This window comes from Cedecea sp. P7760 (assembly GCF_013386425.1).
Taxonomy (GTDB): domain Bacteria; phylum Pseudomonadota; class Gammaproteobacteria; order Enterobacterales; family Enterobacteriaceae; genus Cedecea; species Cedecea selenatireducens.
This window is the reverse complement of the sequence record NZ_JACARU010000019.1, coordinates 54,807-111,296: the sequence shown is the minus strand read 5'-3', so window position 1 is coordinate 111,296 and position 56,490 is coordinate 54,807. Positions and strand designations below refer to the sequence as shown.

Below are 56,490 nucleotides of genomic sequence, written 5' to 3'. Positions count from 1 at the left end.
CTTTATGGGGTCAGTCCAAACACGGGGCTTTTTTATGGCTTACAGCTTAGCGCCTTCCACGGCTTCGCGGGCAAGCTTAGTGATGCGATCATAGTCGCCCGCTTCCAGCGCGTCTGCCGGCACCAGCCAGGAGCCGCCGATGCACAGCACGCTTTTCAGCGCCAGGTAGTCACGGTAGTTAGCCGGTGAGATACCGCCGGTTGGGCAGAAACGTACCTGAGAGAACGGGCCAGCAATAGCCTGCAGCGCTTTGGTGCCGCCGTTGGCTTCCGCAGGGAAGAATTTAAACTCTTTCAGGCCGTAGTCCATACCCAGCATCAGTTCAGAAACGGTGCTGATACCCGGGATCAGCGGAATGCTGCCTTCGGTAGCGGCTTTCAGCAGCGGCTCGGTCAGGCCCGGGCTGATGGCGAACTGCGCGCCCGCTTCGGTCACTTCTGCCAGCTGCTGTGGGTTCAGCACGGTACCCGCCCCGATAATCGCGTCAGGCACTTCTTTCGCAATCGCGCGAATGGCATCGATAGCGCAGGCGGTACGCAGCGTAACTTCCAGCACGCGAACGCCACCTGCAACCAACGCTTTTGCCATCGGCACGGCATGTTCCAGCTTGTTAATGACGATAACCGGCACGACCGGGCCGGTTTTCAGGATCTGTTCTGCTGTTGTTTTCCAATTTTTCATCTGAGCGCCTCTTAGCCAGTTTTAATCTGTTTTCCGTGGGGCATTGCCACCACGGGCTTAAAATTTAATGCAGGTTGCGCCTTGTTCAGCGCCCGAAAGCTGTTCGCGCAGGGCGCCAAATAGCTCACGTCCGGTCCCTACACGCTCGGCGCTGAGATCCGGGTGATAAGCGGTGCGCGCCGCAAGTACGGCGTCATCCACCAGCAGCGTCAGCTCGCCGGTTTGGCCGTTAACGCGAATAATGTCACCTTCCTGCACCTTCGCCAGCAGCCCGCCATCGTAGGCTTCAGGGGTGACGTGGATTGCAGAAGGAACCTTACCTGAGGCGCCGGACAGTCTTCCATCCGTCACCAAAGCAATTTTGAAACAGCGGTCCAATAATACTCCAAGCGGCGGCATAAGTTTATGCAATTCTGGCATGCCGTTCGCTTTTGGCCCCTGATGGCGCACCACGACAACGCAGTCACGGTCCAGCTTGCCGGCTTCAAATGCCGGTAAAACGTCGTGCTGGCTTTCAAAAATAACCGCAGGCGCTTCAATTACCTGGTTTTCTACCGGCACCGCTGAGGTTTTCATCACCGCACGGCCCAGGTTCCCGCTCAGCACTTTGGTCCCGCCGTGACGGGAGAATGGTTTTTCCATGGTGGCGATAACGTCGGCGTCCAGCGGCTCACTGGCACCTTCACGCCAGGCAAGCTGGCCGTTGTCGAGCCACGGCTCCATGGTGTAATGGTGCAGGCCAAAACCGGCCACGGTATTAACGTCTTCGTGCAGCAGGCCGCCTTTCAGCAACTCGCGCATCAGCACCGGTACGCCGCCCGCCGCCTGGAAGTGGTTAATGTCCGCCGGGCCGTTCGGGTATAAGCGCGCCAACAGCGGCACAATTTCGGAGATGTCGGAGAAGTCATCCCAGTTGATGACGATCCCCGCAGCTCGAGCCATCGCCACGAGGTGCATGGTGTGGTTCGTCGAGCCGCCGGTAGCCAGCAGCGCAACAATGCCGTTCACCACCACCTTCTCATCGATCATTTTCCCAAGAGGCATCCATTCGTTGCCGTTGCCGGTCAGGCGAGTCACCTGGCGGGCGGCAGCATCCGTTAGCGCGTGGCGCAGTTCGGCATCAGGCTGAATAAACGAAGAGCCCGGCAGCTGCATGCCCATGAACTCAACCACCATCTGGTTGGTATTCGCCGTGCCGTAGAAGGTACAGGTGCCCGGCGCATGATAAGAAGCGGCTTCCGCCTCCAGCAGCGCCAGCCTGTCCACTTTGCCTTCGGCATAAAGCTGGCGAATGCGGACCTTTTCTTTATTCGGCAGGCCGCTGGCCATCGGGCCTGATGGCACGAAAAGCGCAGGTAAATGACCAAACGACAGCGCGGCCATGGTCAGCCCCGGAACAATTTTGTCGCATACGCCGAGGTAAAGAGCACCGTCAAACATATTATGGGAAAGGCCAACGGCGGTAGACATGGCAATCACTTCGCGGCTCAGCAGGGAAAGCTCCATACCATCCTGCCCTTGAGTGACCCCGTCGCACATCGCCGGTACGCCGCCCGCAACCTGCCCCACGGCGCCCACGGAGTGCAGCGCTTTGCGGATTTGCTCAGGATAATGCTCATACGGCTGATGCGCGGACAGCATGTCGTTGTAGGAGGTAACGATCGCAATATTGTTACGCAACATGCTTTTCAGCGCCGCCTTATCGTCCGGCTGGCAGGCAGCGAAACCATGCGCCAGGTTACCGCAGGCAAGTTCCGAGCGGTGAACCGTGTTGCTCCTGGCTTTCTCAATGCGTGCCAGATAGGCTTCGCGCGTTGGGCGGGAGCGTTCGATAATACGCGATGTTACCCGTAACAAATTTGGATGCATAGAAGTTCCTCAGAAAGTGGCTGTTCCCCCGCGCTACTATCATCATGTTCCGGGCGGCTGAAAATAGCCTTGTAGCCCATCAATCTTGACTGTCGGGAGCAAAATCGCTTCAGCTAGTGTAAATAAAAAAGCCCCGCGGGTGAATCCACGCGGGGCTATTATTCATAAAAAACTATGCCACTTCTGTGTTAGATCATGTTACCGGTAAAATGAGATGTGTTTGTTATCACCTTTTTACCGGCAACGCGCTCCAGATGTTACTCAAATTCGTTCCAGGAGTGCCCGTCACGGGTAATCATCGCCACGGAAGCCACCGGCCCCCAGGTTCCTGCCTGATAAGGTTTCGGGGCGTCGTTATCCGCAGCCCAGGCTTCGGTGATGGAGTCGACCCATTTCCACGCCTCTTCCACTTCATCGCGGCGAACGAACAGCGCCTGAATGCCCCGCATGGTTTCCAGCAGCAGGCGTTCATAGGCATCCGCCAGATGAGATTCGTTGAAGGTCTCGGAATAGCTCAGATCAAGTTTGGTCGTCTGCAGGTTATGCTTATGCTCCAGGCCCGGAACTTTGTTCAGGATCTGGATATCCACGCCTTCGTCCGGCTGCAGACGAATGGTCAGCTTGTTCTGCGGCAATTCCTGCCAGGAGTCTTTAAACAGATTCAGCGCAGGGTTTTTGAAATAAACCACGACTTCAGAGCATTTGGTTGGCAGACGTTTCCCGGTACGCAGGTAGAACGGCACGCCGGCCCAGCGCCAGTTATCGATATCCACGCGGATAGCCACGAAGGTTTCCGTTGCGCTGGCTTTGTTAGCGCCCTCTTCTTCGAGGTAGCCTGGCACTTTTTTGCCCTGCGCGAAGCCCGCGGTGTACTGACCACGCACGGTTTTGTCACGCACGTTGGTGCGGTCAATGCGGCGCAGCGACTGCAGAACCTTCACCTTCTCATCGCGGATATGGTCCGCGGTCAGGTCAGACGGTGGAGACATGGCAATCATGCACAGGATCTGCAACAGGTGGTTCTGGATCATGTCGCGCATCTGCCCGGCCTGATCGAAGTAACCCCAACGCCCTTCAATCCCCACTTCCTCGGCCACGGTGATTTCTACGTGATCGATGGTGCGGTTATCCCAGTTGTTGGCAAACAGGGAGTTGGCAAAACGCAGCGCCAGCAGGTTAAGAACGGTTTCTTTACCCAGATAGTGGTCGATGCGGTAAACCTGGCACTCTTCGAAGAACTCGCCGACCTGGTCATTGATTTCCTGAGAAGTTTCGAGGGAGGTCCCCAGCGGTTTTTCCATCACCACGCGAGCAGGTTTTGCATTCAGCTTCGCCTTGCCTAACCCTTTGCAGATAGCGCCGAAGGTGCTTGGCGGCATCGCGAAGTAGTTGATGGTGACGCGGTTCTGCTGGTCCAGCATTTTGCCCAGCTTGGTGAAAGCAGAGGTATCGTTAACGTCCAGGTTACAGAAATCCAGACGACCGCTCAGTTTTTCCCACAGGCTCTCGTCAATCTTCTCTTTCATGAAGGTTTCGAGGGCTTCGCGCACCACTTTGGTGTATGCCTCTTTATCCCAGTCTGCACGGCCAACACCAAGAATGCGGGTTTCCGGGTGGATTTGACCTGCTTTTTCCAGCTGATACAGGGATGGCAACAGTTTTCGGCGCGCCAGGTCGCCTTTTGCACCGAAAATGACCAGATCGCACGCCTGGGCCGTTTGCGTTACCGCCATGTTTGTCTCCTCGTTTCGGATATCCCGGCTTTTACCGGCCCTCGGGGGCGCGGATAGCATTAAGCCAGGCAAGTCTTGTAATTTTATTACGCTGCAATGTACTGCTTTTGCTGAATTGAGGACAACCGTTAACCCCGGTTTGACCGCCTCAATTGCTAACTTTTCCCACAATGCCGCACTAAAGCGTCATTCAATGGCGTTTTTTTACACAATGTAACCGTTGCCAAAGTTAGACACCGATCATGTAATGAAAAAAAACAACAACATTACCCGAGCAACTCGCCCTTTCACATTTGAGCCAGAGTATATTCTTGCTAAATCGGCCCACGATTTCTTCTTTTACTGAAATCGCTAAAACCCATGAGTGCCCGCCTTTATGAATATGCTGGAAAAAATCCAGTCACAGCTGGAACACCTTAGCAAATCGGAACGCAAAGTCGCAGAAGTGATTCTCGCCACACCTCAGGATGCCATTCACTCAAGCATCGCCACGCTCGCCCGCAGTGCAGACGTCAGTGAACCCACCGTAAACCGCTTCTGCCGCCGCCTGGAAACCAAAGGCTTCCCGGATTTTAAACTGCATTTAGCCCAGAGTCTGGCGAATGGCACGCCGTATGTAAACCGGAATGTTGATGAAGATGATAGCGTCGAGTCCTACACCGGCAAGATATTTGAGTCCGCGATGGCAGGCCTTGACAGGGTTCGCCAGTCGCTGGATATGTCAGCCGTTAATCGCGCGGTCGATCTGCTGACCCAGGCAAAGAAAATCGCCTTCTTTGGGCTTGGATCTTCTGCCGCCGTCGCCCACGACGCCACCAATAAATTCTTCCGCTTCAACGTACCGGTAATTTACTCAGATGACGTTGTTATGCAACGTATGAGCTGTATGAATTGTACTGAACAGGACGTTGTGGTGCTGATATCCCACACCGGGCGGACTAAAAACCTGGTCGAACTCGCCCAGCTAGCCCGTGAAAACGATGCCATTGTGCTCGCCATCACCTCTGAGGGGAGCCCCCTTGCCCGCGAGGCCACGCTTTCGCTGCTGCTTGATGTGCCTGAAGACACCGATATCTATATGCCAATGGTGTCTCGCCTCGCGCAGTTAACCGTTATTGACGTGCTGGCAACGGGCTTTACTTTGCGTAGAGGGGCAAAATTCAGGGATAACTTGAAGCGAGTCAAGGAAGCGCTCAAAGAATCGCGCTTTGATAAACAACGCCATCTCTCAGGCGATGAACATTAATTTTTGATAACAAAGTTGTAACTTATTAGGCTGTTCGGTTACGTTGTCATGGGGGCTCACAGCACACCCTGACCCACCGAGTTTTGTTCACGCAACACCAAGTTGTTTCAGTCAACGGAGTAATACATGTCCAGACGGCTACGTAGAACCAAAATCGTTACCACTTTAGGCCCGGCAACCGACCGCGATAATAATTTAGAAAAGATTATTGCCGCCGGCGCTAACGTGGTGCGCATGAACTTCTCCCACGGTTCACCCGAAGATCACCAGCTGCGTGCGGATAAAGTGCGTGAGATTGCCGCAAAACTGGGGCGCCACGTGGCGATTCTCGGTGATTTGCAGGGGCCAAAAATTCGCGTATCTACCTTCAAAGAAGGCAAAGTTTTCCTTAACCTGGGCGACAAATTCCTGCTGGATGCCAACCTGGGTAAAGGCGAAGGCGACAAAGAGAAAGTCGGTATCGACTATAAAGGCCTGCCGGCCGACGTCGTGCCTGGCGATATTCTGCTGCTTGATGATGGCCGCGTTCAGCTCAAAGTGCTGGAAGTTCATGGCCTGAAAGTGTTTACCGAAGTGACCGTAGGCGGCCCACTGTCCAACAACAAAGGGATCAACAAGCTGGGCGGCGGCCTGTCGGCCGAAGCGCTGACGGATAAAGACAAAGCGGACATCGTGACCGCCGCCAAAATCGGCGTTGATTACCTTGCTGTCTCCTTCCCTCGCTGCGGCGAAGACCTGAACTACGCTCGCCGCCTGGCGCGTGACGCGGGCTGTGATGCAAAAATTGTTGCTAAAGTAGAACGCGCGGAAGCCGTTTGCGATGAAGCAGCAATGGACGACATTATTCTCGCCTCTGACGTGGTCATGGTTGCACGTGGTGACCTGGGCGTAGAGATCGGTGACCCGGAGCTGGTCGGTATCCAGAAGACCCTGATTCGCCGCGCCCGTAAGCTGAACCGCGCCGTGATCACTGCGACCCAGATGATGGAGTCGATGATAACCAACCCAATGCCAACCCGTGCAGAAGTCATGGACGTGGCAAACGCCGTACTTGACGGTACCGATGCGGTGATGCTGTCGGCGGAAACCGCCGCTGGCCAGTACCCGGCTGAAACGGTCGCGGCTATGGCGCGCGTTTGCCTGGGTGCGGAAAAAATCCCAAGCATCAACGTGTCTAAACACCGCCTGGACGTGCAGTTCGATAACGTGGAAGAAGCCATTGCGATGTCCGCGATGTATGCCGCTAACCACCTGAAAGGGGTTACCGCTATCATCTCGATGACGGAGTCCGGGCGTACCGCGCTGATGACGTCTCGTATCAGCTCCGGCCTGCCTATCTTTGCGCTGTCCCGTCACGAACGTACGCTGAACCTGACCTCGCTGTACCGCGGCGTAACGCCGGTCTACTTTGATAGCGTGAACGAAGGCGTTGTCGCCGCAAGCGATGCGGTAAACCTGCTGCGCGATAAGGGCTATCTGATCTCCGGCGACCTGGTCATCGTGACCCAGGGCGACGTGATGAGCACCATCGGCACCACCAACACTACCCGCATCCTCTGCGTGGAATAATCTACGCACACCCTAACCGGGTAACCCCGACAAAGCCGCGACATCCCGTTGCGGCTTTTTTATTTCCCGCACCGACGCCTGCCGGTATATCCACACTGAGTTCATCGTTTTAAATTTATAGCCCATTCAAATGATACGTTATAACATAACAATTTACATGGCGTAATCAGACCTTATATATCGCCAATTTCTGAACAGGCACGTTCATTTTGAGTCCCCACAGACATGATGAAAATCAAACGCAACCTCTTATATGCTGGCGTGTTTCTGGCGCTTATTTCTCAACCGCTTTTTGCCGCAGACTGCAACACGGCATCCTGTGAGGAAAACATCACGGTAGTAAGCCAGGCCCCTGCGGAGCGGCCACCCGCCAGCGGCACGGCCTCACGCCTGGGCCTGACTGACAAAGAAACGCCGCGGTATGTGGAAACCTTTGCACAAAAACAGATCGTCGCGCAGGGCGACCGCACGCTTGCCGAAACGGTCAGTCATGCTACCGGGATGTCCGGCGTGGCCTCCCCTACGCTTTCCAACAGCTTTTCTCTGCGTGGTTTTATGCCCGTAAGCTGGCTGCTGGACGGGCTGGAAATGCCCGGCAGTACGTTGCAACTTGGCAATCCAGCCCACTATCAGCAGGTAGATATTTTGCACGGCCCAGGCTCCGCGCTGAATGGCCTGACCGCCACCGCCGGTAGCGTCAACCTTGTGTCACATCAACCCAGCTTTGTTGACTCTCCCGCCATGCTCCGCTACCAGGCGGGTAGTTACAGTACCCAGTCCTTGCAGGGCGGAGCGGGGGGGACGCTGATTGAAGATAAGGTAGCCTGGCGGCTAGATGCTTCGGGTAGCGAAGGACACAGCCAGGTTCAGCATGAGCGCAACCGGCAGTCCAGAGTCAGCGGCTCGCTGCTGTTCCGCCTTACTGACGAAACCACTCTGACGCTTTACGGCGACAGAATGAACAATAGCAGCGACAACCCTTACTTCGGAACGCCGCTGATTGAAGGCAAGGTGCAGGCACAGCTGCGCGGTATTAACTATAACAATCTGACCGATGCCAGAATTGCCAGCCATGCCACTGCATTGCAGGCTGTGCTCGACACGACTCTCGCCCCAGGCATAACCTTTAATAACCACACCTGGTATTACAATGGCTATCGCTTCTGGCATAACGTTGAGCGCTATCGCTACAATGCAGCCTCTCCGGACGCCGTCAATCGTGACTCCTGGGGTGACTTAAGCCATAAAAATACGCTGTTGGCCAACCGCTCAAGCGTCTCAATAGACCACACTTTACTGGGCCTTGATAACCGAATGGTTGGCGGAATTGAGCTGCAAACCAGCCGTTTCGACTACCAAAAAAACGGATTTCCCGGCTCGCAGGATGTCCCTTTATTCAACCCGCCAAGTGAGCCATTTAGCGCCGAAACAAGTATTACCCGCGCCCCATGGAGCAAGGTCACCCAGCGCCAGTATGCGATCTTTATAGAAGACAGCCTGCAACTGACCGACAGCCTCACCCTGCTCAACCAGCTGCGGTTTACGCGACTGGATATGGACTGGCATTACTTCGCTCCGGCTAGCAGCGAAAGTCAAAATCGCAGCTTCATTAACGCCGGTGTCGGCCTGAACTGGGATATCAGCGACGGCACAACGCTCTATGCCAGCTACGCCAACGGCAAGGAAGCTGGCGGCGACATTTTCTTCCTCAGTGCAGATCAAACTCACCTGCCGCTCACCCAGTCACAACAATGGGAAACCGGCATTAAGAGTCGGTTCTGGGATAGTAAAGCATCCGTTAATCTTGCCCTCTACCAGCTGCGCAAAAATAATCTCTTTACCCCTTCTGCCACCACGCCGGGCGAACTCCTCGCTATAGGGCAACAAACTTCACGGGGTATTGAGCTGTCAGCCACGGCCCGGCCAACCGATCGCTGGGAGGTGACGGGCAACGTGGCATGGACTCATGCAAGGTTCGATAGCTTTAGTGCAGGCTCCCCACCTGAAAATCTGGACGGCAACCAGCCCGCTTACGTCCCGACCTGGACCAGCAATCTGGCGCTGATCTGGCATCCCCTCGCTCCGCTCAGCTTGAGGAGTGATTTACGCTACGTAGGCAGCAGCTACAACGACAGCCGCAATGCTAAAAAGATGGACGACTACATCACGCTGGATCTGGCGGCAGAATATCAGCTGACGCCCAAAGTTAGCCTGGGAACGCGGGTTCGCAACCTGACCGATACGTTCTACTCCTACCAGCGCACTTACGACGGCCAGGCTCTGATTGCCCCTTCCCGCACCTGGGAAGGCTGGATAACGGTATGGTTCTAATGCTGAAGGCTTTTATGTTTGCGGCAGCGGGCCTTCTCTTTTCATCTGGTTCTTCGGCCGTCACGGTGACCAATTGCGGTGTGCCGCAAACAATGACCTCGGTACCCACGCGCATCGTCGTTTATGGCAACCCTGCTCTGGAAAACCTTCTGGCACTGGGCATACGCCAGGAAATTGTTGCCGTCGTGGGCTATGACCCGTCCAGAGATCCTATGGGCTTTTCTGCGCGTAATGCCCTCTCATTGCCCGTCGTTGCCCGAACCGGGCTTATCTCCGCCGAGGCGCTGCTGCTGCTGCGCCCCGAAATGATCTACTCCTCAAGCTGGTACTGGTTCTGGTCGCCGGAAGGGGCAAGCCGGGATCAAATCACAGCCTGGGGAATATCAAGCTGGCTCTCTCCCGGCGCCTGCAGCGGCCAGCAGAGCGCTCCGAAGGAAAGAATCAGCTTCGCCGTTCTGTTTCGGGAAATACAAGATCTGGCCAAAATTATGCATCTTGAGGATCGGGGACTGGCGCTGGTTAGCCGGGAAGAAGAACACCTTGCAGCCCTGCGCCAACGCGCTGGCGAATTGGCTCCGGCTCGCCTGCTCTGGTGGTATTCCGGCACCGACTCACCGTACGTTGCAGGCTGCTGTGGCGTGCCGGACATGCTGAGCAAAGAAAGCGGCAACCGCAATATTTTCTCGGACATCTCTGCGCTATGGCCAAACGTCGCCTGGGAAGAAATAGCCCGTCGGGACCCGGATATTCTGGTGCTGGCCGATTTGCCCCGCGGCAGCACCGGCGACAGCGCTAAAGATAAAATAGCCTTCCTCGAACACTTTCCCCTGACCTCGGGCCTTCGCGCCGTGAAAGAAAAAAAATTTATCATCCTGCCTGGCTATGACATGGATCCCTCCATCCGCTCAGTGGACGCACTGGACAGGCTTATCACCTCACTTTCTACCAGGAAAAATCATGACTGACGCCACATGGAATACTCTCGTCACCCTCTGGGACCAGCAGCAAAGCGCTTATATTGCCAGCAGGGAAGCTCGCTTCGAGGCCCTGATGGACACACTGGCCTTACAGTTCAAGGGGGAATTCTCGCTGATCGAGTTTGGCTGTGGGCCAGGCTCCCTTACAAAACGCCTTCTTGAAAGGTTTCCTGCAGTACACGTTACCGCCATGGATGTTGATCCCGTGATGTTGGCCATCGCCCGCGAAACGCTTACCGGTTATGGCGATCGAGTGCGTATTCTTTCTGCCGACCTGGCTACCCCAGCCTGGCAGGAAAAAATAATCGGTCCTCGCCCGGATGCCATCGTCTCGAGTACGGCGCTGCACTGGCTGATGCCGGACAGACAGCACATCCTGCACGGTGAGGTCCTGAAATTGCTTGCCGATAACGGCATATTTCTCAACGCCGACCACCAGCGCTTTAACCCGGCAGACGGCAATAAAAAAGCCATCAGCGAGCGTCATGATGCCCGGACTCAACAACAGGCATGGGATAAAGGCGTGGTTGACTGGGACAGCTGGTTCACCCTTGCTAAAGAAATACCGGAAATTGCCGACCTGATCCCTGCCCGTGAAGCCGTATTCGCAGGCCGCCCGGTACCTCCCTCAACGACGCTGGCCTTTCAGCTGGCAAGCCTCAGCCAGGCCGGTTTCAGCGAAACCGGTACGCTGTGGCAGCTCATGGACGATTACCTGATTGCCGGTTGGAAATAAGCACGTGCTGCCATTGCGCCTGCTGCTGTGCGGGGTAGTAACTCTGCTTGGGCTGATTTACAGCCTGCGCTTTGGGGCCGTGACGCTGTCCCTGAGCGAAGTCATTCAGCTTCTGCATCCGGCTCCCGTTGAAGAACCCCGCCTGGCGCTATACCAGAAGATAGTCTGGTCACTACGCTTGCCCAGAGCGCTGCTGGCGATGGTCTGCGGCGGCGGCCTGGCGCTGGCAGGCGCCGTGCTTCAGACCCTAACCCGAAATCCGCTGGCCGACCCGTGGCTGCTGGGTATTTCTTCCGGGGCGGGCCTGGGGGCTGTCACCATTATCGCCCTTGGCGTTCAGCCGCTGCTAACGGCCATGCCCGGCGGGGCTTTTATCGGGGCTCTGGCAGCTTTTGGGCTGGTTTTGCTGCTCGCCGGACGAACCATTATGCAGCCGGCCCGGTTTATGCTCGCCGGCGTGGCGATTGGGCAATTGCTCAGCGCAATAACCTCATTAATCGTCTTCTGGCAAACCGATGCGACAACCTCGCGTGGCTTTACCTTCTGGCTACTGGGTGCGTTTGGACAAGCAACATGGCCACAGGTGGCTCTCTGTGCCGCCGCGCTATTCTTTGCGGGGACGCTTTGCCTGGCGATGTCCCCAACGTTGAATGTTATGGCGCTGGGCAATTTTGCCGCTAAGGGCCTGGGCGTTAACGTTTTCGCCCTGCAAATATCACTCTACCTGGCCATCACGCTGCTCACCGCTACCCTGGTGTCGTTTTGCGGCGCAATTGGCTTTGTCGGACTGACCGTCCCCCACCTGGCAAAAATGATAATCGGCAATCGTCACCAATGGACTTTGCCCGCCAGCATTCTCTGCGGTGCAATGCTGACGCTAGTGTCCGATACGCTGGCTCGTACGCTATTTGCCCCCAGAGAACTTCCTCCCGGCGTCATCACGGCGCTTATCGGCGTGCCGGTATTTCTTTTAACTCTTCGCCGTCGCCCGCGGCCTTAACTCCCCGCGCAGAAAGGCTCCGGCCTGACTGCGCTTTCCCCTGGCACTTACGCTGCCGCCCTGATAGTTGTCACGAAATTGTTAACTCTTGAAGAGGATTTAGTGAGTATTCTCTTTATAAAGTACAGGCATATATTCATGCAGAGCCCGGTCAATTTTACCCGGCTTTACGTTCACTCACCCTCACAGGGACATTGACGATGCTGGTAATTATCCTTGCTTATCTGGGCGGCCTGTTAACCATTGCCAGCCCTTGCATCCTGCCGGTGCTGCCATTTGTATTTGCCCGCTCAGACCAGCCTTTTGCCCGTACAGGGCTGCCGCTGCTGGCCGGTATGGCATTAACCTTTACGCTGTTTGCTACCCTTGCGGCCGTGGGCGGCGGCTGGGTTGTTGCGGCTAACCAGTATGGCCGCGGCGTGGCGTTAGTGCTGATGGCGCTGTTTGGCATCACGCTGCTGTTTCCTCGCCTGGCCGAGCGCGTGATGCACCCTCTGGTTACCGCCGGTAATTCTCTGTCTAACCGGGTGGCTCCGGGCCAGCCTGCGGGACCAGGTGGTTCGTTTTTAGTCGGTATTGCTACCGGGCTGCTTTGGGCACCCTGTGCAGGCCCGATTTTAGGGCTGGTGCTCACCGGTGCCGCCTTGCAGGGAGCAAATGTCGGCTCCACGCTGCTGCTGTTAGCCTATGCCGCTGGCGCAGCCACCTCGCTCGCACTTGCGTTGCTGATTGGCGGGAAGGTCTTTAGCGCGATGAAAAGCTCTCTTGGCGTGGGGGAATGGATCCGCCGTATCCTGGGGGCCGGCATGCTGCTTGGCGTGGTCGCGATTACCTTTGGCTTAGATACCGGCGTGCTGGCTCGCCTGTCTACGGCCTCCACCGGCGGGATTGAACAGGCTCTGGTTAAGCGTCTTTCCCCGGACAGTACGACAGCGAACGCCCCCTCGCCGGCCTCCGTGGTGAAAACGTCTGACGATGACGCGATCCCCACGCTGACCGATGCAGGCGCAATGCCTTCGCTTAACGGCGCAACGCAGTGGCTAAACTCGCCGCCTCTCACCGCAGAATCGCTGAAAGGCAAAGTCGTGCTGGTCGATTTCTGGACATACTCCTGCATTAACTGCCTGCGCTCGTTGCCTTATGTGAAAGCCTGGGCCGAGAAATATCGCGACCAGGGTTTGGTTGTCATTGGCGTGCACGCGCCAGAGTTTGCCTTTGAGCGCGATCCGGGCAACGTCGCCAAAGAAGCGAAAAAACTGGGCGTGACCTACCCCATCGCTATTGATAACGATTACAGCATCTGGCGGGCTTTCAATAACCAGTACTGGCCGGCGCACTACTTTATTGATGCCAGCGGGCACATTCGCTATGAGCACTTTGGCGAAGGGGATTATGCACAGTCCGAGCGCGTCATTCAGGAACTGCTGCGCCAGGCCGGAGCCAAAAACGTCACTCGCGGCATAAGCACGGTGTCCGCCAGCGGCGTAGAACAGGCGGCCAGCGGCCAGAATGATATCTCTCCAGAAACCTACCTCGGCTATATGCGGGCACAAAACTTCGCCTCCGGCGAGGTCACCGGCGATAAACCGGCAGACTACAGTAAGCCTACCGCGCTGCCGCTTGATAGCTGGGGGCTCGAGGGGAACTGGACCGTTGGCGGGGAGAACATCACGCTTAATCGCGCCAATGGCCGTATTTTCTATCAATTCCATGCCCGCGATTTACACCTGGTCCTCGGCCCGGGGGCTGAAGGTAAACCGGTTCGTTTTAAGGTCACTGTCGACGGTCAGGCACCGGGCAGCGTTCACGGCTCAGACGTCGCGCCAGACGGCAGCGGTACGGTGACAGAACAGCGCCTGTATCAGCTTATTCGTCAGTCAAGCGGCGGCGGCGAGCACACCTTCAGCATTGAATTTGAAGATGCCGGCGTCAACGCCTATGCCTTTACGTTCGGTTAACCAGGAGATTTGAGATGAAAACCACTATTGTTTCCTCCGCTAAGCGCCGCATAGCGTTATTCAGCGCGCCTGTTCTGGTTATCGCCGCGCTGGTTTTCCAGAACACCGCATGGTCTGAGGCAGAGCCTGCCGTTGCTATTCCTGCGCCTTTGCAGGATGAGGCACCCACGACGGGCGCACACCTCGAAACCGCCGTCTTTGCCGGCGGCTGTTTCTGGGGCGTTCAGGGCGTTTTTCAGCATGTTAAAGGCGTGACCAGCGCAATATCCGGATATACCGGCGGCAAGGCACGTACGGCGAATTATGAGACGGTGAGCATGGGGATGACCGGGCACGCCGAGTCCGTACAGGTTGTCTTCGACCCGGCGCAAGTCACCTATGGCCAGCTGCTGCAGGTTTACTTTTCCGTGGCGCATAACCCAACGGAGCTGAATCGCCAGGGGCCGGATTACGGCACGCAATATCGTTCGACCGTTTTCCCGCTCAGCGACGCTCAGGCAAAGGTTGCCAAAGCGTATATTGCGCAGCTTAATGCCAGCCATAAATTTAGTACGCCGCTGGTCACTACTGTGGAACAACATGCCCGGTTCTACCCGGCGGAGAAATACCACCAGAATTTCCTGAACGACAACCCGAACTACCCTTACATCGTTATCAACGATCTGCCTAAGGTTGAGCAGCTTAAACAACTGTTCCCCGCGCTGTGGAGCAAAGAACCTGTGCTGGTAAAATCCTGAAAAAAACCGCGCCAGCTATGCAGTGGCGCGGTTTTTTGTTTGAGAAGAGTAAGCTACTTCTTCTTCGGGTACAGTTCATCCCTGCAGTAAGGTTCTGTCTCGCCCTCTTGGCGTGTCTTTAAGAGCTTCAGGATCCAGGTGTACTGTTCCGGATGCGGGCCAACCAGCAGCTCCACCTCTTCGTTCATCCTGCGGGCGATGGTATGGTCATCGGCTTCAAGCAGGTCATCCATCGGTGGGCGGATAAAAATATCCAGCCGGTGCGTGTCGCTGTTATAGACCGGGAACAGCGGGACGACTCGCGCACGACACACTTTCATCAGCCGGCCAATTGCCGGCAGCGTCGCCTTATAAGTGGCGAAGAAATCAACGAATTCGCTGTGTTCAGGCCCGTGATCCTGGTCCGGAAGATAGTAGCCCCAATAGCCCTGACGCACCGAACTGATAAACGGTTTGATGCCGTCGTTGCGGGCATGCATACGGCCCCCAAAGCGGCGACGGACGGTATTCCAGACATAATCGAACAGCTGGTTGCCCTGATTGTGGAACATCGCCGCCATTTTCTGACCTTCGGAGGCCATCAGCATCGCCGGAATATCCACCGCCCAGCCGTGCGGCACCAGGAAAATCACGTTCTCCCCTTTCGCACGGAACTCATCCACGATTTCTTTGCCGTGCCAGTCCACACGTGCCATCACTTTCTTTGGATCGCGTAGGCCCAATTCAGCCATCAGCACCATTGCCTGTGGAGCGGTGGCAAACATACGGTCGATGATGGCCTCGCGCTGCTCTTCCGGCATATCCGGGAAGCAGTAAAGCAGGTTGATTTGCGCACGGCGTCTGGCGCTTTTGCCCAAACGGCCCGCTAAACGCCCAAGTTTACCCAGCAAAGGATCACGGAGTCCCGGAGGCAGAAGCGCCAGCCCGGCAAAAGCGCCCACGCCAAGCCATGCTCCCCAGTAGCGCGGGTGCAAAAAGGCTTTTTGAAATTCAGGGATAAACTCACTGTGGTTTTTTTTTGCTTTTTCCATGCGACTCTCAATAGTTCGCCAGCGGCCTGGCGAGACGAATTTATCGTTATTTTAGCGGGGCGACGGGCGACAGACAAAAGAAAAAGCCGGTCACGAGTACCGGCTTTTCATATTGAGGCTAAATCAGTCAATGCGCAGCTGCGGAAGAACCTCTTTCACCTGTGCCAGGTAATCACGGCGATCGGACCCGGTCAGACCTTCAGAACGCGGCAGTTTAGCCGTCAGCGGGTTAACCGCCTGCTGGTTAATCCACACTTCGTAGTGCAGGTGTGGGCCAGTAGAACGCCCGGTATTACCGGAGAGCGCAATACGATCGCCGCGCTTCACTTTCTGACCGGGTTTCACCAGCAGCTTCTTAAGGTGCATGTAGCGGGTGGTATAGGTCCGGCCGTGGCGGATGGCAACAAAGAAACCTGCCGCACCGCTACGCTTAGCCATCACGACTTCACCGTCACCGACCGACAGCACAGGCGTCCCCTGCGGCATAGCGAAATCAACGCCTTTATGCGGCGCGACGCGGCCGGTAACCGGATTGAGGCGACGAGGATTGAAGTTCGACGAAACGCGGAACTGCTTCACGGTTGGGAAACGCATAAAGCCTTTCGCGAGGCCCGAGCCGCTGCGATCGTAGAATTTACCGTCTTCGGCGCGGATGGCGTAGTAATCTTTGCCGTCGCTGCGCAGGCGTACGCCCACCAGCTGGCTTTGCTCACGCTTGCCGGCCAGCATTTCGCGGGACATCAGCACGGAGAACTCATCGCCTTTTTTCAGCTTACGGAAGTCCATCTGCCACTGCATCGCTTTGATAACCGAGCTAATTTCAGCGCTGGTTAAGCCCGCATCACGCGCGCTGGAAACAAAACTTGCGCCCACTGTGCCCTTCAGCACGCTGTTAACCCAATCGCCCTGCTGGGTTTCGCTGGTCATTTTGAAACCGTTATCAGCGCGATCGTAGGTGCGCGTTTCGCGGCGCGACATTTCCCAGGTCAGTCGCTGCAAATCACCGTCTGCGTTAAGCGTCCAGGAAAGCTGCTGACCAATTTTCATGTTTCGCAGGTCTTTATCAGCGGAAGCGAGCTGGCTGATATCGCCCATCTCGATACCGTACTGATTAAGAATGCTGCTCAGCGTATCGCCGGTGGAGACAACATATTCATGAACGCCGGCTTCACCGGATGTTTTATCATCCAGCTCATCCTGAGGGATGGTGTCATCTTCAGCGTCCGGGGATTGGTCAAGCGGCTCGCTGGCCTCGGGCAGCAGCGAATGAATTTCGCTTTTTTCAAGCTCGATGGTCTTGATTATCGGGCTGGAATGCGGATGGTAAATGGACGGTCGCCATACTGCGACCGCCAGAGTGAGAACCGTAAGCGACCCCAGCATTACGCGATGGGGTCGTGAAAGATTGTCAAATGCCATGGCGACAGAGCGGGCTATCTGTTGCACGTATTCACTTCCTCGTTAATCTCCTTTCAGGCAGCTCGCATACTGATTCGCAAGGCTGGTCATAAACTGCATATAGCTGTTTTTACCCAATGCGACTTCAATTCCCAGAGGATCTAAGGTGCCGGAGCGAACGTTAGTGCCTCTGGCAACGGCGTTAATTACCGCTGGCCTGAATTGTGGCTCAGCAAAAACGCAAACCGCTTTATGCTCAACCAACTGTGTTCTGATTTCATGTAAACGCTGCGCACCAGGCTGTATTTCAGGGTTCACGGTAAAGTGGCCAAGCGGCGTTAAACCGTAGTGTTTTTCAAAGTAGCCATAGGCATCATGAAAAACGAAATACCCTTTTCCTTTCAGCGGTGACAGCACGGAACCAACCTGCTTATCGGCGTCGGCTAAGCCTGACTCGAAATCTTTCAGGTTGGCGTCAAGTTTGGCTCGATTTTCGGGCATAAGTTCCACTAATTTATCGTGGATTGCAACCGCTGACAGCCGCGCTATGTCTGGGGAGAGCCAAATATGCAAGTTGTATTCGCCGTGATGGTGATCTTCATCACTCTTTGCGCCAGGAGCGTGTTCTTCGCCGTGCTCATGATCGTCATCGTCACCGCCTTTCATCAGCAGCGGTTTCACGCCGGCAAGCGCCGCCAGCTCGAGCTGTTTTTTCTCAGGAAGTTGACGGACAGACTTCTGCATGAAGGCTTCCATTTCCGGCCCAACCCAAACAACTAAGTCCGCGCCCTGCAAGCGTTTTACGTCGGAAGGACGCAGCGCGTAATCGTGTTCAGAGGCGCCATCAGGCAGCAATACTTCTGTGCCAGTCACCCCGTCGGCAATCGCGGCGGCGATAAAGCCCAGAGGTTTGATGGAAGCCACGACGGCGGCCTGGGCGCCGGTAGCGGCAGAACCCCAAAGGGCGGCGGAAAATGCAGCGAAAAGAAGTGTCTTTTTATGTAACATAATGCAACTTATCATCGTGATAATCAGAATAATTGTGATATTATAACATCCGCTAACTTATGCAACCCCTGAAATTGTCATGACAAATTTGGTTGAACTAGAAAATATCTCGGTCTCTTTCGGCCAGCGTCGCGTGCTGTCCGATATCTCACTGGCGCTAAAGCCAGGCCGTATTCTTACGCTGTTGGGGCCAAACGGCGCCGGTAAATCGACGCTGGTACGCGTGGTGCTCGGCCTGGTCACGCCGGACAACGGCATCATCAAGCGCGACCAGCATCTGCGCATCGGCTATGTGCCGCAAAAATTACACCTGGATGCCACGCTGCCGCTGACGGTGAGCCGTTTTCTGCGCCTGCGTCCCGGCGTAAAAAAAGCAGACATACTCCCGGCGCTTAAACGTGTGCAGGCTGCCCATTTGGTGGATGCGCCGATGCAGAAGCTTTCCGGCGGTGAAAATCAGCGCGTCCTGCTGGCGCGAGCGTTGCTCAATGAACCTCATCTGCTGGTGCTGGATGAACCCACCCAGGGCGTGGACGTTAACGGCCAGCTGGCGCTTTACAACTTGATTGACCAGCTTCGCCAGGAGCTGAACTGCGCGGTGCTGATGGTTTCTCACGACCTCCACCTGGTGATGGCGAAAACCGATGAAGTGCTGTGCCTGAACCACCACATCTGCTGTTCCGGCACGCCGGAGGTGGTCTCCACCCATCCTGAATTTATTTCAATGTTTGGCCCAATCGGCGCCGAGCAGTTAGGCATTTATCGCCACCACCATAATCATCGGCACGATCTGCAGGGTCGCATCGTTCTGCGCAGAGGGAATGGACAGTAATGCTTGAATTGTTGTTACCCGGCTGGCTGGCCGGGATTTTGCTCGCCTGTGCGGCGGGGCCACTGGGTTCGTTTGTGGTCTGGCGCCGTATGTCCTACTTCGGCGACACGCTGGCACATGCTTCGCTGCTGGGCGTGGCGTTTGGCCTGCTGCTTAACGTTAATCCGTTCTATGCCGTTATCGCGGTAACCTTACTGCTTGCGGTTGGCCTGGTATGGCTGGAAAAGCGCCCTCACCTCGCCATTGATACCCTGCTCGGCATTATGGCGCACAGCGCCCTGTCGCTCGGTCTGGTGGTGGTCAGCCTGATGTCGAACGTGCGCGTTGACCTGATGGCCTACCTGTTCGGGGATTTACTGTCAGTTACGCCGCCGGACATTGTCTCCATCGCCGCAGGCGTAGTCGTGGTGCTTGGCGTACTGGCTTGGCAGTGGCGCAGTCTGCTGGCGATGACCATCAGCCCGGACCTCGCCCACGTCGACGGCGTGAATCTGCAGCGCGTGAAAATGCTGCTGATGCTGGTAACGGCGTTAACCATCGGTGTCGCAATGAAGTTTGTCGGGGCGCTGATCATTACCTCTCTACTGATTATCCCGGCGGCAACGGCACGTCGTTTCGCGCGTACGCCTGAGCAAATGGCCGGCTTTGCGGTCCTTATTGGTATGATTGCCGTTACCGGTGGGCTCGCTTTCTCCGCACTTTACGATACCCCGGCGGGCCCGTCCGTTGTGCTGGCTGCTGCGGTATTGTTTATTCTCAGCATGGCAAAGAAACAGCCGGCTTAACCTTCATGTAGACACGAAAAAGGCGCCCAGGGCGCCTTTTTTATTAGGGTGAAAGCTACGGCTGAGCCGGTGGCACAATGCCAAAGTGCGTCCAGGCGCGTGGCGTGGCAATACGCCCGCGTGGCGTACGCTGCAGGAAACCCTGCTGGATCAGGAACGGTTCCAGCACGTCTTCAATCGTCTCACGCTCCTCACCGATGGCTGCGGCAAGGTTGTCCAGCCCAACCGGGCCGCCAAGGAATTTGTCGATAACCGCCAGCAGCAGCTTGCGGTCCATGTAGTCGAAACCTTCGCTGTCGACGTTAAGCATATCCAGCGCCTGCGCCGCTATTTCTGCCGTAATCGCGCCGTCGTGTTTCACTTCGGCAAAGTCGCGCACGCGGCGCAGCAGGCGGTTTGCAATACGAGGCGTACCGCGAGCGCGGCGGGCAACTTCCAGCGCCCCCTCATCGCTCATCTCCAGCCCCAACACGCTGGCGCTGCGCCCGACGATATGCTGCAGATCGGCAACCTGATAAAACTCCAGCCGCTGCACAATGCCGAAACGGTCGCGCAGGGGCGAGGTCAATGAACCCGCTCGCGTGGTGGCACCAATCAGGGTAAACGGCGGCAGATCGATTTTGATCGAACGCGCAGCCGGGCCTTCGCCAATCATGATATCCAGCTGATAGTCTTCCATCGCCGGATACAGCACCTCTTCCACCACCGGAGAAAGACGGTGAATCTCATCGATAAACAGCACGTCGTGAGGCTCAAGGTTGGTCAGCATTGCCGCCAAATCCCCGGCTTTTTCCAGCACCGGGCCGGACGTGGTGCGCAGGTTAACGCCCATTTCGTTGGCAACGATGTTAGCCAGGGTGGTTTTCCCCAGCCCCGGAGGCCCGAAAATCAACAGGTGATCGAGCGCGTCGCCGCGCAGCTTGGCCGCCTGGATGAAGATTTCCATCTGCGAACGCACGTGCGGCTGCCCGACATACTCTTCGAGCAGCTTAGGGCGGATCGCACGATCGATTAACTCGTCCGGGGTAATATTTCCTGGCGATACCAGGCGGTCTGCTTCAATCATCCTCTACCTCATAGCGCCGCGCGCAGCGCTTCGCGGATCAGGGTTTCACTGTCTGCACCGGCACGGCCCACTTTGCTGACCATGCGGCTGGCTTCCTGTGGTTTATAGCCCAGAGACACGAGGGCAGCAACGGCTTCCTGCTCCGCGTCGTCCGCCTGCCCGTTATCCGGGGAGGTCAACACGAGATCGGCCGCCGGCGTAAACAGGTCGCCATGCATACCTTTGAAGCGGTCTTTCATCTCAACTATCAGGCGTTCTGCGGTTTTCTTACCCACGCCCGGCAGCTTGATGAGGGAGCCTATTTCTTCGCGCTCAACCGCGTTAACAAACTGCTGGGCAGACATGCCTGAAAGAATAGCCAGCGCCAGTTTTGGCCCAACGCCGTTGACTTTAATCAGCTCGCGGAACAGCGTACGCTCCTGCTTGTTGTTAAAACCGTAGAGCAGCTGAGCGTCTTCACGCACCACAAATTGGGTGAACACCACCGCCTCTTTGCCGATTTCCGGCAGCTCGTAGAAGCAGGTCATTGGCATATAAACCTCGTAGCCTACGCCGTTGGTTTCCAGCAATACCAGCGGGGGCTGCTTTTCCAGAACGATGCCTCTGAGTCGACCTATCACATTGTGCTCCTGCGTATTAGCGTTGATGCGCGAAAAATTCAGCCTATGATATAAAAAAGGCTGGATAGATATCCAGCCTTAATTATTTTAATCGTCCCCGCGCCAGATTGAGCCGCGATTCGCTCATCTGGGCCGCGTTTTGCGTGACGTGGCAGTGCGTAATGGCGATGGCCAGTGCATCCGCCGCATCCGCCTGCGGGTTGGCCGGGAGCTTAAGCAGCGTGCGCACCATGTGCTGCACCTGGCTTTTCTCCGCGCTGCCAATACCCACCACGGTTTGCTTTACCTGACGCGCCGCGTACTCAAATACCGGCAGGTCAGCGTTCACCGCGGCAACAATCGCCGCCCCGCGCGCCTGGCCCAGCTTGAGTGCGGAGTCCGCGTTTTTCGCCATAAATACCTGCTCAATGGCAAAATACTCGGGCTGGAACTGGGTAATGATTTCGCTCACCCCCGCGTAGATAAGCTTCAGGCGCGAGGGCAAGTCGGCGACCTGCGTTCGGATACAGCCGCTGCCAAGATAGGTTAACTGCCGTCCGGTTTGGCGAATAACGCCATAACCGGTCACGCGTGACCCCGGGTCGATGCCGAGAATAATCGCCATTAAACCTCTCAATCAGGTAGAGACGATACCCTAAAGATTTCAGCTCACAGAAAGGCGGCGACGCAGCGCATCCCCAGGAGCGTAGATAAACTACGTGTCTGGGGTAAGCGAGGAGAACCAACGCATCTGTGGGCTGAAAAATGACGGGTATTAAAGGAGAGCCGCCACCTCGTCGGAGATCTCACCATTGTGGTAAACCTCCTGCACGTCGTCGCAGTCTTCCAGCATGTCGATCAGGCGCATCAGCTTAGGCGCGGTATCCGCATCCATGTCTGCTTTGGTCGAAGGGATCATCGAGACTTCTGCGTTGTCAGCCTTCAGGCCGGCCGCTTCCAGAGCATCTCTCACGGCGCCCATTTCTTCCCACGCGGTGTAAACGTCAATTGCGCCGTCGTCGAAGGTCACAACGTCTTCAGCACCGGCTTCCAGCGCCGCTTCCATGATCTGGTCTTCATCGCCCGCTTCGAAGGAGATAATGCCTTTCTTGCTGAACAGATAGGCGACGGAGCCGTCGGTGCCCAGGTTACCGCCGCATTTGTTGAACGCGTGGCGCACTTCAGCAACGGTACGGTTGCGGTTGTCGCTCAGGCATTCAACCATGACGGCTGACCCGCCAGGACCGTAACCTTCATAAATGATGGTTTCCATGTTCGCGTCATCATCGCCACCCACGCCTCGTGCAATGGCACGGTTCAGGGTGTCGCGCGTCATGTTGTTAGACAGCGCTTTATCGATAGCCGCGCGCAGACGCGGGTTAGACCCAGCGTCACCGCCGCCCAGACGGGCAGCCGTCACCAGCTCGCGAATAATTTTGGTGAAAATCTTACCGCGCTTGGCATCCTGTGCCGCTTTGCGGTGTTTCGTGTTGGCCCACTTACTATGACCTGCCATAACAATCTCCAAAAGCGCCTGTATCAGGCGGCATCAATTACAAACTCTTCAATCGCCTGCCGGTTACTCCATGACTTGGTCATCAGGGCCGCCTCTTCGGCGGGCACCCATTTCCAGGCCAGATGTTCCGTAATAGTAATCTGGCGTTCATGAGGCAGCGCAAGACAGAACCACGATTCCGTATTACGCGTAATCCCCGGCGCATAGCGATGACGCAAATGAGTAAATATCTCAAACTCCACGCAGCGCTGGCAGTCAACTAGCGGCAGCGGCTCACTGACCACGTCGATAGCGACCTCTTCCTTTACTTCACGCTGAGCGGCATGCAGCGCGCTTTCCCCCTCCTCCAGACTGCCGGTAACCGACTGCCAGAAATCAGGATCGTCGCGCCGCTGTAACATCAGCACCCGTTTAGTATCCTGCGCGAAAATAACCACCAGAACGGAAACGGGACGCTTAAAGGGCATCAGTTTTTCTCAGCCTTTTTGATGACTTCAATGCCCAGCTCGGCAAGCGAGGCCGGGTTGGCGAAGCTTGGTGCTTCGGTCATCAGGCAGGCTGCAGCCGTGGTTTTCGGGAAGGCGATAACGTCACGGATGTTGTCGGTACCGGTCAGCAGCATGGTCAGGCGATCCAGACCAAACGCCAGGCCTGCGTGCGGCGGCGTACCGTACTTCAGCGCGTCCAGCAGGAAGCCGAACTTCTCGCGCTGTTCCTGCTCGTTAATGCCCAGAATGCCGAACACGGTCTGCTGCATCTGGCTACGGTGAATACGCACGGAACCGCCGCCCACTTCGTAGCCGTTGATAACCATATCGTAGGCGTTGGCAATCGCGGTTTCCGGCTGCGCCGCCAGTTCTTCCGGCGTCATGTCTTTCGGCGCGGTGAACGGGTGGTGCATCGCGGTCAGGCCGCCTTCACCGTTATCTTCAAACATTGGGAAGTCAACCACCCACAGCGGCGCCCATTTTTTCTCATCGGTAATCTGCAGGTCTTTACCGATTTTCAGACGCAGTGCGCCCAGCGCATCGGCAACGACTTTCTTGCTGTCCGCGCCGAAGAAGATCATGTCGCCATCGGCCGCACCGGTGCGCGCCAGGATACCTTCCACGATGTCCGCGTTCAGGAATTTCGCCACCGGGCTGGTGATTCCTTCGATGCCTTTCGCACGCTCGTTAACCTTGATGTACGCCAGGCCGCGAGCGCCGTAAATTTCAATGAACTTGCCGTAGTCGTCAATCTGTTTACGGCTGATCTGTGCGCCACCCGGCACACGCAGCGCGGCAACGCGGCCTTTCGCGTCGTTTGCCGGGCCGGAGAAGACCTTAAACTCCACGTCTTTCACCAGATCGGCCACGTCCACCAGCTCCAGCGGGTTACGCAGGTCTGGTTTATCGGAACCGTAGCGACGCTCGGCTTCGGCGAAGGTCATCACCGGGAAGTCGCCCAGGTCAACGTTGATGATGTCGATCCACAGTTTACGCACCAGGTCTTCCATCACTTCACGCACCTGCGGCGCGGTCATGAAGGAAGTTTCTACGTCGATCTGGGTAAATTCTGGCTGACGGTCAGCGCGCAGATCTTCGTCGCGGAAGCATTTAACAATCTGATAGTAGCGGTCAAAGCCGGACATCATCAGCAGCTGTTTGAACAGCTGAGGAGACTGAGGCAGCGCGTAGAATTTGCCTTTGTGTACGCGGGAAGGCACCAGATAGTCACGTGCGCCTTCAGGCGTGGCTTTGGTCAGCATCGGGGTTTCAATGTCAAGGAAACCGTGGTCGTCCATAAAGCGACGGACAAAGCTCGTCACTTTAGCGCGGGTTTTCAGGCGCTGGGCCATTTCCGGGCGACGAAGATCCAGGTAGCGATACTTCAGGCGCGCTTCTTCGGTATTAACGTGATTGGAGTCCAGCGGCAGCACGTCGGAGCGGTTAATGATGGTCAGTTCGGTGGCGAACACTTCTACTTCACCGGTGGCCATATCTTTGTTCACGTTGCGCTCGTCGCGAGCACGCACGGTGCCCACAATCTGAATACAGAACTCATTACGCAGTTCAGAGGCGAGCTGGAACGCTTCCTGACGGTCAGGGTCGAAAAACACCTGCACGACGCCTTCACGATCGCGCATATCAATAAAGATAAGGCTACCGAGGTCACGGCGACGATTAACCCACCCACTAAGCGTTACTTGCTGTCCCACATGGGATTGATTGAGCTGCCCGCAATATACTGTACGCATGAGATATCCCTTAATCAGCTGCACGCGACCCGCCACCTGCGACGGCAGGCGCTTTGGTGGCAGCTATTTCGACTGTCACAACTGGATGAAAAAAGGGGGCTATTATACTGGAAATAATGGCTGGCGATAACCCCGAAACCGCCGACTGGCGCGAATCGCAGCGCCGGTATTGCAGATTCTCACAAAAATTAACAAAATTTGTAAACTCAGCAACCTGGCTTCCAGCGTAAGGTATTGACCCTTAACCCCCATTTTACCGGAGTCACAATGACAGAACTCAACGCATCTCGTACTGCCCTGGTGGTGATTGACCTGCAGGACGGCATTCTGCCGTTTGCCGGCGGTCCGCACGGCGCCAATGACGTCGTGGCACGCGCAGCACGCCTGGCGGAGAAATTCCGGGCCAACGGTTCACCGGTAGTGATGGTGCGAGTAGGCTGGTCAGCCGACTACGCCGAAGCCCTGAAACAGCCGGTTGATGCGGCACCTCCGGGCCATACCCTGCCAGAAAACTGGTGGAACTACCCTACTGCGCTGGGTAAACAGGACAGCGACATCGAAGTCACTAAACGCCAGTGGGGCGCGTTTTACGGCACCGATCTGGAGTTACAGCTGCGCCGTCGCGGCATCGACACCATTGTCCTGTGCGGTATTTCAACCAACATTGGCGTCGAGTCTACCGCACGCAACGCCTGGGAAATGGGCTTCTCACTGGTTCTGGCGGAGGACGCCTGCAGCGCGTCCAGCGCCGAGCAGCATAACCATAGCCTGAAGTTTATCTTCCCGCGCATCGCCCGCGTCCGCAGCACCGATGAGATAATCGCCTCGCTATGATTTATCTAGGCCTTCCACAATGGCAGCACCCCAAATGGAACCGGCTCGGCATCACTTCGCTTGAAGATTACGCCCGCCATTTTAACTGTGTGGAAGGCAATACCACGCTGTACGCGCTGCCAAAAGCAGAAACCGTACAGCGCTGGCGGGAGATGACAGGCGACAGTTTTCGCTTCTGTTTTAAATTTCCCGCCACCATTTCCCATAACGCTGCCCTGCGAAACTGCGGCGATCTTACCGCCGAGTTTTTTGACCGCATGTCGCCGCTGGCTGGCCGCATCGGGCAATACTGGCTTCAGCTACCGGCAGCGTTTGGGCCAGGCGACCTTCCCGCTTTGTGGCATTTTCTGGACTCTTTACCCGCCGGGTTTAGCTATGGCGTTGAAGTGCGCCATCCGGCCTTTTTCAACAAAGGGGCAGATGAGCAGGCGCTGAATCGCGGGCTGCACGAACGTCAGGTAAACCGCGCTATTCTCGATAGCCGCCCTATTCATAGCGCCGTGCCGCATAACGAAGCGGTGCGGGAGGCCCAGCGTAAAAAGCCTAAAGTCCCGGTGCATGCCATCGTGACCGCTTCAAACCCGCTAGTGCGCTTTATCGGCAGCGATAACATGGCGCAAAACGCCGCGCTATTCGACGTCTGGTTAAAAAAACTGCCTGAATGGGCAACGAAAACCACGCCCTATCTGTTTCTTCATACGCCGGACATTGCCCAGGCACCAGAGCTGGTCCATACGCTATGGCCCGCGCTGCAGCAGGCATTCCCTGAATTAGGCCCCGCACCAGCAATCCCTCAGCAGGCCACACTTTTCTGACCACTAGCGACAGCACTCCGGTTGCGAGCTATCATAGCGTGGGCCGTAACTGTTTCGACATGGAGTTCATATGGTAAGCGCGCTTTATGCGGTGCTGGCTGCTCTGCTGTTAATTAAGTTTTCATTCGACGTCGTTCGCCTGCGCATGCAGTACCGCGTTTCCTACGGCGACGGCGGCTTTAGCGAACTCCAAAGTGCGATACGTATTCACGGCAATGCCGTCGAATATATTCCTATCGCCCTCCTGCTTTTATTACTGATGGAGATGGACGGCGCCGAAACCTGGATGGTGCATATTTGCGGTCTTATGCTGCTGGCCGGACGCCTGCTGCACTACTACGGATACCATCACCGACTGATCCGCTGGCGTCGTTCCGGCATGGGCGCTACCTGGTGTACGCTGCTGCTGATGGTGCTGGCTAACTTATGGTATATGCCGTGGGAGTTGGTTTTCTCGCTCCATTAACGCAAAATACGCCCCTTTCGAATTTCCGGATTTAACGTTATGTCTGACCGCGATACGCTGTTTTCCGCCCCAATAGCCAAACTGGGCGACTGGACCTTTGATGAACGGGTGGCCGAAGTGTTCCCCGATATGATCCAGCGCTCGGTGCCCGGTTACTCCAATATCATCTCCATGATTGGCATGCTGGCGGAGCGCTTCGTTCAGCCCCACAGCCAGGTTTACGATCTTGGCTGTTCTTTGGGTGCGGCAACGTTATCGGTGCGTCGTAACATCCGTCACGATAGCTGCAAAATCATTGCCGTTGATAACTCTCCGGCAATGGTCGAGCGCTGCCGCCGCCATCTGGATGCGTTTAAGGCGCAGACCCCGGTTGAGGTCATCGAAGGCGATATTCGTCATATCAGCATTGAAAATGCCTCAATGGTGGTGCTGAACTTCACGCTGCAATTCCTTGAGCCCGACGATCGTCAACTGCTGCTGAATAAAATCTGGCAGGGCCTGAAGCCGGGCGGCGCGCTGGTGCTTTCGGAAAAATTCAGCTTTGAAGACGCCGAAGTCGGCGAGCTGCTGTTTAACATGCACCACGACTTCAAGCGTGCAAACGGTTACAGCGAACTTGAAATCAGCCAGAAGCGCAGCATGCTGGAAAACGTGATGCTGACCGACTCGGTTGAAACCCATAAAAAACGCCTTAAACAGGCGGGCTTTGCGCACGCCGAGCTGTGGTTCCAGTGCTTCAACTTTGGCTCTCTGGTGGCCGTCAAATCCGGAGAAACCGCATGATTGATTTCGGTAATTTTTATCAGCTGATCGCCAAAAACCACCTGGCCCCGTGGCTGGAAACGCTGCCTGCGCAGATTGCCAGCTGGCAGCGCGAATCCCTGCACGGCCAGTTTAAGCACTGGTACAACACGGTGAATTACCTGCCGGAAATGACCCCGCACCGCCTCGACCTGCTGCACAGCGTGACGGCCGAGGCGGCTGCGCCGCTGAGCGAAGGCCAGCAGTTGGGCATTGAAAAGCTGCTGCGTAACCTGATGCCGTGGCGTAAAGGGCCATATTCGCTCTATGGCGTAGACATCGATACCGAATGGCGCTCGGATCTTAAGTGGGATCGCGTGCTGCCGCACATCTCTCCACTTGCCGGACGCACCATTCTTGACGTCGGCTGCGGCAGCGGCTATCACCTGTGGCGGATGATTGGCGCTGGCGCACAGCTTGCGGTTGGCATCGATCCGATGCAGCTGTTTATTTGCCAGTTCGAAGCAGTACGCAAGCTGTTGGGTAACGATCAGCGCGCCCACGTTCTGCCGCTGGGCATAGAGCAGCTTCCGGAGCTTAACGCCTTCGATACCGTATTCTCGATGGGCGTGCTTTATCACCGTCGTTCGCCGCTGGACCATCTCTGGCAGTTGAAGAATCAGCTGGTCAAGGAAGGTGAGCTGGTGCTGGAAACGCTGGTTGTGGAAGGGGATGAAAATACCGTGCTGGTGCCCGGTGAGCGCTATGCGCAGATGCGTAACGTGTACTACATTCCGTCCGCGCTGGCGCTGAAAAACTGGCTGGAGAAATGTGGTTTTGTCGACGTTAAGATTGTCGATCACTGCCTCACCACCCAGGAAGAGCAGCGCCGGACGTCGTGGATGACCACCGAATCACTGGGCGATTTCCTTGATCCTAACGACAGCAGCAAAACCATAGAAGGCTACCCTGCCCCGCTGCGTGCCGTTTTGGTGGCTCGCAAGCCATAATCCTCGAATAAAAAACCCGGCGCTGAGTGCCGGGTTTTTTATCTTCGCTATCACTTAGCGATAAACCTGCGCGGTACCGCTCCACAGGCTGGAGTCACCCGGTGTGCCAAGGCCGGTAATGTTAATTTTGCTGCCGCCAATTTTCTCGGCTTTTACCTGAAGCTGGTTGATGGCGTCATCGGTGCTGCCTGACACGCCGCGAATGGACACTACGCCAATTTGCTCCTCACCCACCGCGCTGCCGTTAAGCACCTGAGGCAGTGGTGCAGCAAAAGCGGCAGAAGCAAAGACGGATGACAGAGCCAGGATTACAGTTGCAGTTATTTTTTTCATTTTAATTCCCTCTAACATTGATAGTTGTCGGAGAGGATTATTCACAATGGGGTGTTTTGTAACGTAAGTGACTGGCAAACGATGTTAAACAATGTGTGCAAAAAGTGCAGAACCAGTTACACAACGCTTCCCCGGTTACAAAATAAAAAAAGCCCCAGCAATCCGCCGGGGCCTGGTACGAGCAAGCATCATATTGGGCGACATGATGCGCGGTAAAAATCTTTTCAGCGCGACGGGCTCGTCACCGACAGCGCGTTTTTCATTGCCGCCACTACGTCTGCATCCACGCAGTAGCGATTAAACTCATCGGCTTCGGCATCGGCGCTCATCGACACGCCTGCTTTGCGATAGCGCATCGGCGAAGGAACCGAGCGCCCGGCGGAGCTGTGAAGCTCTTCAATGCCGTTTGCAACAAACTTGCTTACGTTGCTCAGACGCACGCCTGCGCCAGCCATAATGATTGGAGCACGGGAATGCTGTTTTAGTTCCCGAAGAAGTGAGATTCCCGTTTCAGCCGTTTGCTGCTGCCCGGAAGTCAGTATTCTCGCCACGCCCAGCGCCGCCAACTGCTCGAACGCCTGCAGCGGATGATGACACATATCAAAAGCGCGGTGGAACGTCACGGCCATCCCTTCCGCGGCCTGCATCACCTGCTCCATTCGCGGTAGATCGATATTGCCGTCCTCATCAAGCATCCCGATCACCAGCCCCGGAAAGCCTAGTTCGCGCACGAAGGCGATATCTTCCAGCATGGTGGCAAATTCACCGTCGGTGTAGCAAAAATCACCGCCGCGCGGACGAATAATCGGGTGCACGGGAATCGACACCTTTTGTCTGACCTGCCGAAGCACGCCGGCGGAAGGCGTCAGCCCTCCTTCTTTAGGCGCAGAGCAGAGTTCAATTCTGTCCGCGCCGGCTTGTTCTGCAGTGACAGCACAATCTATTCCATAACAGCATATTTCAAGCAAAGCCATTGATTACTCCTAAAAAAACCTGCAGTTCGCCGGTTGTGTCCCTGTACCTCGATGAACATCTGAAAACAGGTTCACAAAAAGGTAGCGTACTATGACATTCAATTTTGATGAAGGGATCGACGGACGTCACAGCGACAGCGCGAAATGGAATAAATTTTGGCGGTACGGCGGCGCTGCCTGATGAAGCGATCCGCCGCCTGCAAACGCGGTGAAGCAATGTTAATCAGTCGGCCCGTTCGCTGGCGACGATCTGCTCGATGCTCCAGGGGTGGAATTTAATAGTGACTTTACCGTCGGTAACCGCAAGCGTTGGGTTAGGCAACCTTTCGCGTTCACCTTTTGGCGAGCTGGTTTTCACCGAAATCCCCGTTTCACGCAGCCCGGCGTCGGACAACAAATCCAGCGCCCGTGCGTTGAGCGTTTCCGGCTCGCCCGGCAGCACAATTTCAATATGCTCCCAGCCTTCGTGCGGGTAACGCTTCTCGCCCGGCCAGGGCAGCTCCACCACCGTAAACCGCCAGTGTTCTACGCACACCGGCTCATCCAGCTTGAATAAGCAAATCGGGCGACCGTTAATCACATTTTCACTCAGTAAGGCGCCGCATTTTTCCAGCCCCGCACGCCAGCGGTCGGCGGTCGCGTTCTGATGGCAGCGCAAAGAAATGTGATCGGCATCAAGCGGCGCAATATCCAGCCCGAGCCGGGTGGCAAGTTCTGTTAACGCTTTCGTAAATCTCGGCAGATCTGCCGAAATATCATGCAGTTCATCTACCGCCTGCCAGTTTGCCATGCCGCCATCCTCTTTTTCAGAAAGCGCGTAATCTACCCTGTTCCTGGGGGCGAGCCAACTCCCCGCCGGGGCCAAAATAAGATGAATGGTTATTCATTACGCCGTTAATAATAATTGCGCGCCCCGTGAGCGAGGCTTTTGCTGACGCCAGGCCGCAAATAACGTTATACTCACGCCCTGTTTCGTTCCTCATTTTCAGGCTGCCCTTGATGCGGCGGCCCAGTACAAATTGTAAGGTATCCCGGTGAATATTCAGTCTCTTCTCTCAGAAAAAGTCAGCCAGGCGCTGATTGCTGCAGGCGCACCAGCGGACTGCGAGCCGCAGGTTCGTCAGTCGGCAAAAGTCCAGTTCGGCGACTATCAGGCCAATGGCGTGATGTCCGTTGCTAAAACGCTGGGCATGCCGCCACGACAGGTCGCAGAGAAGGTCATCGCCAACCTCGATCTGACCGGGATCGCCAGCAAAGTTGAAATTGCAGGCCCAGGCTTTATCAATATTTTCCTCGACCCGGCATTTCTGGCTAAAAACGTCGATGAGGCTGTGGCGTCTGACCGCGTGGGCGTTAGCGTGTCTAAACCGCAAACTATCGTGGTGGACTATTCCGCGCCGAACGTTGCCAAAGAGATGCACGTGGGCCATATCCGCTCCACCATCATCGGCGATGCCGCCGTGCGTACTTTCGAATTCCTGGGCCACAAGGTGATCCGCGCGAACCACGTCGGTGACTGGGGTACTCAGTTCGGCATGCTCATCGCGTTCCTGGAAAAACAGCAGCAGGAAAACGCGGGCGAAATGGCGCTGGCCGACCTCGAAGAGTTTTATCGCGCCGCCAAAAAGCACTACGACGAAGACGAAGCCTTTGCCGAGCGTGCACGCGGCTATGTGGTTAAGCTGCAGGGCGGCGATGAATACTGTCGTGAGATGTGGCGCAAGCTGGTCGACATCACCATGACGCAGAACCAGAAAACCTACCAGCGCCTCAACGTGACGCTGACCCGCGATGACGTCATGGGCGAAAGCCTCTACAACCCAATGCTGCCCGGCATCGTTGCTGACCTGAAAGAGAAAGGTCTGGCGGTAGAAAGCGAAGGCGCGACCGTGGTGTTCCTTGACGAGTACAAGAACAAAGACGGCGATCCGATGGGCGTTATCATCCAGAAGAAAGACGGCGGTTATCTCTACACCACCACCGATATCGCCTGTGCGAAATATCGCTACGAAACCCTGCATGCCGACCGCGTGCTGTACTTCATCGACTCCCGCCAGCACCAGCACCTGATGCAGGCGTGGACCATCGTGCGTAAAGCGGGCTACGTGCCTGAGTCCGTCACGCTGGAGCACCAGATGTTCGGCATGATGTTGGGCAAAGACGGCAAGCCGTTCAAAACCCGCTCCGGCGGCACCGTTAAGCTGACCGACCTGCTGGATGAAGCCATGGAACGCGCCCGCGGCCTGGTAGCGGCGAAAAACCCGGACATGCCTGCGGACGAGCTGGAAAAACTGGCGAATGCGGTAGGTATTGGCGCGGTGAAATACGCCGACCTGTCCAAGAGCCGTACCACGGACTACATCTTCGACTGGGACAACATGCTGGCCTTCGAAGGTAACACCGCGCCGTATATGCAATACGCCTATACCCGCGTGCTGTCCGTGTTCCGTAAGGCAGATCTCGACGAAGCCGAACTGCTGAAAGCCAACGTTGTGATTGCCGAAGATCGTGAAGCCCAGCTGGCCGCTCGCCTGCTACAGTTTGAAGAGACGCTAAACGTGGTTGCTCGCGACGGTACGCCGCACGTGATGTGTGCCTACCTCTACGATGTAGCAGGCCTGTTCTCCGGCTTCTATGAGCACTGCCCAATCCTGAGCGCCGCCGACGAAGCCACCCGCAACAGCCGCCTGAAGCTGGCGCTGCTGACCGCGAAGACCCTGAAGCTGGGTCTGGATACCCTGGGGATCGAAACCGTAGAACGCATGTAACTGCCACAGTCTGCGGGAACTAAAAAGGCTCATCGTTTGATGAGCCTTTTTATTTTACTGGATGTAGTTAACGATAACCTGATTACTGCGCACCCGCAGCGGTGGGTACATTGAGCCGCCGCCCGGCACTTCCCAGACAAAACGCAAAGGCTGGTTGGCGTCGGTATTGGTCAGGCCGCGCGTGGTGCCGTTATCACCCTCAAGCGGCGTGCAGTTGGTTGGCGAACAAAGTTTGACCGCCAGTCCGGCAGGCGTCGGGCCATCCAGCACATAGGTCCAGGCAATCAGCGTCATTTTGCCGGTAACGGGCTGCATCGGCTTCAGCGGGCGGGATGATGCCGTCACGCCACGGTTGCTCAGCGTCACGCCGATACCGCTGTCCTGCCAGGAACCTTCGCCTAACGCCAGCGCACCAAACGGCACCAGCAGCATCAAAAGCAACGCTTTCATTATTTATTTCGCTCCGATTGTGGCCGTCATACGGATGTTACGGTTGTCAGACAGCTCGAGGCTCGACAAGACCACCAGCTGAGGCAGCGTTCTGCGTAAGAAACGCGCCAGCAGCGGACGCAGCGCGTGGTTCACCAACAGAACCGGCGGCGCACCCAGCATCTCCTGGCGCTGCAGGGCATCCTGAGTCTGCTCCAGCAGGCGATCGGCCAGCCCCGGCTCAAGACCGCCACCGCCCTGCAACGCCTGTAGCAGCAGACGCTCAAGCGCCGCATCCAGACCGATAACCTGCACTTCGCCGGTGCCGGGGAACCATTGCTGCGTGATAGCCCTGCCCAGCGCCACGCGAACCACGGCGGTCAATTCATGCGGATCGCTCTGAATAGGCGCATGCTCGGCCAGCGTTTCCAGAATCGTGCGCATATCACGAATCGGCACTTTCTCTTCCAGCAGGTTTTGCAGCACCTTGTGCAGCGTGGTGAGCGTCACCACTGCCGGGATAAGATCTTCGGTCAGCTTAGGCATTTCCTGGGTCACGCGGTCAAGCAACTGCTGCGCTTCCTGACGGCCAAACAGCTCCGGCGCAAACTGCCCGATAAGATGGTTCAGGTGCGTTGCCACCACGGTACTCGCTTCAACCACGGTGAAGCCCTGAATCTGCGCCTGCTCTTTCAGCGCACTTTCAATCCAGATAGCGGCCAGGCCAAAGGCCGGATCGATAGTCGCCTCGCCCGGCAACGTCCCCGCGGCGGTGCCGGGGTTAATCGCCAGCCAGCGGCCCGGATAGGCATCCCCGCTGCCGATTTCAACGCCCTTCATCAGAATACGATAGCGCGCGGGCGGCAGGTCCATATTGTCGCGAATATGCACCACCGGCGGCAGGAACCCCATCTCCTGAGCGAATTTTTTACGGATACTGCGGATACGCCCGAGCAGCTCGCCGTCCTGCTGGAAATCAACCATCGGGATCAGGCGGTAGCCCACTTCCATCCCCAGCGGATCTTCCAGCTGAACGTCATTCCAGGTCGCTTCCACCGCCTGAGTATTTTCCGGCATTTTAACCGGCTGCGGCGCTTCCGGCGCGGCCATCTGGCGGCCACGCATCCACCAGGCTAAGCCCAGCAGCGCGGCGGTAAACAGCAGGAAGACGAAGTTAGGCATCCCCGGCACCATGCCGAGCAGCCCCAGAACGCCCGCGGCTAACAGCATCACGCGTGGGTTATTGAACAGTTGGGTGACCATCTGTTCGCCAACGTCCTGATCGGTCGCCACGCGAGTTACGATAACGCCCGCCGCCGTGGAGATAACCAGGGCGGGGATCTGGGCGACAAGGCCGTCACCGATGGTCAGCAGCGTATAGCTTTGTGCCGCTGCGCCCATCGCCATATCGTGCTGGATAACGCCGACCATCAGCCCGCCGACCACGTTAATCACCATGATTATAAGCCCGGCCACGGCGTCGCCGCGCACGAACTTACTTGCCCCGTCCATAGAGCCGTAGAAGTCCGCTTCCTGGGTCACTTCCGAACGGCGCTTTTTCGCCTCCTCTTCGCCAATGATCCCGGCGTTCAGGTCGGCATCGATGGCCATCTGTTTACCCGGCATCCCGTCCAGCACAAAACGCGCCCCGACTTCAGCGATACGTCCCGCACCCTTGGTGATAACCATAAAGTTGATGATAACGAGGATGATAAACACCACGATACCGATGGCGAAGTTACCGCCGACCAGGAAGTGGCCAAAGGCCTCAACCACTTTACCCGCCGCCGCGGCACCGGTATGCCCTTCAAGCAGGATGATACGGGTAGAAGCCACGTTCAGCGCCAGGCGCAGCAACGTGGTAAACAGCAGAATGGTCGGGAACGCCGCGAAGTCCAGCGTGCGCTGGGTGAACATCGCCACCAGCAGCACCATGATCGACAGCGCGATGTTAAAGGTAAACAGCAGATCGAGGACAAACGGCGGCAGCGGCAGCACCATCATCGACAGAATCAGCAGGATCAGTACCGGGCCGGCAAGAATTTGCCATTGCCCGGATTTCATGTTGCCCGGCAGGCGCAACATCGCAGCCAGATTAGCCATCGGAGTCCTTCTCGTTTGCAAAGTCCAGCGCCTCAGGCACCGGCAGATTTTCAGGTTTCTTCGGAATTAAGCCGCCGGCCATGCGCCAGCGCCGTAGCTGCCAGACCCAGGCCAGCACTTCCGCCACGGCGGAGTAAAGCTGACCGGGGATCTGCTGGCCAATTTCCGCATGGCGGTACAGCGCACGAGCCAGCGGAGGGGCTTCCAGCATTGGGATACGGTTTTCATTACCAATCTCTTTGATGCGCTGCGCGATCAGCCCGGCTCCTTTGGCCAGCACCTTCGGCGCACTCATCTTGTTTTCGTCGTACTGCAGGGCCACCGCATAGTGGGTCGGGTTCGTCACGATAACGTCAGCCTTCGGCACATCGGCCATCATGCGACGGCGCGCGATCGCCCGCTGCTGCTGACGAATACGCCCTTTGATATGCGGGTCGCCCTCGTTTTGTTTGTACTCGTCACGAATATCCTGGCGGGTCATGCGTAACTTTTTAATGTGGCTGTAAATCTGGAAGAAAACGTCGAACCCCACCATTGGGATAAGCCCCAGAATGACCAGCAGGGCACAAAGCGCCACCATGTTCAGCGCGTTTGCCAGCGCGGTGACCGGGGACTCACTCATCAGCCGCATCATCGCCGGCCAGTTGTGCCACAGATACCAGCCGGCCACGCAGCCCACCAGGGTCGCTTTCAGCATTGCCTTCAGCAGTTCCGCCGCCGTCTGCATGGAAAACATCCGCTTAATCCCGGTAATCGGATTGAGCTTGCCGAGATTAAACTGAATTGCTTTTGAGCTGAAATTCACCCCGCCCAGCAGCATCGGCGCGGCTATCGCCACAATCACTAATCCGGAGATAAGCGGCAGCAGCGCCATCACGGCAAGCTTAATCAAATGGCTGATCTGATTCACAATCAGGCTGGGATCGTTGATGATTTTATGGTCAAAGTGCAGGCCATCAGACAGCATCGCGCCGAGCATTTTGCCAAGCGACGCCCCGCCCATCCAGATAATGCACAACCCCACCAGCAGCATCAGCAGTGAGGTCAGTTCTCGGGAACGCGGGATTTGCCCCTCTTCACGAGCCTTTTCAAGTCGGTGGGCCGTGGGGGCTTCTGTTTTTTCCTGATCGCTATCTTCAGACACCGCAACAATCTCGTGGCCGCAATTTCAAGGACAGCATGCCAGAGCACGGTTGGGCTAATAGAGGAATTACAAACGTTTTTGTACGTTTATTTTGGCGTTAAGGGGGGTTACAGAAGCAAACAGAAGTTTTTCATTCTTGTTGCAAGGCAAATGGGAGAGGCCCCGGAAAATTAAAAACCTGTTTCATTTCATCATGGCGAGCCGGTTTCTTTCCATGTATCTTCAACGCAATAAAACCACACCAATACAAAGGATATATTATGCAGTGGAATGAATTACTTAATGACCAAAGACGTAAAGATAAACACGAACAGAACACAACTAAAAATAGCTCGGTTTCCAACACCTCTGGGGGGCGTCAAGAAATTGAACGGGATTATGACCGCATTCTTTTTGCGGCCCCAACCCGAAGGCTTGCAGATAAAACTCAAGTCTTCCCTCTGGATCAGAACGACAGCGTCCGCACACGACTGACTCATTCCCACGAAGTGGCCAATCTCGCTCGCAGTATTGGTGTTCGACTGGCTTTTGAATTTCATGAACAGGTATTTGATGATTTACCTGCTTCATACCAGATTCAGCGGGACGTGCCTGCCCTACTTGCCGCCATCGGCCTGGCCCACGACCTTGGTAATCCGCCCTTTGGTCACCAGGGTGAAACAGCTATGCAGGAATGGTTTACCGGGATGATTGGCAAGGAAGAGAAGGTCAATGCTCCGTTTTATGATGACTTCCGATTATTTGATGGGAACGCTCAAACATTCAGATTAGTGACAAAATTACAGGTTTTGAATGACACTTACGGTCTAAATCTAACCTACGCAACGCTTGCATCATTAATCAAATATCCTCGTTCAAGTTATTCTGCTGACAAAGAAATCTGGAAAAAACACGGCTATTTCTATTCTGAAGAGAATATCGTCAAGGATGTCTGGGAAGAGACAGGATTACAAGAAGGTATTCGTCATCCTTTCACCTATATCATGGAGGCCTGTGATGATATCGCTTATTCCATTCTGGATGCGGAAGATATCGTCAAAAAAGGACTGGCATCGTTTCATGACTTAATGGATTTCCTTGCCTGTTGGGATGCGGAAAATCCTGACCCTGAAAATGATATTATTTCCGACGTCATTCACTATAGCAAAGAGAAAAACAAATCATTCTCCGACAAAAAATTAAAACTATCTCCTTCAGAACTGAATGATACTAGTATGCAAATGTTCAGAGTAAGGGCTATTTATAAATTGGTCACCGCCGCTGTTGATGCGTTTACTTCGAACAAAGATAAGTTTCTTTCCAACGACTGCAATATCGCTAACTTAATATCCATAAGTAAAGGAAAGAACTTATGTAAAGCTTTAAAAAAGTTCGATCAAACTCGCGGTTATCGACATCCCAGCGTGCTCAAACTCGAACTGAAAGGTTCAAACTACATTAAAGGCCTGATGAGCATGCTATGGATAGGCATTCATGGACACAAAACCGATGAAGAAAGAGAGAAAGAACAAACATCCCCTAACAATGATCTACCGCCAAGGGAGGAATTTGCTTCTTCGACCCCGTTCGGAAAATATGCATATGGGCGGATCTCAGAAAATTATCGAAGAATTTTTGAACAAAAAGATGATTCAAACCCTCTACCACGACTCTACAGAGAAGCTCAGCTTCTGGCAGATGCCATCTCAGGCATGACCGATAGCTATTTGATTGCCCTGCATGATGAGCTAAAATCGCTGTATGAGTATGAACATCGTCAACAGTAACGGACTCCTGCGTCAGCGTGTAAAAAACTACTTCACGTCAGACGCAGCAAGTAATCAAATCGCCAGCGAGCTCATTCATTCGCTGGCTGAACATGCTCATGTCTACATTTTTGGCGGCATGATCCGCGATCTTGGTCTTTACGGGACAGAGGGTTTTTCTTCAGACATTGACCTGGTTTATGAGGGGTCGCGACAGGCGCTACAAAACACGCTGTTTCATATAGGCATAACCAATCCAATTGAGAATAAATTTGGTGGCTTTCGCTTCCATTTCTCCCAGCATGATTTCGATATCTGGTGTCTCGAAGATACATGGGCATTTAAAAACAAACATATTTCACTTAAAGACGTTAACAGCCTATTAAAAACAACATTAATGTCCTGGGATGCTATTATTTATGACGTTACTAAAAATGAAATCATTGCTGAAGATGATTATCTTAACAATCTAATGAACCGTCATCTTGATGTTGTTTTAACTGACAATCCAAACACGATTGGTTCAATGGTTAAAATACTGAGAACGATATACATTAAAGATGTCGTAAGCCTGGGACCTAAACTTTGTGATTTTTTACATCAAAAGCTGCAGGGAAGTGACATCAATGAAATTATTGAATATGAACAAGCACACTATGAAGAACAGACAATAGAAAAAGAATATGTATTAAATCTTCACAATGATCTTTCGTGCTTTAATTATCAAAATGCATTTACGCTGAAACAGCACCATCTAAAAAAAAATAATAGCCACTCTGCCCATGACAGAGTGGCTAATAAATTAGAACCCTAAGCTGTCGAGCAAATCGTCAACCTGGTCCTGGCTTGCCACTACGCCGGCGGCGGTAGCATCAAGCTGCGGGCCGTTCAGCAAGCCTTCGTTCACGCGCTTAGCGCGAGCGTCCGGCTCCGGCATATTTTCCAGCAGCACCATCAACAGCTGGCGTTCAATCTCCTGGATAACGTCCATCATGCGCTTGATAACCTGACCGGTAAGGTCCTGGAAATCCTGCGCCATCATGATTTCCAGCAGCTGGGCGTTGGTGAAGCTGGTGTGCTCCGGCACGCCAGACAGGTAGCTGCGGGTATCGGTCACCAGTTCACGGGCGTCTTTCAGCTCGATTGGATTTTCAAACCATGCATCCCAGCGGCCGCTCAGCGCTTTGGCTTCGCTTTCCAGCTGATTCTGATGAGGCTGGGACAGCTCCACGCAGTTCAGGGCGCGTTCCGCGGCCTGGGCGGTCATCTGCACTACATAGTCCAGGCGATCACGGGCGTCAGGAATAGCTTCAGCCGCTTCGGCAATAGCCTGGTCGAGCCCCAGTTCACGCAGGCTGTCGCGCAGCATGCGGGTCAGGCTGCCGATACGTGCGATAATATCGGTCGGTGAATGCTCGTGTATCTCTGTTGCCGGGTTTGTTGATGAGTGCATTTGCGCCTCCTTACATGCCGAGCTTTTCGAAAATTTTGCCCAGTTTCTCTTCCAGCGTCGCCGCGGTGAATGGCTTCACCACGTAGCCGCTCGCCCCGGCCTGTGCTGCCGCGATGATGTTTTCTTTTTTGGCTTCCGCCGTCACCATCAGCACCGGCATGGCTGACATCGCACCATCGGCACGAATGGTTTTCAGCAGTTCCAGACCGTCCATGTTCGGCATGTTCCAGTCAGAAATCACAAAACCAAATCCGCCTGCCTGCAGTTTGTTCAGCGCGTCTACGCCGTCTTCAGCCTCTTCAACGTTATTAAAACCCAGCTCTTTAAGCAGGTTACGCACGATGCGGCGCATGGTTGAAAAGTCGTCTACGACCAGAAACTTAAGTTCTTTGTCCGCCATAAAATCCGGGCTCCTTCAGTTAAATACGTATTGCCTGTCCGGCACTAATTTTCGCCAGCATCTGCTGGCTTACCTGGCTTAAATCGACCACTTCGCTGACGCCACCGGAATTGATGGCCTCACGCGGCATGCCGAACACCACACAACTTGCTTCGTTTTGGGCGATGGTCCACGCCCCTGCCTGGTGCATCGCCAGCATCCCGGCGGCACCGTCATTACCCATTCCGGTGAGGATCACGCCCACGGCGTTTCGCCCCGCGTGTTTCGCCACCGAATGGAACAGCACATCCACGGCCGGGCGATGCCGGTTCACGGGTGGGCCGTCATGTAATTTGATTTGATAGTTCGCGCCGCTACGCGCCAGCTCCATGTGCTTATCGCCCGGAGCGATATAAGCATGGCCCGGCAGCACGCGTTCGCCGTCTTCCGCCTCTTTCACACTTATCTGACAGAGCTTATTCAGGCGCTCGGCAAACGACCGGGTAAAACCAGGCGGCATATGCTGGGTTATCAGCAGCGCCGGACTGGAAAGCGGCAGCGGCTGCAGCACGTGACGAATCGCCTCGGTGCCTCCGGTTGAGGCACCAATGGCAATCAATTTCTCAGAGCTCAGCAGCGGCCCGGCCTTCAGGGTCGCAGGCACGGCGGTCGGTGCATGAGCGGCAATCTTAGCCCTGGCGGCGGTACGCACTTTCTCGGCAATCATTTCGCTGTAGGCCAGCATCCCTTCGCGGATGCCGAGCTGCGGCTTGGTCACGAAGTCGATCGCGCCCAGCTCCAGCGCCCGCAACGTAACCTCAGACCCTTTTCCGGTGAGGGAAGAGACCATCACCACCGGCATAGGCCGCAGGCGCATCAGCTTTTCCAGGAAGTCGAGGCCGTCCATGCGCGGCATTTCGACGTCCAGCGTTAACACGTCCGGATTGAACTTTTTAATCAGATCGCGCGCCACCAGCGGGTCCGGGGCGGTAGCAACCATTTCCATATCGCTATGACTGTTGATAATTTCCGTCATTATCTGCCGCATCAGCGCAGAGTCATCGACCGATAAGACACGTATTTTCGTCATGTTCTTTCCTTACTCAGGCCATAGACCGTCTGGCCACGCAGCCAGAAGTCGCGGCTGAGGTTACTGAAGTTCTCCGAATGCCCGGCAAACAGCAATCCACCGGGCTTCAGCAGCGGAACAAAGCGCTGCAAAATGGCCTGCTGTGTTGGTTTATCGAAATAAATCATCACATTGCGACAAAAAATGGCGTCAAAAGGCCCCGGCACCGGCGCCTGCTTGTCCAGCAGGTTGATCGGCGCAAAATCAATATGGCTCGACAGCTCGCTGCGCACGCGAACCAGGCCGTCATGCGGGCCCGTGCCGCGCATGAAATAGCGCTGCATCTGCATCGGTGACAGCGTTTTCAGCTCTTCCTGGCGGTAAACGCCGCTCTGCGCTTTCTCCAGCACCTGAGTGTCTATGTCGCTGGCAAAAACCTTCCAGCGCCCCGCGCCGCCGCCCAGCACATCGGCAAGCGTAATGGCGATGGAATACGGCTCTTCGCCGGTCGAAGCCGCTGCGCTCCAGACTTTATAATCTCCGCCGCGCTTGCGGGCGTGTTCCGCAAGGATCGGGAAGTGGTGCCCTTCGCGGAAAAATGCCGTCAGGTTAGTGGTCAGCGAGTTAATAAAGGCCTGCCATTCGGCAGTACTGGAGTTCGCCTCCAGCATGCCCAAATAACGGCCAAAATCATCCAGCCCCAGCAGACGCAGGCGGCGAACCAGACGGTTGTAAACCATGTCCCGTTTATGGTCGGCCAGCACGATTCCCGCGCGCTGGTAAATCAACTGGCATATCCGACGAAAATGCGCGTCGGAGAGCGGCAGACGCTGTGTCATCTGTAGCATTAATGACTGTTGCCCCGTGGGCGTTGGTGATGTCATAGCGCCTTCTTCATTCCATTCAAGATGTTACCCATTCTCCGGAAGCGACAAACTCACTGGCGGAGGACTGAGGTTCGGCGCCGCTCAGGTTAAATACGGCCACCACGCCGGAGAGATATTCGGCCTGGCCCGCCAGCGCATCGGTGGCGCTCGCCGCCTCTTCAACCAGCGCGGCGTTTTGCTGTGTCACCTGATCCATCTGGCTTACCGCCTGGGCGACCTGTTCGATGCCACGACGCTGTTCATCAGACGCCGAGGCTATTTCCCCCATAATGTCGTTCACCTGCGTCACCGAACGAACTATCTCGGCCATCGTGGTCGCCGCCGTATCAACCAGCTTCGACCCCTGCTGTACGCGGTCAACGGACTCTTCAATCAATACTTTGATCTCTTTTGCCGCCTGCGCGCTGCGGCTGGCAAGATTACGAACCTCTCCCGCCACCACGGCGAAACCACGGCCCTGCTCACCGGCTCGCGCCGCTTCTACCGCCGCGTTCAGCGCCAGGATGTTAGTCTGGAATGCAATGCCGTCGATAACGCTGGTGATGTCGCTGATTTTCTGCGAGCTGCCGGCGATGTCGCGCATGGTGCTGGCCACGTTAGCCGCCTGCTGCCCACCCTGCTTCGCGGTATTGGCCGCGCTGCGGGAAAGTTGAGCCGCCTGGCGCGCATTATCCGCGTTCTGCCCCACGGTTGCCGTAAGCTGCTCCATGCTGGCGGCAGTCTCGGCCAGCGAAGCCGCCTGCTGCTCGGTACGAGCAGACAAATCGTTATTGCCTGCGGCAATCTCACCAATGCCGGTATGCATAGCGCTGGTGCCGCTTCGAACCTGACTTACCGTCTCTTTTAACGCGGCCTGCATGTTTTTCAGGCTGGCGAAAATCTCCGAGATCTCATTGCGCCCAAAGACCGAAATCGGCCTCGCCAGATCGCCAGCGGCGATGTTGTCAAAGTGGCTACGCACAATCGCCAGCGGCTGAACGATCATTTTGCGCGACCAGGCCAGAGAACCGAGCAAAAGCACCACGGCGACAATCGTCACCACGGTAAAAATCACCGCAGAGAGATGGTAATTTTTCTGGCTGTCGCCGCTGGCGGTCGACACTATCTGGTTAATGCTCTGCTGCCAGGCGTTGAAGTTCGCATCAAAAACGTCCTGCGATTTCTGTACCGGCGCGCTCATAAAATCAGAAAGCTGGTTGTTCTCAAGCCACGTAGCCTGATGCTGGAGATCGTCGCGGAACGCCGCATAGCTCGCTTTCGTCGACGTCATCAATTTCTCGATATCGCCGCCCGTCTGCGGAACTTCGAGGAACTGGTTAAACAGCATATCCGCCTGCTTCAGGCTGCTGCGGGCGTTAGCCATCAGGCGCTTAATATCGTCCGGTGGATAACTCAGCGCCGTCAGGGTACCCGCCCGGTTTAAGGCGTTGCTGGCCTGCAGTAAAGCGGCACGACTTTGCGTTAACGCATCGCGCTGCTGATTGCTCACCTCGACGCTCTTGAAGTTCTGAAAATCGTCACGAAAAGCCCAGAAAGACAAACCATTACTGCCAATCTGCAGCACGCCGCAGACAATCAAAATCAGGAAAAGAGTGGTCGAGATCCGGATACGGTTTAACATCAAAGCTTCCTCTGACGGCCATTTGGCCGCGATTCATCCGATCAGAAAGTTTCCCAGTTATCGTTATCACCGGCCCTGGCCGGAGTACGCGGGGGGTGAACCACAGAGCTTTGCGCCACCGGCGCGGCCGCTGCAGTTTTTTTACTGCCCGCATTCCCTTGCAAACGGAACGTCGCAACCGACTGAGTCAGGCGACTGGCCTGCTCCTCCAGCGCGGCGGCCGCGGCAGCAGACTCTTCCACCAGGGAGGCGTTCTGCTGCGTAACTCTGTCCATTTCAGAAACGGCAAGGGCGACCTGGTCGATACCTTTGCTTTGCTCATCTGACGCTGAGGCGATTTCTCCCATGATGTCCGTGACTCGCGTAACGGCGTTCACGATATCGCTCATGGTTTCCCCGGCGCTTTCGACCAGCACTGAGCCGGTGTCCACGCGTGAAACGGAATCTTCAATCAGTGATTTAATCTCTTTCGCAGCCTGCGCGCTGCGGCTGGCTAAATTACGAACCTCACCGGCCACCACCGCAAAACCACGTCCCTGCTCGCCCGCACGAGCGGCCTCTACCGCCGCGTTCAGCGCCAGGATATTGGTCTGGAAAGCGATGCCGTCGATAACGCTGATAATGTCGGCGATTTTTTTCGAAGAACCGGCAATGTCGTGCATGGTTTTCACCACGCCGTCCACGACCTTGCCGCCGCGCTGCGCGGTTTCAGAGGCGTTCAGCGCAAGCTGGGAGGCCTGCCGCGCGTTCTCGGCGTTCTGCTTAACGGTGGCGGTCAGCTGCTCCATGCTGGCAGCGGTTTCTTCCAGAGATGCCGCCTGCTGCTCGGTACGGGAGGAGAGATCGTTGTTACCTGCGGCGATTTCAGTGGTCCCGCTGTAGATAGCGTCAGAGCCTTCGCGCACGCTGCTAACCGTGGCGATCAGCTCCTGCTGCATGTGCTGCACGCTGGAGGCGAGCTGGGTTAGCTCGTTTTTTCCTTCAACGTTAATTTTTTCCATCAGGTTACCGGCGGCGATTTCGCGAATATGGCCAATCACCACGTTGAGCGGCTTGAGCAGGATCCGGCGCATGCCGAACCAGACCAGCAGAATGACTGCCGCCAGCGCCAGGGCTAAAATCCCAAGCTGCCAGATGGCGAAGGTATAACCGGCACGGCTGTCTACGTAGGAGGCTTCGTACATGCGGTCGTTAAGCGCCAGATAGCCGTCGTAGGCTTTTTCGAGCGCGTTTTGCATGCCCTGAGTTGACTGGCCAAAGTAGGCGTCCATATTGCCGCTTTCCAGGTAACCAATAAGCTCAGCCAGCGCCTGGTGATAGGCCTGGTAGTCACCGTCGATGTCTTTCACCACGGCGTTCATTTCTGGGGAGATCGGAGCGACCTGTTTAAAGCTGTTGTAGTGCTGCGCGGCGCTGGCGAGGGACTTCTTCGCGTTGTTCAGCAGGTCAGTCTTCGCGGCACTCTGGCTGTTCGCCGGGTCCATCATCATGCGTGCGGCAGAGCGGCTCAGGTTGATACGCGTATGCAGCATCAGGATCCAGGCCTGGTTTAACTCGGCCTGCTGAACCCGTAATTCTCGAGAAACTTTGAAGTTGTCATTATTGTTTTTTAAAGAATTAAAGAACATTCCACCGGAAATGATTTGCAGCAGCGCGAACACCACCAGCACCATCATTAGCATGGTGACAACGCGAATACGCTTTAACATAGGACGCCCTTTTAACGACTTGTTCCCAAAGTTATCGGCACAGGGCGCGGGAACTTTACGTTAAGTCACAGGGAAATTAACCGGTTGCGCTACAGCAACCGGCTATGGGCAAGACGTGGCGGCGATCAATAAGTTACGGTGATGGTCACCGTGTCGGCGTAATCATCGGGGGTATAGTTAGTGCTCGGGATGGTGACATAGACCGGATACTGCTGGGCGATGCCGGTCCCCGTGCTGGAACGATAGTTTGATGCCGTGTTCCCCCACACGGCACCGGATGCCCCGGACGCCTGCCTGAGCTGATAAGGCACCTGGTCGGTATTCGCTCCGGTGCCTTTTAACGCCCCTGTTCCCCCGGTGTTGTTATTCGAAGGGGTAAGACCCACGGTGTAAAGTGTACCGTTGGTACAGGCAATGCCGATGGTGTTATTCGAAGCCAGATTGCTTTGCATCGCCGCCACCGCCCCGAAGCTCACGTTGTTGGCATAGCTGACATTGCACTGCTTGCTGACGGTTGCGATGACATTAAAAGGAAAGTTTGTTGCGACGCCCGTGCCGCAGCCAGCGGGTGGCGCCAGCAGGCCGGTATTCATCGTTACCGTTGTCATACCGCTGGTGTAAATATCCTGATAACCGCCCGGCGCGGCGGAGGTTTGCGGCACCGACATTTGCGCGTAGACCGTCAGGCTGCCGGTGACGGGCGTCAGGTTGAGTAAATTTAACTGTATCATCGGATAGGTGGTCCCCGACTGGAACTGACTTCCCCATGCGCCTCCGCTGACTGTCCCCTGATAAAGCTCATAGCTCAACGTGCTGGCAGGCGGCCCGGCAAAAGACATTTTGTGGTTCCCTACCCCGGCCCCGTCAATATTAAAACAAAGCGTCACCCCGGCCAGCAGATCGCCCAGTTGCTTGGAACAGCTGTAATCGAAGGTCATCGACGTATTGGGCGTAGCTGTCGCCAGCGGGTTGACGGTACCAAAGTTAACCGTTTGAACGTTGCTCACCGAGCAAACCACCGCCTGGCTAATTCCGGGGGACAGCAAGAGCACCGCCAGCAGCAGCAATTGTTTTAATCTCACGCGGATAACTCCTGTATCAAAAGGCCACAGACTTGCTAGCGGCACACAATCGGGCCGATATTCGGCACGCTTTTCTGGTTCTCGGGGTAGTCAAACTCGGCGAGGCAAATGCCGTTTTCCGTGGTCACTCTTAGCTGGTTATGCATCTCAAGCGCGTCAAAGTAGGCCAGACCATCAAACCCGACCACGGTGTCTTGCCCGATGCCCGCCATCAGCCTGACGGGGCTGCCTTCCGCAATAGCATTTCCCCGGGCATCCACCAGGCTCACCTGCGCAGCGCGTACCGGCTTAATGTCAAAATTCACCAGCGTCCCGGAGCGGTCTGCCGGCGTGGCATTCATACTCACGTTACGGATCCGCATATTGGCCGGGAGGTTCATCGGGTCAATGCTGATGAGGTTGTTTTGGTAGCTGTTCAGCGGCGTCACCAGCAGCTGACCGTTGCCGTCGCTGTTGCCGATCAGATTATGCTGCAGCTTCACCGGCACGTTCGGAATACCGTCCGTCGACACCACCGCAAAACCGTTATTGATCTCGCGTGCGGCAAACACACCGCCGCCCATCATCACCAGCGAGCCGGTAGCGCCCGCATAACCGTAATTATTATCAGGAATGCTGCGGAAGCCGCTATACACTCGGCCGTAGCGCCCCAGATAGCCCACTTCACCCTGCCCGCTTTGCTGAGAACTCTGCTGGCTGGCGGCCACGTTCCAGCCCACCCCGCCTTCAGACGGCGGCGTCTTGCTGGCGTTGAGCTGGTACCCCATCTTGTCGCCCGTGCGCTGAACCGTTGCGCCTGCGGTAAGGTTGTTCTGGGTACTGACGGTCACCATCAGGTAAACGCTGCGGTCGCGGCTGTCGTCGATGTTCTGGTTAAAGCTGGCGCTGAGGGAGACGTTTTCGGAAATGGATTTAAACCAGCTGGCGTTGGCATAGCGAATTGCGCTTTGGTCCGGGTAGCGAAACTGCAGATAGCTCATACTGAGGTTCCCGCCAACGCCAAAGTTATACCCCACCACCGCGCTGCCGCTGAACGCGGGCGGCGCGGAACCATAACGAGTGGCAACGTCGCGATAATCTCCGGAGGTGGCCGTGGCGCTGGAGCTAAAGTTGAAACGCCCCCCGGACCAGCGGTAGCCAAGGCCGTATAAATAGCCATTCTCCCCGGAGTCCGAGCTGGCGGCGAGCGCCGTTGAAATTGTTCCGGCCTGGCTGGCGGGGATCCAGTCGCTGCTTATCCCGCCGTTCACCAGGCTGTCGCTGGTTTCGAAATGACCACCGGCGGTCAGGCTGTTGCTGAAGCCACGCCGCCATGTGCCGCCGATCGCCGGCTCGCTGGCGTAGTCAAAAGAGCTGTAGCCGTAGTTTTTTCTGACCACACCCAGTTCGAGGGACCAGTCGGTCAGCCCTTCCCTCAACAAAAGCTGATCGTTATAAAAAGAAAAGTTCTGCACACTGGTTCTGCCCAGCGCATCGGTCATCATTACCTGAGCATTCCCTGCCCCGGTGATGTTTGGCAGCGTATTCAACTGGAAGCTGCCCGCCGGCACTTCACCGTTATAATATTTCACCCCATTGACATATAGCTCAACGCTCGACGGCAGCGTTGCCGAGCCAAGAAAAGCCGGCAGCGGCGTCGTGGGCATATTGGGATTAAGGCCAAAATCGGTACCGATCTTTACCCCGGCGATACGTGTCTGACGGGACCAGGAAAGCGAACTGGTTAGCGTGTCACCGAGGGTGACCGCCAGCATTTTATCGGGAAACGAAGAGCGCCAGCTGGTATCAAGCCGGCTAAAGGACTGGTTGTCATTTTGCTCGGTGGAATAGCGCGTAAGCTGGGTCGAACTGAATACGCCTGCAGCGCCAAACGCGCGGAACTCACTGAATGAATTGAAGTTACTTTCTTTCCCGCTGTCCGCATAGAGATCGTAGTTCAGCAATGCGCCGACGGCATTTGAGGCCGTCGGAGAGGACATATCCGTCTGGTTTAGCTGGGTTGTTTTCAGATCTAGCAGGCTCAGCGGCGCGTTCAGCGCCAAAGTTTGCTGCTGAACGTTATAGTCAACCGTGACCTGCGAAATATCATTGAGGTAAAAAGGCGGGCGCGCTTTTTCCGGCAGGCGAAATCCCAACTGACGCAGGGCCATTGCGTCGCCGTATAATTTGCCGTTAGCGTAACCAAGATGAACCAGACCCACGGGATTACCATTCACCGTCGTGTCGAGATATAAATCAACGCCTACAGGCTGAGCTGTGTCATTTTTGACCGCATTCTGAGGTAAGTCATTATTAGTATCTTGTGCTGCCGTTATGCCTGAGAAAAATAAACCATTAAGCAATATAATTTTTACCAAAGAATATGGCCAGTCATAGATCTTGTTCTGTTTTTTGACCATTGATAGCGACTTCAACTTTTCCACTATGGTAAGCATCACCGGCAGATGAAGATATTATCCACCGCATAGTTGAACCTGGAAGAACATAACCTAGCAGACCTGAAGTAATCGTTTTTCGCGCACCATTAGGTGAAATAAACGTCATGGCCGAAAGCTGAGCGTGGCTGTTTCCCTGATTGCTCACTTCGATAAACGTTTTGCCCTCGACATTAATTAATGCCCATTTTAGCTTCGCCGAGTTTTCCCCCTGCCCAACGGGCTGTAAAAACACCGGAACGGAATAGCGCATCACAAACTGAATTTTATTCCGCTGCAGTTTGGCCGGCGGAAGCTCATCGATAAACAAGCGGTACGCCTGTTCCACCTGGTTGGCGGCAGGCCCGGTACGGATAACCCTGATCAGCTGACGCTCCCCCGCTGGCAGCGTCACGATTGGCGGGCTAATAACCAGCCCCTGAGACGTTGACAGCTTGTCGGCATAGCCGCTTTGCTGCCAGTTGAAAACTCGCACCTGCGCGTTAAGCGGCGCATCTCCTTCATTACTCAGCCAGATCCCATCTGCATTTTGTGCCGCCCTTAACGTCAGGTTAACCGGTGATATTTGCAGGCCACCGGCTAACGCATGCCCCCCCGCCGCCAGCGCCAGCCACAGGCACGCACAGGCGGAGCGTCCACCTAATTTCAATTTCATCCGCTGTCCTGAAATCAGTAGTTAACGTTGACGGTAACCGTATCCGCATAGCTGTCTGGCGTGAAGTTCGCGCTCGCCGCCGTCGCATAGACGGTATAAGTCTGCGCGGCGCCCGACCCGGTACCCGCCACGCCGTTACCGACCACGGTGGTGGTCGCGGTGTTCCCCCAAACCGGCCCGGTCGCCGAGGTTTGGTTCAGCTGGTAGGGCACTTTATCGGTGTTGGTCGCGGAGTTAGCGACTGACGACATGGCCCCGGACCCGGTGGTGGTTCCCCCGTTCGCGGCGGAAGGTGCAAGGCCGATAAAATAAGGCGTTGTCTTTGAACAGTTAACGGTAAAGGTATTGCTTTGCGAAGTGTTTACTGCACTGGCGTTAACCGTCCCCAGGTTAATATTCGAGCCGCTGCCGGCGGTCACCGCGCAGGACTTTTGAATAGTAATGAGGACCTGAAATGTGCCGTTTGCCACCGCCGCATTAGCCGATGGAATAACCGCAAACGCAGTACAAGAGAGAATTAAGCGTGCTGCAGTGGCTGAATTCATATCCTTAACCTTATTCAAATGACTCAATCATGCTTCGTGAATACGCAACGAAGCGGTACGGGATGATTTAACGTTAGATTTTTCTCTTTCCCTGTTTTTCTCTTTAACTGTTTTCCACTTTAATAGTGACAGCCGACACCATAACTCGCCGGTAATATAATTCGCCCTGAAATCTCATTCGCTGCCTGTAAAATACCGTGGGCAATATCGCACCCCATAATTCCGGAGTTCCCTCCCCACCTGTTTGTACATTTTACGACCAGGCAATTTACAACCGGGCAATGCGGCTTCCCTGCCGACATGGGCAGGCGAACTGGTAAGAAAAAAATCAGTACGTTACGTCAGCACTTAGTTGAAATTTAGTTTAGAGCCCCGGAAATAACCAACCGCGCGGCAAAATTCAGCAAAACGGCGGATTGACGAGTTATTTGCTATTAAAACAGTGAGTTAACCCTTCCCCCTCATACCTTGATGCAAACTGAAAAGAATATATCCGTCAGTTTGTGATACTCATCACAAATAATGATTAAGCACTGCTTAATTAACAATTTACAGAATTTATAAAAAAGAGTTGTATATCGACGCCGTTTGATTCAATTTATGCTCCGCATATTTACTGCCCGGCAATAATAATTATATAGGGGTCAGTAAGTTACAAAAAAACACACATTAACTACAGTCAACTACGGGATACTAAGTCAGTGGCAAGTTCAAACAAACTCACGCTATTCATCATTTTGTTCATGATAGCGGGGATCTTCACCGGTGCGGCCATCCACGAATACGCCGCCGCAGACGTTATCAAAGGCTATGCCGACAACATCACGCTGTTTACCGACATCTTCCTGCGACTGATCAAGATGGTGATTGCACCGCTGGTCTTCAGCACCCTGACGGTCGGTATCATGAAGCTCGGCGAAACCTCCACCATTGGCCGCGTGGGCGGTAAGGCGATGGTCTGGTTCGTCTCCTCTTCCGTGCTTTCTATTCTGGTCGGGCTGTTTATCGTTACCCTGGCGCATCCAGGCGCGGGCATGAATCTGGAAGTGCCGACGGAAGCCGTACAAACCGGCCTTGCCGTAAGCGGTATGACGCTGAAAGCCTTTGTTTCTCACACCATTCCAACCAGCATTGCTGGCGCGATGTCGGACAACGAGATCCTGCAGATTGTGGTGTTCTCGATGTTCTTCGGCATTGCCGGGGCCTCTCTGGGTGAGAAATTTAACGCACCGCTGGTGAGCGCGCTGGATGTGGTTTCTCATATCATGCTGAAAGTCACCGGCTACGTTATGTACGTTGCGCCGTTGGCCATCTTCGCCGCCATCTCTTCGGTAATTGCCACCCAGGGCCTGGGCATTCTGCTGAACTACGCGTCGTTTATCGGCGGCTACTATGTGGCTATCGTACTGACCTGCGTGGTGCTGATTAGCGTGGGTTATATGGTGCTGAAGCGCGACGTCTTCCGCCTGTTGGCGATGCTTAAAGATCCGGTGCTGGTCGCTTTCACCACCAGCAGCTCTGAGGCCGCTTATCCAAAGACTCTGGATCAGCTGACCCGCTTTGGCTGCTCGCGTAACATCGCGTCGTTCGTGCTGCCTATCGGCTACTCCTTTAACCTGGTCGGCTCGATGGTTTACTGCTCCTTCGCGTCGATGTTTATTGCCCAGGCTTATAACATTCACCTCTCCTTCTCCGAGATTGCCGTGCTGATGCTGACGCTGATGCTGGCGTCAAAAGGGATTGCCGGGGTACCGCGCTCCGCGCTGGTTGTGCTGGCGGCGACCATCCCAAGCTTCAATATCCCGGTGGCGGGGATCCTGCTGCTGATGGGTATTGACCACTTCCTGGATATGGGCCGTTCGGCCATTAACGTGCTGGGCAACGGCGTGGCTACCGCGATGCTGTCCAAAAACGAAGGTATGCTGGAAGAAACCGGCAGCGTGCCGGTGGCAGAAGTTAAGGCATAAAAAAAGGGGCTACCTGCCGGTAGCCCCTTTTTTCTAATCGATTCGATTAAGCAACCGCAGAATCCAGCAGTTCCATCTCTTCGCTGTTCAGCAGCTTCTCGATGTTCACCAGAATCAGCATACGTTCGCCCAGCGCGCCCAGGCCGGTCAGGTATTCGGTAGACAGCGTCACGGCAAACTCCGGGGCAGGACGAATCTGGTCGGCAGTCAGCGACAGTACGTCGGATACGCCGTCAACCACGATCCCCACCACGCGCTTCTCAAGATTCAGCACGATAACCACGGTATTGTCGTTATATTCCACGCCGTCCTGCTCGAACTTCAGGCGCAGGTCGATGATCGGCACAATCACGCCGCGCAGGTTGGTCACGCCTTTGATAAAAGCAGGCGTATTCGCGATACGCGTTACCTGGTCGTAACCGCGGATCTCCTGCACCTTCAGGATATCAATGCCGTACTCTTCATCGCCGAGGGTAAACACCAGGAACTCCTGGCCTACGTTTTCCCCGGTCAGTTTTGTCACATTCGTTAGTGCAGTCATTTGCGTACCTATTTTCTTATGCAGTTAATCAGGCGACGGTAAGCGCCAGACGTTGTTCACGGTTTAGCCCCTGCAGCGCAGAAACATCGACGATCAGCGCCACGCTGCCGTCACCCAGAATGGTGGCAGCAGAAATTCCCGGTACCTTGCGGTAGTTGCTTTCGAGGTTCTTCACTACAACCTGATGCTGACCAATCAGCTGATCGACCAGCAGCGCGTAGCGACGTCCGGCGCTTTGCAGGATAACGACAATGCCCTGCGTGGCTTCGGTTTTCGCGCCCTGAACGTCAAAGACTTTCCACAGTTCGACCAGCGGCAAGTATTCACCACGCACTTCCAGCACGCGCTCGCCGCCCGCCAGCGGGTGCAGATCTTCTTCCTGCGGCTGGAGTGATTCCATCACCGCGTTCAGCGGCAGGATAAACACTTCATTGCTGACCTTCACCGACATGCCGTCGAGGATGGCAAGCGTCAGCGGCAGCAAAATACGGATGGTGGTCCCGGTACCGGCTTTCGACTGAATTTCAACGTGGCCGCCCATCTCCTGGATGTTACGTTTCACCACGTCCATGCCGACACCACGGCCAGAAACGTCGGTGACCTGTTCGGCGGTGGAGAAGCCCGGCGCGAAAATAAGCATGCCAACTTCGTCGTCGGTCATGCTCTCGCTGACCGGCATTCCCTGGGACATCGCCTTCGCCAGGATGCGTTCACGGTTAAGCCCCGCGCCGTCGTCGGTCACTTCGATACAGATATTGCCGCCCTGATGTTCAGCGGACAGGATAAGGTTGCCGACTTCGGACTTCCCGGCAGCACGGCGCTTTTCAGGCGACTCGATACCGTGGTCAAGACTGTTACGCACCAGGTGCGTTAACGGGTCGATAATACGCTCGATCAGGCTCTTATCCAGCTCGGTTGAACTGCCCATCAGCGTCAGCTCAACCTGTTTGTTCAGCTTGCCTGCCAGGTCACGCACCAGGCGCGGGAAGCGGCTGAAGACGTATTCCATCGGCATCATACGAATCGACATCACCGATTCCTGCAGATCGCGTGCGTTACGCTGCAGCTGCCCCATGCTGGTTATCAAATCACCGTGATTAACCGGGTCAAGTTCGTTAGAACGCTGGGCCAGCATCGACTGGGTGATGACCAGCTCGCCGACCAGGTTGATCAGTTGGTCAACTTTCTCAACCGCAACACGAATACTGGTTGATTCCGACGCACGAGCGGCAGGTTTATCACGCTCAACGCGTCCGGTGGCCGGGGTTAACGGCTCAGGCAAGCCGGCTTTTTGCACGGCGACGGCCGTTTGCGCAGGCGCTTCCGGCACCGCCACGGAAGTCGTTTCCGCGGCCGCTGGCGCGCTGGCTGCCGCCACCGGCACAAAGCTGATTTGTTCTGGCTCAATCACGAAGCAAAGTACGGCGGTAATGTCGTCTTCGCTGACGCTGGTTTCAAGCGTGGCGGTAATAGAAGACGCATCTTTGACCACACCGCTCAGGGTACCAAGATTACCCAGCTCTTCGAGCATCAGGTCACGCTCGGTCTCTTTCAGTCCGTCAATCACCACTCGCAGCCTGCCGCCGTTATCGGTAGCCGTAGCAGCCTGCTGCTCCGTTTCTACCACGGAGAGTTTGGCCGGCGCCGAAGGGACTTCGCCCTTGGCTTCCAGGGCCAGCTGGCGCAGCGCTTTGCAGATGTAGTCGAAGCTGGCAGCATCCGGCTCTTCAGAGTTTTTATAAGCGTCCAACTGTTCCTGCATAATATCCTTGGTTTCCAAAAACAGGTTGATGATATCGGTGTTGAGCTGCATCTCACCGCGCCGCGCTTCGTCGAGCAGGTTCTCCATCAGGTGCGTCGTTTCCTGCAGGATGGAGAAGCCAAACGTTCCGGCCCCGCCCTTAATGGAGTGGGCAGCACGGAAAATAGCGTTCAACTGTTCAGAATCAGGCGCCTCGGGCACCAGATCCAAAAGATGCTGCTCCATATCCGCCAACAGTTCGTCGGCCTCGTCAAAAAATGTCTGATAAAAATCGCTAATATCCATGCTCACGCTATCACCTCATGCCTGGTTGTGGCGCAACTGTGTTATTCGCCGGAGCCGCCGTTGGGACCTGCTGCAGAACCCCGATCGGCTGGTTATCGCTCTCTGAGTTCTCATGCATGATGGCGTCTTCGGTCTGTTTATTAAGCACCAGCAAACTGATGCGACGGTTAATGGCGTCACCGCCTCCGCGTTTGGAGAGGCTCATCTGTGAGGACATCCCGATGACGCGCAGCACTTTGCCGTCGTCGAGACCGCCCGCCACCAGCTCACGACGGGAAGCATTCGCGCGGTCGGCGGAAAGCTCCCAGTTGCTGTAACCGCGTTCGCCGTTGGCATAAGGCAAATCATCGGTATGGCCGGACAGACTGATTTTGTTAGGAATACCGTTCAGCACTGGAGCGATTTTGCGCAAAATATCACGCATGTAAGGCTCCACTTCCGCGCTGCCGTTTTTAAACATCGGGCGGTTCTGGCTGTCGATAATCTGAATACGCAGACCTTCCTGCACCAGGTCAATCTGCAGGTGTGGCCGCAGCGCGCGCAGTTTCGGGTCGGACTCAATTAGCTGGTCCAAATCCCCTTTGATACGCTTCAGGCGGTTAGCCTCCATGCGCTTGCGCAGCTCTTCAATGTTGGGCTGTTTTTTCACTTCACCCTGCTGCTGAGTGACGTCATCACCCCCGCCGGGGATCGGGCTTTCACTGTCGGCAATACGCTGGCCGCCGGTGATAGCCTGGGCCAGTGGGGTGCGGAAATAGTCAGCAATTTGCGCCAGCTCTTTCGGGCTGGAAATGGAAATCAGCCACATCACGAGGAAGAAGGCCATCATCGCGGTCATAAAGTCCGCGTAGGCGATTTTCCACGAGCCGTGAGCCGCCCCGCCGTGTCCCTTGTGCTTGCGGCGCTTTACGACAACGATGGGATGGGCCTGATTTTTCATACTTCTTCTTCCGTCGCGCGCTGCGCGTTCGGTGAACGCACCGCTCTGACGTGCTCTTCCAGCTCAATGAACGACGGACGCTCGCTGGAGTACAGCGTTTTACGACCAAATTCCACCGCGATCGGCGGCGCATAACCATTGAGGCTGGAGAGTAAAGTCACCTTCACGCACTGCATCATTTTGGTGGTTTCAGCGCTTTTCTGACGCAATACCGTGGCTAATGGGGAAATAAATCCGTAGGCCAGTAAAATACCGAGAAAAGTTCCCACCATAGCGTGAGCAATTAATGCCCCTAACTCCGCGGCAGGACGGTCAGCGGAGGCCAGCGCGTGCACAACCCCCATTACCGCAGCAACGATACCGAAGGCGGGTAATGAATCCCCCATTAACGCCAGGCTGTTTGCAGGTATTTCCGATTCGCTTTCATGGGTCTCGATTTCTTCATCCATCAGCGCTTCAATTTCGAAAGTATTCATATTTCCGCTGA

General features: G+C 55.6%; 51 protein-coding genes (1 of these 51 cut by a window edge). 19 read left to right on the top strand and 32 right to left on the bottom strand.

The features are described from left to right. Positions 1-39 precede the first annotated feature (39 nt). From kdgA to zwf, 3 genes are all read right to left on the bottom strand, one after another. A complete protein-coding gene (kdgA, locus tag HX778_RS08440) occupies positions 40-681 on the bottom strand; it encodes a bifunctional 4-hydroxy-2-oxoglutarate aldolase/2-dehydro-3-deoxy-phosphogluconate aldolase (protein WP_038481851.1) in 642 nt (213 codons plus the stop codon). 57 nt (positions 682-738) lie between these two features. Then, positions 739-2,550, bottom strand: a complete 1,812-nt coding sequence (edd, locus tag HX778_RS08435; RefSeq protein ID WP_176981771.1) for a phosphogluconate dehydratase — start codon at positions 2,548-2,550, stop codon at positions 739-741. A gap of 257 nt (positions 2,551-2,807) precedes the next feature. Beyond that, positions 2,808-4,283: a glucose-6-phosphate dehydrogenase gene (gene zwf, locus HX778_RS08430; RefSeq protein WP_038481845.1), complete on the bottom strand. Its 1,476-nt coding sequence runs from the start codon at positions 4,281-4,283 to the stop codon at positions 2,808-2,810. A gap of 376 nt (positions 4,284-4,659) precedes the next feature. Between zwf and HX778_RS08425 the strand changes: the two genes are divergently transcribed. The 8 genes from HX778_RS08425 (at position 4,660) to msrA (ending at position 14,837) form a co-directional block, all read left to right on the top strand. Beyond that, positions 4,660-5,529, top strand: coding sequence for a MurR/RpiR family transcriptional regulator (locus HX778_RS08425; RefSeq protein WP_038481843.1), 870 nt, complete (start codon positions 4,660-4,662; stop codon positions 5,527-5,529). A 126-nt stretch (positions 5,530-5,655) separates the two neighbouring features. Continuing rightward, on the top strand, positions 5,656-7,098 hold the full coding sequence (gene pyk / locus HX778_RS08420) for a pyruvate kinase (RefSeq protein ID WP_038481840.1): 1,443 nt from the start codon (positions 5,656-5,658) through the stop codon (positions 7,096-7,098). 225 nt (positions 7,099-7,323) lie between these two features. After that, on the top strand, positions 7,324-9,429 hold the full coding sequence (locus HX778_RS08415; RefSeq protein WP_255483367.1) for a TonB-dependent siderophore receptor: 2,106 nt from the start codon (positions 7,324-7,326) through the stop codon (positions 9,427-9,429). Then, complete coding sequence (locus HX778_RS08410) at positions 9,420-10,394, top strand: ABC transporter substrate-binding protein (RefSeq protein WP_081948208.1); 975 nt, start codon at positions 9,420-9,422, stop codon at positions 10,392-10,394. Before HX778_RS08415 ends, HX778_RS08410 begins: the two co-directional genes overlap by 10 nt. Continuing rightward, on the top strand, positions 10,387-11,142 hold the full coding sequence (locus HX778_RS08405) for a trans-aconitate 2-methyltransferase (protein ID WP_176981770.1): 756 nt from the start codon (positions 10,387-10,389) through the stop codon (positions 11,140-11,142). Before HX778_RS08410 ends, HX778_RS08405 begins: the two co-directional genes overlap by 8 nt. A gap of 4 nt (positions 11,143-11,146) precedes the next feature. Beyond that, the gene (locus HX778_RS08400; protein WP_038483423.1) at positions 11,147-12,142 is read left to right on the top strand and encodes an iron ABC transporter permease; all 996 of its coding nucleotides are present in this window, start codon (positions 11,147-11,149) and stop codon (positions 12,140-12,142) included. A 200-nt stretch (positions 12,143-12,342) separates the two neighbouring features. After that, entirely contained in the window at positions 12,343-14,100 is a 1,758-nt protein-coding gene (locus tag HX778_RS08395; RefSeq protein WP_176981769.1) for a cytochrome c biogenesis protein DipZ, read from the top strand. A gap of 14 nt (positions 14,101-14,114) precedes the next feature. Further along, positions 14,115-14,837, top strand: a complete 723-nt coding sequence (msrA, locus tag HX778_RS08390; protein WP_176981768.1) for a peptide-methionine (S)-S-oxide reductase MsrA — start codon at positions 14,115-14,117, stop codon at positions 14,835-14,837. Positions 14,838-14,890: 53 nt separating this feature from the next. Here msrA and lpxM read toward each other — a convergent pair whose 3' ends face one another. The 3 genes from lpxM to znuA form a co-directional block, all read right to left on the bottom strand. After that, positions 14,891-15,868 carry a lauroyl-Kdo(2)-lipid IV(A) myristoyltransferase gene (lpxM, locus tag HX778_RS08385; RefSeq protein ID WP_176981767.1) on the bottom strand — a complete coding sequence of 326 codons (978 nt, stop codon included), beginning with the start codon at positions 15,866-15,868 and terminating at the stop codon, positions 14,891-14,893. Between the two features lie 123 nt (positions 15,869-15,991). Next, positions 15,992-17,314 carry a murein DD-endopeptidase MepM gene (gene mepM / locus HX778_RS08380; RefSeq protein ID WP_071842997.1) on the bottom strand — a complete coding sequence of 441 codons (1,323 nt, stop codon included), beginning with the start codon at positions 17,312-17,314 and terminating at the stop codon, positions 15,992-15,994. A gap of 15 nt (positions 17,315-17,329) precedes the next feature. Beyond that, the gene (znuA, locus tag HX778_RS08375) at positions 17,330-18,274 is read right to left on the bottom strand and encodes a zinc ABC transporter substrate-binding protein ZnuA (RefSeq protein WP_176981766.1); all 945 of its coding nucleotides are present in this window, start codon (positions 18,272-18,274) and stop codon (positions 17,330-17,332) included. Positions 18,275-18,353: 79 nt separating this feature from the next. On the opposite strand from znuA, the gene znuC reads away from it, so the two are divergent. Next, a complete protein-coding gene (gene znuC / locus HX778_RS08370; protein ID WP_176981765.1) occupies positions 18,354-19,106 on the top strand; it encodes a zinc ABC transporter ATP-binding protein ZnuC in 753 nt (250 codons plus the stop codon). Beyond that, a complete protein-coding gene (gene znuB / locus HX778_RS08365; protein ID WP_176981764.1) occupies positions 19,106-19,891 on the top strand; it encodes a zinc ABC transporter permease subunit ZnuB in 786 nt (261 codons plus the stop codon). The genes znuC and znuB overlap by 1 nt, the downstream gene beginning before the upstream one ends. A gap of 55 nt (positions 19,892-19,946) precedes the next feature. Here znuB and ruvB read toward each other — a convergent pair whose 3' ends face one another. The 6 genes from ruvB to aspS all read right to left on the bottom strand — a co-directional run bounded on the left by ruvB (position 19,947) and on the right by aspS (position 25,311). Next, positions 19,947-20,957: a Holliday junction branch migration DNA helicase RuvB gene (gene ruvB, locus HX778_RS08360; protein ID WP_176981763.1), complete on the bottom strand. Its 1,011-nt coding sequence runs from the start codon at positions 20,955-20,957 to the stop codon at positions 19,947-19,949. An 8-nt stretch (positions 20,958-20,965) separates the two neighbouring features. Next, positions 20,966-21,577 (bottom strand): Holliday junction branch migration protein RuvA, encoded by a 612-nt coding sequence (ruvA, locus tag HX778_RS08355; RefSeq protein WP_038481816.1) that lies wholly within the window; start codon positions 21,575-21,577, stop codon positions 20,966-20,968. An 82-nt stretch (positions 21,578-21,659) separates the two neighbouring features. Next, positions 21,660-22,181 carry a crossover junction endodeoxyribonuclease RuvC gene (gene ruvC / locus HX778_RS08350; protein WP_016536954.1) on the bottom strand — a complete coding sequence of 174 codons (522 nt, stop codon included), beginning with the start codon at positions 22,179-22,181 and terminating at the stop codon, positions 21,660-21,662. Between the two features lie 150 nt (positions 22,182-22,331). Further along, the gene (locus tag HX778_RS08345; RefSeq protein ID WP_038481812.1) at positions 22,332-23,072 is read right to left on the bottom strand and encodes a YebC/PmpR family DNA-binding transcriptional regulator; all 741 of its coding nucleotides are present in this window, start codon (positions 23,070-23,072) and stop codon (positions 22,332-22,334) included. A gap of 23 nt (positions 23,073-23,095) precedes the next feature. Further along, positions 23,096-23,539 (bottom strand): dihydroneopterin triphosphate diphosphatase, encoded by a 444-nt coding sequence (gene nudB, locus HX778_RS08340; RefSeq protein WP_126355850.1) that lies wholly within the window; start codon positions 23,537-23,539, stop codon positions 23,096-23,098. Beyond that, positions 23,539-25,311, bottom strand: coding sequence for an aspartate--tRNA ligase (gene aspS, locus HX778_RS08335; protein WP_038481807.1), 1,773 nt, complete (start codon positions 25,309-25,311; stop codon positions 23,539-23,541). Before aspS ends, nudB begins: the two co-directional genes overlap by 1 nt. A 267-nt stretch (positions 25,312-25,578) precedes the next feature. On the opposite strand from aspS, the gene HX778_RS08330 reads away from it, so the two are divergent. From HX778_RS08330 to cmoB, 5 genes are all read left to right on the top strand, one after another. Then, positions 25,579-26,145, top strand: coding sequence for a hydrolase (locus HX778_RS08330; RefSeq protein ID WP_176981762.1), 567 nt, complete (start codon positions 25,579-25,581; stop codon positions 26,143-26,145). Next, entirely contained in the window at positions 26,142-26,960 is an 819-nt protein-coding gene (locus HX778_RS08325) for a DUF72 domain-containing protein (RefSeq protein WP_176981761.1), read from the top strand. The genes HX778_RS08330 and HX778_RS08325 overlap by 4 nt, the downstream gene beginning before the upstream one ends. Positions 26,961-27,030: 70 nt before the next feature. After that, entirely contained in the window at positions 27,031-27,426 is a 396-nt protein-coding gene (locus HX778_RS08320; RefSeq protein ID WP_038481798.1) for an MAPEG family protein, read from the top strand. A 39-nt stretch (positions 27,427-27,465) separates the two neighbouring features. Then, on the top strand, positions 27,466-28,209 hold the full coding sequence (gene cmoA, locus HX778_RS08315; protein WP_038481795.1) for a carboxy-S-adenosyl-L-methionine synthase CmoA: 744 nt from the start codon (positions 27,466-27,468) through the stop codon (positions 28,207-28,209). After that, a complete protein-coding gene (cmoB, locus tag HX778_RS08310) occupies positions 28,206-29,177 on the top strand; it encodes a tRNA 5-methoxyuridine(34)/uridine 5-oxyacetic acid(34) synthase CmoB (RefSeq protein WP_176981760.1) in 972 nt (323 codons plus the stop codon). The genes cmoA and cmoB overlap by 4 nt, the downstream gene beginning before the upstream one ends. A 54-nt stretch (positions 29,178-29,231) precedes the next feature. Here the strand turns inward: cmoB and HX778_RS08305 are convergent, their stop codons facing one another. The 3 genes from HX778_RS08305 to HX778_RS08295 form a co-directional block, all read right to left on the bottom strand. Continuing rightward, positions 29,232-29,510: a DUF1471 domain-containing protein gene (locus HX778_RS08305; RefSeq protein ID WP_038481790.1), complete on the bottom strand. Its 279-nt coding sequence runs from the start codon at positions 29,508-29,510 to the stop codon at positions 29,232-29,234. Between the two features lie 224 nt (positions 29,511-29,734). Then, positions 29,735-30,484, bottom strand: coding sequence for a copper homeostasis protein CutC (gene cutC, locus HX778_RS08300; protein ID WP_038481787.1), 750 nt, complete (start codon positions 30,482-30,484; stop codon positions 29,735-29,737). A 223-nt stretch (positions 30,485-30,707) separates the two neighbouring features. Continuing rightward, positions 30,708-31,274, bottom strand: a complete 567-nt coding sequence (locus HX778_RS08295) for a VOC family protein (protein ID WP_176981759.1) — start codon at positions 31,272-31,274, stop codon at positions 30,708-30,710. Between the two features lie 244 nt (positions 31,275-31,518). Between HX778_RS08295 and argS the strand changes: the two genes are divergently transcribed. Continuing rightward, on the top strand, positions 31,519-33,252 hold the full coding sequence (gene argS, locus HX778_RS08290) for an arginine--tRNA ligase (RefSeq protein WP_176981758.1): 1,734 nt from the start codon (positions 31,519-31,521) through the stop codon (positions 33,250-33,252). 54 nt (positions 33,253-33,306) lie between these two features. Here the strand turns inward: argS and HX778_RS08285 are convergent, their stop codons facing one another. From HX778_RS08285 to flhB, 3 genes are read right to left on the bottom strand one after another with little or no spacing between them, the layout of a single operon-like run. Then, positions 33,307-33,702 carry a flagellar protein FlhE gene (locus HX778_RS08285; protein WP_038481778.1) on the bottom strand — a complete coding sequence of 132 codons (396 nt, stop codon included), beginning with the start codon at positions 33,700-33,702 and terminating at the stop codon, positions 33,307-33,309. 3 nt (positions 33,703-33,705) lie between these two features. Beyond that, on the bottom strand, positions 33,706-35,784 hold the full coding sequence (flhA, locus tag HX778_RS08280) for a flagellar biosynthesis protein FlhA (RefSeq protein WP_038481775.1): 2,079 nt from the start codon (positions 35,782-35,784) through the stop codon (positions 33,706-33,708). Beyond that, complete coding sequence (gene flhB, locus HX778_RS08275) at positions 35,777-36,928, bottom strand: flagellar biosynthesis protein FlhB (protein WP_038481772.1); 1,152 nt, start codon at positions 36,926-36,928, stop codon at positions 35,777-35,779. The genes flhA and flhB overlap by 8 nt, the downstream gene beginning before the upstream one ends. Positions 36,929-37,188: 260 nt before the next feature. Here flhB and HX778_RS08270 point away from each other — a divergent pair, with 260 nt between their 5' ends. Continuing rightward, on the top strand, positions 37,189-38,694 hold the full coding sequence (locus tag HX778_RS08270; RefSeq protein ID WP_176981757.1) for a deoxyguanosinetriphosphate triphosphohydrolase family protein: 1,506 nt from the start codon (positions 37,189-37,191) through the stop codon (positions 38,692-38,694). Beyond that, complete coding sequence (locus HX778_RS08265) at positions 38,675-39,487, top strand: hypothetical protein (protein WP_218167053.1); 813 nt, start codon at positions 38,675-38,677, stop codon at positions 39,485-39,487. The genes HX778_RS08270 and HX778_RS08265 overlap by 20 nt, the downstream gene beginning before the upstream one ends. On the opposite strand, the gene cheZ is transcribed toward HX778_RS08265, so the two are convergent. The 10 genes from cheZ to HX778_RS08215 form a co-directional block, all read right to left on the bottom strand. Then, a complete protein-coding gene (cheZ, locus tag HX778_RS08260) occupies positions 39,476-40,126 on the bottom strand; it encodes a protein phosphatase CheZ (protein WP_039294603.1) in 651 nt (216 codons plus the stop codon). The genes HX778_RS08265 and cheZ overlap by 12 nt on opposite strands. Before the next feature lie 10 nt (positions 40,127-40,136). After that, positions 40,137-40,526 carry a chemotaxis response regulator CheY gene (gene cheY, locus HX778_RS08255; RefSeq protein WP_008453900.1) on the bottom strand — a complete coding sequence of 130 codons (390 nt, stop codon included), beginning with the start codon at positions 40,524-40,526 and terminating at the stop codon, positions 40,137-40,139. Positions 40,527-40,545: 19 nt separating this feature from the next. Next, the gene (locus tag HX778_RS08250; RefSeq protein WP_038481767.1) at positions 40,546-41,595 is read right to left on the bottom strand and encodes a chemotaxis response regulator protein-glutamate methylesterase; all 1,050 of its coding nucleotides are present in this window, start codon (positions 41,593-41,595) and stop codon (positions 40,546-40,548) included. Then, entirely contained in the window at positions 41,592-42,458 is an 867-nt protein-coding gene (gene cheR / locus HX778_RS08245) for a protein-glutamate O-methyltransferase CheR (RefSeq protein WP_038481764.1), read from the bottom strand. The genes HX778_RS08250 and cheR overlap by 4 nt, the downstream gene beginning before the upstream one ends. 19 nt (positions 42,459-42,477) lie before the next feature. Further along, positions 42,478-44,082 (bottom strand): methyl-accepting chemotaxis protein, encoded by a 1,605-nt coding sequence (locus tag HX778_RS08240; RefSeq protein ID WP_176981755.1) that lies wholly within the window; start codon positions 44,080-44,082, stop codon positions 42,478-42,480. A 41-nt stretch (positions 44,083-44,123) separates the two neighbouring features. Next, entirely contained in the window at positions 44,124-45,791 is a 1,668-nt protein-coding gene (gene tar / locus HX778_RS08235; RefSeq protein ID WP_176981754.1) for a methyl-accepting chemotaxis protein II, read from the bottom strand. 125 nt (positions 45,792-45,916) lie between these two features. Then, on the bottom strand, positions 45,917-46,873 hold the full coding sequence (locus HX778_RS08230; protein ID WP_176981753.1) for a spore coat U domain-containing protein: 957 nt from the start codon (positions 46,871-46,873) through the stop codon (positions 45,917-45,919). 35 nt (positions 46,874-46,908) lie between these two features. Next, the gene (locus tag HX778_RS08225; RefSeq protein WP_176981776.1) at positions 46,909-49,188 is read right to left on the bottom strand and encodes a fimbria/pilus outer membrane usher protein; all 2,280 of its coding nucleotides are present in this window, start codon (positions 49,186-49,188) and stop codon (positions 46,909-46,911) included. 55 nt (positions 49,189-49,243) lie between these two features. Then, positions 49,244-49,963, bottom strand: a complete 720-nt coding sequence (locus HX778_RS08220) for a molecular chaperone (protein WP_176981752.1) — start codon at positions 49,961-49,963, stop codon at positions 49,244-49,246. 14 nt (positions 49,964-49,977) lie between these two features. After that, positions 49,978-50,508, bottom strand: coding sequence for a spore coat protein U domain-containing protein (locus tag HX778_RS08215; protein WP_038481749.1), 531 nt, complete (start codon positions 50,506-50,508; stop codon positions 49,978-49,980). A 701-nt stretch (positions 50,509-51,209) separates the two neighbouring features. Between HX778_RS08215 and HX778_RS08210 the strand changes: the two genes are divergently transcribed. Further along, entirely contained in the window at positions 51,210-52,475 is a 1,266-nt protein-coding gene (locus HX778_RS08210) for a dicarboxylate/amino acid:cation symporter (protein WP_176981751.1), read from the top strand. 46 nt (positions 52,476-52,521) lie between these two features. Here the strand turns inward: HX778_RS08210 and cheW are convergent, their stop codons facing one another. The 4 genes in view from cheW to motA are tightly spaced (at most 28 nt apart) and all read right to left on the bottom strand, a layout consistent with a single transcriptional unit that may run on beyond the window. Next, a complete protein-coding gene (cheW, locus tag HX778_RS08205) occupies positions 52,522-53,016 on the bottom strand; it encodes a chemotaxis protein CheW (RefSeq protein ID WP_016536985.1) in 495 nt (164 codons plus the stop codon). Positions 53,017-53,044: 28 nt separating this feature from the next. Next, positions 53,045-55,063, bottom strand: coding sequence for a chemotaxis protein CheA (gene cheA / locus HX778_RS08200; protein ID WP_176981775.1), 2,019 nt, complete (start codon positions 55,061-55,063; stop codon positions 53,045-53,047). Positions 55,064-55,073: 10 nt separating this feature from the next. Continuing rightward, a complete protein-coding gene (gene motB / locus HX778_RS08195) occupies positions 55,074-56,003 on the bottom strand; it encodes a flagellar motor protein MotB (protein WP_038481740.1) in 930 nt (309 codons plus the stop codon). After that, positions 56,000-56,490, bottom strand: the 3' portion of a protein-coding gene (gene motA, locus HX778_RS08190) for a flagellar motor stator protein MotA (RefSeq protein WP_176981750.1). The gene runs 400 nt beyond the window's last position; 491 of the gene's 891 nt are visible here — the last part of the coding sequence; the start codon falls outside the window, past its right edge — the gene reads right to left on this strand; the stop codon is at positions 56,000-56,002. Before motA ends, motB begins: the two co-directional genes overlap by 4 nt.

Bases quoted from the DNA above. Each gene is read 5' to 3' on its own strand.
- kdgA (WP_038481851.1), bottom strand. From the start codon at position 681: ATGAAAAATTGGAAAACAACAGCAGAACAGATCCTGAAAACCGGCCCG.
- edd (WP_176981771.1), bottom strand. From the start codon at position 2,550: ATGCATCCAAATTTGTTACGGGTAACATCGCGTATTATCGAACGCTCC.
- zwf (WP_038481845.1), bottom strand. From the start codon at position 4,283: ATGGCGGTAACGCAAACGGCCCAGGCGTGCGATCTGGTCATTTTCGGT.
- HX778_RS08425 (WP_038481843.1), top strand. From the start codon at position 4,660: ATGAATATGCTGGAAAAAATCCAGTCACAGCTGGAACACCTTAGCAAA.
- pyk (WP_038481840.1), top strand. From the start codon at position 5,656: ATGTCCAGACGGCTACGTAGAACCAAAATCGTTACCACTTTAGGCCCG.
- HX778_RS08415 (WP_255483367.1), top strand. From the start codon at position 7,324: ATGATGAAAATCAAACGCAACCTCTTATATGCTGGCGTGTTTCTGGCG.
- HX778_RS08410 (WP_081948208.1), top strand. From the start codon at position 9,420: ATGGTTCTAATGCTGAAGGCTTTTATGTTTGCGGCAGCGGGCCTTCTC.
- HX778_RS08405 (WP_176981770.1), top strand. From the start codon at position 10,387: ATGACTGACGCCACATGGAATACTCTCGTCACCCTCTGGGACCAGCAG.
- HX778_RS08395 (WP_176981769.1), top strand. From the start codon at position 12,343: ATGCTGGTAATTATCCTTGCTTATCTGGGCGGCCTGTTAACCATTGCC.
- msrA (WP_176981768.1), top strand. From the start codon at position 14,115: ATGAAAACCACTATTGTTTCCTCCGCTAAGCGCCGCATAGCGTTATTC.
- lpxM (WP_176981767.1), bottom strand. From the start codon at position 15,868: ATGGAAAAAGCAAAAAAAAACCACAGTGAGTTTATCCCTGAATTTCAA.
- znuA (WP_176981766.1), bottom strand. From the start codon at position 18,274: ATGTTACATAAAAAGACACTTCTTTTCGCTGCATTTTCCGCCGCCCTT.
- znuC (WP_176981765.1), top strand. From the start codon at position 18,354: ATGACAAATTTGGTTGAACTAGAAAATATCTCGGTCTCTTTCGGCCAG.
- znuB (WP_176981764.1), top strand. From the start codon at position 19,106: ATGCTTGAATTGTTGTTACCCGGCTGGCTGGCCGGGATTTTGCTCGCC.
- ruvB (WP_176981763.1), bottom strand. From the start codon at position 20,957: ATGATTGAAGCAGACCGCCTGGTATCGCCAGGAAATATTACCCCGGAC.
- ruvC (WP_016536954.1), bottom strand. From the start codon at position 22,181: ATGGCGATTATTCTCGGCATCGACCCGGGGTCACGCGTGACCGGTTAT.
- HX778_RS08345 (WP_038481812.1), bottom strand. From the start codon at position 23,072: ATGGCAGGTCATAGTAAGTGGGCCAACACGAAACACCGCAAAGCGGCA.
- nudB (WP_126355850.1), bottom strand. From the start codon at position 23,539: ATGCCCTTTAAGCGTCCCGTTTCCGTTCTGGTGGTTATTTTCGCGCAG.
- aspS (WP_038481807.1), bottom strand. From the start codon at position 25,311: ATGCGTACAGTATATTGCGGGCAGCTCAATCAATCCCATGTGGGACAG.
- HX778_RS08330 (WP_176981762.1), top strand. From the start codon at position 25,579: ATGACAGAACTCAACGCATCTCGTACTGCCCTGGTGGTGATTGACCTG.
- HX778_RS08325 (WP_176981761.1), top strand. From the start codon at position 26,142: ATGATTTATCTAGGCCTTCCACAATGGCAGCACCCCAAATGGAACCGG.
- HX778_RS08320 (WP_038481798.1), top strand. From the start codon at position 27,031: ATGGTAAGCGCGCTTTATGCGGTGCTGGCTGCTCTGCTGTTAATTAAG.
- cmoA (WP_038481795.1), top strand. From the start codon at position 27,466: ATGTCTGACCGCGATACGCTGTTTTCCGCCCCAATAGCCAAACTGGGC.
- cmoB (WP_176981760.1), top strand. From the start codon at position 28,206: ATGATTGATTTCGGTAATTTTTATCAGCTGATCGCCAAAAACCACCTG.
- HX778_RS08305 (WP_038481790.1), bottom strand. From the start codon at position 29,510: ATGAAAAAAATAACTGCAACTGTAATCCTGGCTCTGTCATCCGTCTTT.
- cutC (WP_038481787.1), bottom strand. From the start codon at position 30,484: ATGGCTTTGCTTGAAATATGCTGTTATGGAATAGATTGTGCTGTCACT.
- HX778_RS08295 (WP_176981759.1), bottom strand. From the start codon at position 31,274: ATGGCAAACTGGCAGGCGGTAGATGAACTGCATGATATTTCGGCAGAT.
- HX778_RS08285 (WP_038481778.1), bottom strand. From the start codon at position 33,702: ATGAAAGCGTTGCTTTTGATGCTGCTGGTGCCGTTTGGTGCGCTGGCG.
- flhA (WP_038481775.1), bottom strand. From the start codon at position 35,784: ATGGCTAATCTGGCTGCGATGTTGCGCCTGCCGGGCAACATGAAATCC.
- HX778_RS08270 (WP_176981757.1), top strand. From the start codon at position 37,189: ATGCAGTGGAATGAATTACTTAATGACCAAAGACGTAAAGATAAACAC.
- HX778_RS08265 (WP_218167053.1), top strand. From the start codon at position 38,675: ATGAACATCGTCAACAGTAACGGACTCCTGCGTCAGCGTGTAAAAAAC.
- cheZ (WP_039294603.1), bottom strand. From the start codon at position 40,126: ATGCACTCATCAACAAACCCGGCAACAGAGATACACGAGCATTCACCG.
- cheY (WP_008453900.1), bottom strand. From the start codon at position 40,526: ATGGCGGACAAAGAACTTAAGTTTCTGGTCGTAGACGACTTTTCAACC.
- HX778_RS08250 (WP_038481767.1), bottom strand. From the start codon at position 41,595: ATGACGAAAATACGTGTCTTATCGGTCGATGACTCTGCGCTGATGCGG.
- cheR (WP_038481764.1), bottom strand. From the start codon at position 42,458: ATGACATCACCAACGCCCACGGGGCAACAGTCATTAATGCTACAGATG.
- HX778_RS08240 (WP_176981755.1), bottom strand. From the start codon at position 44,082: ATGTTAAACCGTATCCGGATCTCGACCACTCTTTTCCTGATTTTGATT.
- tar (WP_176981754.1), bottom strand. From the start codon at position 45,791: ATGTTAAAGCGTATTCGCGTTGTCACCATGCTAATGATGGTGCTGGTG.
- HX778_RS08220 (WP_176981752.1), bottom strand. From the start codon at position 49,963: ATGAAATTGAAATTAGGTGGACGCTCCGCCTGTGCGTGCCTGTGGCTG.
- HX778_RS08215 (WP_038481749.1), bottom strand. From the start codon at position 50,508: ATGAATTCAGCCACTGCAGCACGCTTAATTCTCTCTTGTACTGCGTTT.
- cheW (WP_016536985.1), bottom strand. From the start codon at position 53,016: ATGACTGCACTAACGAATGTGACAAAACTGACCGGGGAAAACGTAGGC.
- cheA (WP_176981775.1), bottom strand. From the start codon at position 55,063: ATGGATATTAGCGATTTTTATCAGACATTTTTTGACGAGGCCGACGAA.
- motB (WP_038481740.1), bottom strand. From the start codon at position 56,003: ATGAAAAATCAGGCCCATCCCATCGTTGTCGTAAAGCGCCGCAAGCAC.